Source organism: Thermopirellula anaerolimosa, from assembly GCF_054657335.1.
In genome coordinates, this window is sequence record NZ_BAAHYX010000002.1 from 1 (window position 1) to 51,017 (window position 51,017).

Below are 51,017 nucleotides of genomic sequence, written 5' to 3' on the forward strand. Positions count from 1 at the left end.
GGAATCTCCGCATGCGGCCGGTGCGGCGCTGGATCTTCCTGAGCCTTGTAGTCCGGCACCTACGACGCCCAGGGTAAGTCTTCTCGCCTGCGACCTGCGCCAAAACCTGGAGACGGGAACGATGGGGAGCGTACCCGAGCTGACGGCACACGAGAGCCGCGGCGGGCCGCCGGTGGAACGAACGGCGGCTCACGCCGTGGCGGTTGCTTTTCAGCAGGGCTTGGCGGCCCATCGGGCGGGCGATTTCCAGACGGCCGAAAACATCTACCGCGATATCCTGGCTGCGCAGCCGGACCACGCCGGGGCCTTGCACTTTCTCGGTCTGATCTATTCAGCGCGCGGGGACCACACTGCGGCCCTGGAGCTGATCGAGCGGAGTCTGCGGTTTTGCGGCACGAAGGCGGTCTACTGGAACAACTATGGGGCAGTGCTCAAGAAGATGGGACGGCCGGCCGAGGCACGGGCGGCCTTTGGGAGGGCAATCGCCCTTCGGCCCGAGTATGCGGACGCCTGGTCGAACCTTGGGTTGATCCACTTGGAACAAGGGGAGTGGGAGGAGGCGGAAAGCTGCCTCCGTCATGCGCTACGGCTTGCCCCGCGGCACGCCGACGCCCTGCGGCACCTGGCCCGCGTCGCCCACGCCAAAGGCGAAACCGAGGAGGCGGTGCGGCTCTGCCACGACAGCTTGGCGGCGGCCCCGCAGCAAGTGGAAACGCTCACGCAACTGGGCGAGATCTACTGCGGAGCCAAACGCTTCGCGGAAGCGGCCGAGGCGTTTCGCCGCGTGATCGCTGCGCGGCCCGACTCGGCCGACGCGCACCTGAACCTGGGACTGGTCTACAATGACCTGGGAGAGGAGGAGCGAGCGCGGGAGGAGTTTCGAACCGCCGCCGGCCTGCGACCGGACAAGCCGATCTGGCGACTTCGCGAGCTGAGCCTCTGCCCGACCGTGTTCGACTCCGCCGAGGCCATTCTTCAGTATCGCGCGGAGCTGGAACGGCGACTCGACGAGGCCTTGGCCGAATCGCCCCCGCTGGACTGGCGGCGCGCCTTCCGTGACGGCTTTGTGCCGTCGTTTCACCTTTATCACCACGGGGTGTGCAACCGCCGCCTGCGGGAGAAGTTCGCCCGCCTCTTTGCCCCGGCCTTTCCCAAGCAGTTACCCACCCGGGGCCCGCGGCGGGCGAGAATCCGCGTGGGCTTCTTGGCCACCTATGGGCATCACGGGGGTTTCCTGCGGGGCTTCGGCGGGATCATGGAGCGGCTGGACCGGCGCCGGTTCGAGGTGGTCGGCCTGGTATCGTCCGCTGCGCTGCGCGAATGCCGCCCGGCGGTGCACGCTGGGGACATCCTTTGGATCGCATTCCCGCATGAGATGGAAAGCGCTTTCCGGGCCATCCGCGGGGCCGAGTGCGACATTCTCCTGCACTGGCAGGCGGGTACCGATATCGTCAACTACTTCCTGCCGTTTCTGCCCCTGGCTCCCGTGCAGTGCATCGGCTTCGGCCAGCACGGCACGACGGGAATCGCGAACATCGACTATTTTCTTTCCTCGCGGTTGTTCGAACGCGGGCCGGAGGCCCGGGAAGACTATACGGAACGGCTGGTCCTGTTCGAAGGTACCACCGCTTGGCAGCCGCGGCCGGACCTGCCCCCGCCTTCCAAGCGGGAGGATTTCGGCTTGCCGGCCCACGGGGCGATCTACTTCTGCCCCCACCGGCCGGCCAAGTTCCATCCGGACTTCGATCTCCTCTTGCGGCGGATTCTGGGGGAAGACCCCGGCGGGCACCTGGTGGTCTTGGAGGGGAGCCGCCCGGCCACGGCGGCCCGCTTGAAGGCCCGCTGGCAGCGGACGTTGGGCGAGCCGCTTCTGCGGAGGGTCCTCTTTTTGCCCAGCCAGCCCCCGCGGGATTACTACCGCCTGCTGCGTCTGGCGGACGCGGTCCTTGACGCCCCCTGCTACAGCGCGTCGCTGACCGGTTACGACGCGTTTGCCCTGGGTGTGCCGGTCGTCACGCTGCCTGGTCCCTACATGGTGCAGCGGTACGCGGCGGGCCTGTACCGGCGGATGGGTGTCGAGGACCTGGTGGCAGGGGACGAACAGCAATACGTGGCCTTGGCGGTCCGCTTGGGGCGGGACGGCGACTTCCGCCAGGCCATGCGAGAAAAGATTCTCCAGCGCTGCGGCGTCCTGTATGAGGACGAGCAGGTGCTGCGCGAATTCGAGGCGTTCTTCCGGCGGGCGATCGAGGACGCCCCGTAACGCGCTCGGTTGTCCCGCCGACGGTTTTTGCGGGTCGCAGACAAGCCGGCCATGCCGGCCAAAAACGGAGGAGAGAAAAGGAGCCCGACCATGGCATCGCTGCCGTCGCCCGTTCGGAGTCTCTGGAATCGCACGGTCCGCCGCTTCCGCAACCGCTGCAAAGGCACGGGATGCTCCCCACGCCACCGCCCGCTCCGCCTCGAGCCGCTGGAGAAGAGGGAATTGCTTTCGGTAACGGCCACGATCAGCGTGGACCAAGCCCTCCAGGTGGAGCGGCAAGAGGGGGTTTCCACGTTCACGATCACCATCAGCGACTGTCCGTCGAACATCGCCTATGGCGTGGCCACCTTCGAGATTACCGGTACGGCCGATTCCTGCGACTATCAGGCCTCGGGCTTCCTCCCTTACGGTTACATCCAGTTTTATGGGGACGGCAGCCGGTCGGCCACGATCACGATCGAAAACGACGCCTGGTTCGAGGGCAATGAAGAGTTGACGGTACGGCTGACCGGCGGGTGGTATACCACCAGCCAGTGCTGTGGCACGTATCCGGTGACCATCGGTTCGCCGAGCGAGGCCACCGTGACCATCGAGGACGACGACGAGTGGACGATCTCCCTGGCGGCCACGGACAACGTGGCGGCGGAGCCGGGGAATTCGGGCCGCTTCGTCGTCCGCCGGGCCGGCCCCCCTGGGGAATCGATGGATACGACCTATGCGATCCGCGCCTGGTTCGATATCGGCGGCACGGCCCGGCAGGGCTACGATTATGAGCCCCTGCCGGGCGTGGAATGGCAGGGATGCGAGTACTCCTCCACCGGGTATGTGACTTTTTCGGGAGAGACTACGGAGATCCCCTTCGACGTGGCCGTGATCGACGACCACGTCGCCGAAGTCAAGGAGACCGTGGCCCTTGATCTCAGCGCCAACCAGGCCCTGGGGGGGATGCCTGCCAGCTACCCCTTCGGCAACCGCTCGGACGTGGTGGACCTGCACGACAACGACTGGGTCATCGAGCGTGATCCCAACAGCAACGCGGTGGAACCCACAGATCTGCTCCCCGAGCCGACATCCGGCCTGGAATCGGAAATGCCTGGTGCTTCGGCCGGGCGGTTTCTGATCCGGCTCTTGGACGGCAACCAGAACTTCGAGAACGTCTCGGTGGCCTTCTCGGCCGGCGGCACGGCCACCCTGGATGACGATCCCCACTGGGACGACGATCCCGGCCCCCGCGACTACGTCGTGGATGCCGACGGGTTCCTGCACGACGAAAACATGGCCGTGATCGCCGGCTCCGCCACCCTCTCGATACCCGCCGGCCGGAACAGCTACTTCGTGACCTTCGTCCCCTGGTACGACCGCTATCGCAACGAGTACGACCCCTACGAGACCGTCGTGGGGACGATCACCGGTTGGAACGTGGACCAGGAGTACGATACGGCCACGATCGAGGTGGAGGAACCCCTATCGGATCTCTGGCCCTGCGTCGGCTGCTGTGAACGCGACACGAGTTGCCTAAGCGTTTTCACAGCCGCCAGCGGCCCGATCGGCGGCCATGGGGTGACCAATGCCGGGACCCCGCTGACCTACTACGCCCACCTGGCCTCGGGGCGCGAGACCGTGATCGCCATTAGTCCGCTGGAGCTTACCAACGGCGGGGCGACCCTCCAGCGGGTGGAGGCCCGGCTGGTGCAGTTCGGCAATACTATGCCCAATACCACGATCTGGTTCGACGCCGCCGGGGCCAGTGCCAGCCCCTCTTACGCCTTCGCCTTCCCCGTGGATGTGAGCGAACTTCCCACCGGGGCCTACGACTGGACCGTCCAGCTCATCCAGCACTATTCCGACCAGAGCACGCGGACGATCACCCACACCGGCACCCAGAACGTCATCAACACCTTGCCCAGCTACATGGCGCCGGGGTGGTTCGCCTTCGGCGTGGCCCGCCTGATCCCCGACGGCGGGGACGTGCTCCTGCTCCGCCGCGGCATCCAGCGGTTCGTCCCCGACGGTGCCGGGGGCTGGATTCCCCAGACCTCCGCCGACACCAGCGGCTACACCCTCACCGGCAACTGGTCCACCGGCTTCACCCTCACCGCCAAGGACGGCACCGCCGATCATTTCGCACCCAGCGGGCTGATCCTCAACACCATCGACCCGGCCGGTAATCCCACGACCTACAACTACGACGCGGAGAACCGCCTGGTGGGGGTCGTGGAAGCGGAGGGTACGACCACCTTCACGTACGACCCCGTCACCGGGTGGCTCAGCCAACTGACCCGGCCCGACGGCGTCGTGTCCACCTACACCCACGATGCGGCCGGGCGGGTCACCCAGATCATCAAGCCCGACCCGGACGGTGACGGCCCCCTACCCGCGCCGGTCACCACCCTGGAATACGCGGGACCCAATAACCTCCTCTCGAAGATCATCTTCCCGGACGGCTCGCAGGAGACTTACGAATACGACCATGCCCTCCGCCTGAAAAAGATCATCCGGGGCGACGGCACCGAGGAGCTCTACGTCTCGATCCCGGCCGCGGCCCTGGTCGATACCTCGGCCGGCGAAGGTACGCCGGAAAATCCGGCGGCCTTGCGGGACTTCGGGCAATTGCAGGCCACGACCACCATCGCCGGCGTGACCACCACGGCCGAGGTCGACCGCTGGGGTTTCGCTACCGACGCCGTGGACGGCGAGGGACAAACCACCCGCTATGTGCGAAACGCCGCCGGCCAAGTGGTGCGGGCCATCGAACCTGATCCCGACGGCGAGGGCCCGCTAACCGCCTCCGTGACCTCTTACGAATACGACCACAAAGGCAACCGCATCACGATGATCCTCCCCGACGGCGGGACGCGCCGCTGGGAGTACGACTACACCTGGAATGCCGTCATCCGGTACATCGACGAACGGGGCATCGAGACCCGCTACACCCTCGATCCCGCCACCGGTTTCGTCTTGGAGACCCGGATCGTGGTCGGCCAAGTCGACTCGCCGGGCAATGGCGAAACCGACGACGTGGTCACCCGCTACACCTATACCGATGCCGGCGATGGGACGCTCGTCGGCCTGGTGGAGACCGAGACCGACCCCCTGGGGACCCTCACCCGCTACGAGTACAACAGCCGCGGCCAAATCACCCGCATCACCTATGCCCAGGGCACGGAGCTGGAGGCCACGGTCCAGTACGAGTACGACGCCACCAGCGGCAAACGCACCGCCGAGGTGGACGAACTCGGCCGCCGCACCGAGTACCAGTACGATGCCCTGGGCCGCCTCATCCGCAAAATCCTCCCCGACCCCGACGGCGAGCAAGGGCCCCTGACCAGCCCCGTGTACCAGTACACCTACGATGCCGCCGGCAACCTGGTGGCCGAAACCGATCCCCTGGGCAATGTGACGCAGTACGAGTACGATTCCCGCGGCCGGGTCGTCCGCACCATCCAGCCCGACCCCGACGGCCCGGGTCCCTTGGCCAGCCCGGTGACCCGCCAGTTCTACGATGCGGCCGGGCGGACCAGCCACGTGATCGACCCGCTCGGCAACGTGACCGAATACGCCTACGACAACGCCGACCGCCCGATAGCCAACTACCATGGAGCGGTGATCGACGACGGCACGACCGGCTACGCCGAGGCTGCCGGTACCTGGGCCGATTGGCAGGCCGGTTACGAGGGAAACTCGCGGGTCCATAGCACCGTCACGGGCCAGCCCACGGCCACGGCCACCTGGACCTTCGCGCACCTCATGCTGGGCATGCAGTACGAGGTCTACGTGACCTGGCAGGCCGATCCCCAAAACGCCACCGACGCCCCCTTCGCCGTGTACGCAGGCGACACCTCCGGTCAGCCCCTGGCCACCTTCACGGTGGACCAGACGCAGGAGCCTCCCCAGACCGGTGCAGGACGCCGGTTCGCCGACCGCGGCTTTTTCAAGCTCGGCAGCTTCCTGGCGAGCGATTCGACGCTCATCGTCCAATTGGCCAACAACTCGGCCATCGCCGGTGCCAACGTGGTGGCCGACGCGGTGCTCCTCCGCCTCACAGCGCCCCTTTCGCAAACCGCCTACGACGCCGCCGGTCGGGTCACCACCACCACCGACGCCTTGGGCAACGTGACCGGATACGAGTATGACATCGCCGGACGGCAGACGAAGATCATCCAGCCCGATCCCGACGGGGCCGGCCCCCTCACGGCCCCCGAAATCGAGTACGTCTACAACTCCGCCGGGCAGCTTGTCCAGTCGATCGACCCCTTGGATCGCGTGACCAGCTACCAGTACGACGACCTGGGCCGCCGCAGCCGCATCATCCAGCCCGACCCCGACGGCCAAGGCCCCCTCTCCGCCCCACAGACCAGCTACCAGTACGACAAGCTCGGGCAACTGGTCAGCGTCACCGACCCGCTGGGGGCTGTCACCAGCTATCAGTACGATCGGCGAGGACGACAGACGAAAGTCATCCAACCCGACCCGGACGGCCAAGGCCCCCTGACCAGCCCCGAAACCGACTACGTGTACGACGCCGCCGGGCAACTGGCCCAGGTGATCGACCCACTGGATCGGGTGACCACCTACGAGTACGACAACCTGGGACGGCAGACCAAGGTGACCCAGCCCGACCCCGACGGCCAAGGCCCCGAACTGGCCCCCTGGACGACCTTCACCTACGATGCCGCCGGACATGTCCTCAACCAGGCCGACCGGCTCGATCACACGACACTTTACGTCTACGACAACCTCGGCCGCCTCACCAGCCAGACCGACGCAGCCGGCGCCACCACCACGTATAGCTACGATGCGGCCGGCAACCGCCTCTCGCTCACCGACCCGGAAGGCAACACCACCAGTTGGGTCTACGACTCGCTGGGCCGCTCTGTGGAAGAGACCAACGAACTGGGCTACACCCGCTCGTTCGTCTACAACGCCGGCGGGTACCTCGTCCGCCGGGTCGACCGCCTGGGCCGGGTCCGCCAGTTCCAGTTCGACAATCTCGGCCGCAACACCGCCGAAATCTGGTACAATAACACTGCCGACGCCGATGCCGATCAGAACCGCGTGCGGACCATCTCCTTCACCTACGATGCGGCCGGGCAGCAAACAGCGGTGGACGACATCGAGGCCGATTATCAGCACACCTACGACAATTTGGGGCGCATGACCCAGACTGTCCAAACGGTGGTCGGCTTAACGCCCACCCTTACCTTCGGGCGAGTATACGACAGCGCGGGTCGGCAGACTCGCCTGATTGTCGATCTAAACGGCACGAAGGACTTCAAAAACCGTTATTTTTACGACTCCTTGGGCCGTGTAACTTTCATCACGCAGGCAGCTCAGTCGGGCGGTAATCCCGTAGCCACGAAAATGGTGAACTTCACCTACGACGCCGCCGGCCAGCTCGACACTCTCACCCGCTACGCCGACCTGGCCGCCGCGCAGCTTGTCGCCCAGAGCGACTACGGCCACGACCTGGCCGGGCGACTGACCGACCTGGTCCACCACCGCGGCCAGACCACCTTCGTGGACTACGGCTGGTCCTTCGACGCCGCCGGGCGGATGACGCAGTACGTCAATTCCATCGACGGCACGGCCGACTACACCAGCGACGCCACCGGCCAGCTCACCGCCGCCGACTACGACTACCAGAGCGACGAAAGCTACCAGTACGACGCCAATGGCAACCGCGTCATCGCCAACGGCAGCACGTACACTACCGGGCCCAATAATCAGCTCCTTTCCGACGGCACCTATCGCTACCAGTACGATGCCGAAGGCAACCGCACGTACCGGTTCATCGACGCCAACGAGAGCGGCCAGCTCGACGCAGGCGACACGGACATCACGAAATACAACTGGGACCATCGGAATCGGTTATATAAAGTGCAGCATCAGGCGAGTTACGGGGCGGCGGTGGATTGGGTGATTCGGTATTCGTATGACCACGAGAACCGCCTGGTGCGGCGGCGGATGGATGCCAACGGCGACGGTGACTACGAACAGAAACGAGTCTTCGCCTACGACGGCAACCAGGTGGTTTTGGATTTCCAGCATACCGGCGCAGGGAACGTAGTGGCCTCGGACCTTCGCTGGCGTTACCTCTGGGGTCCGGCGGTGGACCAGATTTTGGCCGAGGAAGAAGTTGACGGCGGCACGGCGGATTTGGTAGCCTGGACGTTGACGGATCACCTGAACACGGTGCGGGACATTGTCAAGTACGACCCGCAGACGGGGACCACGACCGTGGTCAATCACCTGGTCTATGACGCCTTCGGCCGCGTCACGTCGGAGAGCAATCCGGCGGTGGATAGTCTCTTTCTCTTCACAGCCCGGCCGTTCGACGCCGACACGGGCCTCCAAAACAACCTCCACCGCTGGTACGACCCGCCCGTGGGAAGGTGGCCGAGCGAGGATCCAATCGGGTTCGCCGCCGGCGATGGGAACTTGTACCGGTACGTGGGGAATGGGGTCCTCACGGCGGTGGACCCTGCTGGCCTAGTGGGAATGCCCTGGGATACCGATAGTCCTTCGCGTGCTCTTTGGGAAAAAATCCGGACGGGCCAATGGGACATCGCGAGAGACATACTCGATGACATTCTAACCTGTGTCAGCGACCCCAAAACGCGCCAATCCTTATGTACTCTTAAACGCGGTATCAAGTTGATGGAGGGGCTTGATAAGTGGAGGAAACAGGTATCAGGCATGTCCTTGCGAGAGAAGCAGGCCTTATTGAGAACTCTTGAGAAGACGCTCAAACGGCATCTGGACGCACCCTATCGTGGTGGCGTAGATACTCCTGAAACGTGGCGCATACGGTATCAGATTGAGTACCTGAAACAGCTACTTCCGGATTAAAGAGTTGGCGCTCCATGCTTTCCGAAAGAGCCGAACATACACTGACTGCCGCCTTGCAGTGCATCAGCGCCTGCAGGCTGTTGTGTGACACTAGACGTTCCGTGGAGAGGTATGTTAGCTGTTATGAGCCATGTCTTGACAAGGCTCTCGCACAGGCGCTTGGTTTATTTTTCGCCTTGATGGAGGATTTTGCAACTTGCACCTATACAGACGACGCCATGCCGGCGCTCGAGCTCGGCAGTGAGCCCGAGACTTATCGGCAAGCCGTTGCGACGTTGGAGGACTTCTTGGCTCTTGCGGAAGGTGAGATGCGCCATTCTCTTGCGACTGGAGTACCGTCGCCGGATGCAATGGCGATTGCGCAGCGGGCGCTGACATATGCGTACCTATTCGACCCGGAGTTAGAGGCCTGAGTTGGCTGAGGCTTGTTTGCAGGAGGAATTACTGTTTCGTTCGCCGTCTGTTTTTGCAGATACATCCTGGCGGAGGGACGAGTTGACGGCGGGACAGCGGATTTGGTAGCCTGGACACTGACGGATCACCTGAACACGGTGCGGGATATCGCCAAGTTCGACCCGCAAACGGGGGCCACCACCGTGGTCAACCACCTGGTCTATGACGCCTTCGGCAACGTGACGTCGGAGAGCAACCCGGCGGTGGATTCTCTGTTTCTCTTCACCGCCCGGCCGTTCGACGGCGACACCGGCTTGCAAAACAACCTCAACCGCTGGTACGACCCGGCCGTCGGAAGGTGGCTGAGCGAGGACCCGATCGGCTTCGCCGGGGGCGATAACAACTTGTACCGATACGTGGAGAATGCGGTCCTGTTGCGTCGTGATCCCAAGGGGTTGGAATTTCAATCCTCCGGTGTAAAATATTGCACGGGCTTCATTAAGGGCCATTACATCTGGGGCCATGTCCCGTCCCATTGGTTCATCACGATCGATGGGAAAGGCTGGGGGTTCTTTGAACAAAGGCTGCATAGTGTTGGCCAAGGAGCAGTGCGCGACGACGATCTGCAAATCTATCCTGAGGCCGCCCCAGCAGGCGTCGCGGAAGGCCAAAGCTATTCTGTCTGCCAAGATGTCACCGTAGCCGACGAGTGTTACGACAAGAGTGCTTTTCAGCAGGGCGTCAGGCAATTCATCCGCGACGTTGAGAAGGCGCCGGGTAGATATATTGTCGGGGTACGGGATTGTAGATGGTTTGCCAGATCGGCTATTGTTGCAGGCCTCCTGAAGGGAAGGCGGAATGACCTTTCTCTTTGGGAGTGCATAAAGTGTTCTTTCGTGTATCAGGCCGACTTGGAGCGTTGGGGAGCGATCAGGCCGAACCGCCGAGCCGATTGAGTTGTGTGGTCGTCGCATCTCTATGTATGATGAGAGTGTCGGTGCCCTTCGGCGCGCGGACGGGATTTATCAGGGAGAGTAGCCAACACGCGGCCTCAGCCCTGTCAGTTGCGTTAAGCGGAGCAGCGATGTGGATGTACGTAGGACCAATGATCCCTACCGTGCTGATTGCACGCGGCAATGGCGACGTTGTGAGGCCAAGTGTCTTGGATAATTCCTTTTGCGAACGGTTAGGAGGAGTGGTGCCATGCGGCCTATAATTATAGGGCTGTGCGTCGTTGCGCTTGTCTGCGTTAGCTGTTTCGCGTTCCTTGAGTCTCTATCGCGCGCGCAGTTGCAGGCTCGGTATGCCGCATCAGAGAGGATTCGAAAGGAGGATTTCGAGGAGCTTGCGCGGTTCCATAGTGAATATCTCTCCGCAAGAGGCATCAGCCACGAGGATTATCTAAATGCTGTTGAGCAGTTCTGTCTGACACATTCTTCCTTGGTGCAATACCTGGAAGCGTGCCGGAGTGTGGTTCGCGCAAAGGGGGACACCTCGGGGTTCGGAGCTGGTCGACCGAAGGAACCAAAATGAGCATGGTCGTTTTGCGATGGCGAGTTACGGCGGGAGAAGTACCCATGGTTCGGAGCCGGCACACTGGGGTGGCAGGCGACCGCAATTGCATTTGTTGCTGGGATTTCCGCCGTGGGGGCGGTGTGTGGGTGCGTGGGGCAGCCCCGTGCCCGCTGGCGGTAGGACACGAAGGGCGGTTGGAGTGGACGCGGTGTGCCAGGGGATAATCGCAGATTGGGTGGCGCGACTGAGCGGAAGACGAGCTGTGGGCGTGAGCCGGCGGTGGATAGTCTGTTTCTCTTCACCGCGCGGCCCTTCGACCCCGACACGGGCCTCCAAAACAACCTCCACCGCTGGTACGACCCGGCCGTCGGCCGCTGGCTTTCGGAAGACCCGCTGGGCTTTGCGGTAGACGATATGAACCTGTATCGGTATGTGTCAAATATTCCAGTGTCCATGCGTGATGCACTTGGTCTATATTGCGGCGAATGTAGGCCACCAGCATCTGGTTTCAAGAACGAATATAGGAAGAAAGTAGTAGACGTCGTTCCGACCTCAGGTGCTAACCCTGATGCCATGTCGGCCGTTGCTAGTATTGAAGGTGCGTCATCTGTGCTTTCACTTATCCAAGCAGCGGGAGGTATAACGAGTGGCGCACTGACGGGTGGATTACGTGAGGCGTTGGAGCAATTAGTTGCCGCAATTGCAGATGCTGGATTATCATCTTTCGGCGGTGGTGCAGGAGCCGTTGATGCGGCGTACCGGCCTCGGGGTTACCGCTTGTGGTTGAAGGTAGAGTATGAAAATTGCGAGCCATGTTCATGCTGGTTCGGGATGGTGTCGGGTTACGAGTTCGTCAAGCATCACCGGTGGGTGCCGATGTATGCCCCGCATGGTGCGAGTCTTTTCCCTGGATACTATGGCGGGCCGGGTGGAAGGGGGCCCACGGTCGAGGAAGTGCTCCATGCTATTGACAACGCACTCAAGTAGTCACACCTGGAATGTAGTGGCCCTTGGTTTTCTTGTCCTGTTACTCGCCGCCACGGTCGCAGGATGTTCGTCAGAAACGTCTCGAAAGCTCCGGGCGACAGAGATCCTCCTGCGCGATGTTGCGGCTCAGATAGAGCAGGGATCCATGGGCACTGATCCTTACTTTTATGAATGCGAGTTGCCGGGGCTGAAGAAGGCGCTCGCTTTGTTTGAACCGGGGCAACAACATCTGCTACGCGAACCGGTCATCCTGTCGGCTGCAATTATGCCTAGGCCTGGGAAGGCCAGTCGTTCGGCGGGAGACGAGCATGGCCGCGAAGATACGTCCCTCATCTTAGTACTGACAATCTCTTGGCTTGACATAGACAACAACGTGCTGGGTATCTGGTTACGAAGTGGAGAAGGCACCTCTGTAGAAGTTTTCCCTGAATTCACGCCGATGGATTTCGGTACCACATTTCGCTCGCCTGTGAGGCCCGGCGCCGAACCGATCCCCTGGGACCAGCGAGAGTGGATCGACATATCCGTCAAAACAGCTTGGAAAGGCGACTCGTGGCTACTGTTGCCGGCTGTGGCACAAAACAGCGACACGCTTAACAGGGGAGAGAAAATCGATTACAAAGCCGTTTACATTGATCAAGCGATCCTGACGGGTTCATTGGAATGCGGCTTAGTGTTACGAAGCGGTACGAAGACGAAACCGGTTCGAGTGTACTTCCATCCCGCAGTCAGAGAGAAGCTGTGTAGCCCTGGCCGCGGTAAGTAGGCAACCGGGCCAGCTACGCGGCGGCGGTGGACAGGGTGATCGAGCACGCCTACGACCACGCCAACCGCTGGGTGTACAAGCGGCTCGATGCCGATGGCGACGGCCACGCCGAGCAGCGGCGCGTGTTCGTCTACGACATCGCAACCCCCCCCGCCGGGAAGTAGGGGCGGGGGTGAGGGGGGGGCAATTCCGAGGACATCGAGGTCGGGCACCTGCGCCAGCGTTACCTCCGAGGCCCGGCGGTGGACCAGATTCTGGCCGAGGAAGAAGTTGACGGCGGGACGCCGGATTTGGTAGCCTGGACGCTGGCGGATCACCTGAACACGGTGCGGGACATCGCCAAGTACGACCCGCAGACGGATACCACGACCGTGGTCAATCACCTGGTCTACGACGCCTTCGGCAACATCACGTCGGAGAGCAACCCGGCGGTGGACTCTTTGTTCCTCTTCACCGCCCGGCCGTTCGACCTCGACACGGGCCTGCAAAACAACCTCAACCGCTGGTACGACCCGCGTGTCGGCCGCTGGCTGAGCGAGGACCCGATGGGGTTCGCGGCCGGCATCAATCTGTGCGAGTACGTAGGCAACGCACCCGTGTACCATACCGATCCCTACGGGCTGAAACCCCTTGGTCAGAAATGGGACGTGCCCGACTTCTTCTGGTGGTACTATTTTGGGTTCGGGCAGGAGGTATCGTTGCACAAGATAGGATTGCTTCAGCCCTGGTGGCAGGAGATAAAGCCCCAGGTCCAAGTGCAATTGCGTCACAGACTGGTACCCAAACTCATATCGCAGCTCTCTTGCGAGTCGGGAATAACGAAGGCACAAGTCAACCTCTCGGACCTTGTGCCGGTCGTTCTCGACGTACATTCAGGTGGTGGCATGTTTGACGTCTTAACCATCATGCGGCATTCGAATGTACGCGTGCGTGGAACATGCGAAGTGACAATCGACTGCAAAGGGTGTAATGAGGACCTCTGGATTAGTGCGTCATCAGGGACTTGCGACCTTTGGTTTCATGTTCGCGACAGGTTTCAGAATCCCTTGGACATCGGCGGCCAGTTCGCGCCCATTGACTTGCCGTTTGCAAAGCCTTATGACCTTGTGGCAACCTGGTATTGGAAGTTCACTTGGAAGGAGACTTATCCGTGTCCGAAAAAGTAAGCAATGCACACGGTTATCGCGCCGTTTGGATGAGGGCGTTTCGGTTGCGGATCGGACTCGCGATACTATGCTCATTTGCATCTGTGTCTCTGGTGTCGTGTTCCCTGTGCTGCCGTTGGATCCGCTATCTCACTGAGCCGCCTTATCGGCTCTTGGTGGATGAACTGCCCGAGTCGGCACGTTTGCTCAGGTATGACCTAATTCGGCATGGCATCGATTATTGCCACTTATTCGAGTTTGCTTGTTCAGATGGGGCGTTATGCGATATCCTCGTGGCGAGATGGAAGTTGGATGAGTTGACCGGCACCAGTGAGTATCCCACATCGTTTGTGGAATTTGACCATCCCGAGTGGTGGACGCCCACTAGCCCGACACCCACTCGTATTTTTGCCCGGCGGGATGAAAAAACTGAACAATATCTGAGCGTTTGGGAACAGGCTCAGGTAAACCGGCTGTATGTCGAATATGGCCGATGGTGATTTGGACGGGCCGGATACCCTTGCTCAAGGGACGGGCCGGCAAGGTGGCCGGGGCTGGAAGATTCGAGCTGCAGGGGCGAATCTGAAGCCCCGGAGGCTACAGGGAGTGGTTGGGTGAAACACATCAGACGGTTACACTTCCCGCCAGCCAAGTAGGTCAGGCACACCGTCCCTGACCAGAGCGCGCGGGTGCCCCTGCTTGGCAAACGGACGCAGAGTGTTGTGGCACTGCTTGGGACAAGCAGTGCCAAGGTGGCTTTACCGAGGGCAACCGCACGTACTGCTTTGTCGATAATAACCAGAACGGGCAGCTCGACAGCGGCGACGGGGATATTACCAAGTACACTTGGGACCATCGGAATCGGTTATACAAGGTGCAGCATCAGGCGAGTTACGGGGCGGCCGTGGATTGGGTGATCCGCCAATCGTACGACCACGAGAATCGGCTGGTGCGGCGGCGGATGGATGCCAACGGCGACGGTGACTACGAACAGAAACGAGTCTTCGCCTACGACGGCAACCAGGTGGTTTTGGATTTCCAGCATAGCGGCGCAGGGAACGTAGTGGCCTCGGACCTTCGCTGGCGTTACCTCTGGGGTCCGGCGGTGGACCAGATACTGGCCGAGGAAGAAGTTGACGGCGGGACGGCGGATTTGGTAGCCTGGACGTTGACGGATCACCTGAACACGGTGCGGGACATCGCCAAGTACGACCCCGGCACGGACACCACCACCGTGGTCAACCACTTGGTTTACGACGCCTTCGGCCGCGTCACGTCGGAGAGCAACCCGGCGGTGGACTCGCTCTTCCTCTTCACCGCCCGGCCGTTGGATGCCGACACCGGGCTGCAAAACAACCTCAACCGCTGGTACGACGCAGCGGTGGGAAGATGGCTGAGTGAGGATCCGATTGGCTTTGACGCGGGCGACCCCTCACTGGTCCGTTACACTCGCAACCGCCCCACCGAGATAATGGACCCGTTTGGTTGGGTCGAGTGTCCCGGCGTTAATTGGAAATGGGCCGGCACTGCCAGAGGCGGTCAGGTAATAGTCGGGTACTATTATTACAAGGCGAAGTTTACGTGCCAAAAGTCTCTGGTGGTTGGCGAAACTACCTATTCGTGCCGGGGGCATTGTTTTAAGAAGAAGCGGTACAAGATCCCAGTTGCTCACGGCTCGATGTCCGTGTTCGCTATCGGAGCTGGCTTGGACAGTACAATTTATGCCTACGCTCACGGCTATGTGTCGGCAGACAGTAGTGAAGACCTGGCAGGCTGGGACTGGTCCTACATTGGATTCAGCGTGACTGGGCTCATTGTTGGTGGATCTGTGAGCGGCGGGTCCGGTAACACGGAGGCGTCCGGAGGGCTGGATGTCGGGCTTGGGGTTTCGCTTAGCACCTATCTAACATATACTCGCGTATGGTCGTCTGGCTACCAGCTGTTCGATGAGCCTTTGTACGCTCAGGAGAAGCTAACCATCCAGCAGCGTGACTGTCAAAAGCAGTACCGAGCGCTTCGACCAACAGAGATAGAGCCAACGCCTGCGACGTTCAACTATATGTGCGAATTCTAGGTAATTCCGCCCTGTTTTGGAAATACGTTTAGTGTGTGGCGCGCTGGAACGTGCAAAGGAGCTTGATACGCACGCGAAGTAGCTTTCTGCTTGTATGAATACACTAGGTGTGTCCATATGAGGAAGTTTCTTGCTGACATTTTCTTTGCTCTCTATGTCCCGGTCGCCACCTCCCTTGCCGCATGGGCTTTGTACGTGTGTGACCCGATCCGATCGCTATTCGATCATCAGGACGTTCCGCTCGTCGCTGCGCGCGATGCATTCCTGTTCGGGAATCTTATGATGGTCGGGTGCGTAAGCTGGATCTTCGTGTACGCAGCGGAGCTACTTGTGCCCAGGAAAAAACGCATCCTTTGGCAATTGGGAATGCTTTTGCTTCCGACGGTAACCCCATCAATTTTCTATTTCCGTGAGGTCAGGCGGTGTCCTTCACTCTTCGAGCGACCTCCGCGAGTAGTAGAACTACTCTTGGCTCTTGTGCTAGGTGTACTGGCCGCCAAAGTCGCTGCTGTGATACCTTTTGGACGTCCTGAGACAAGACAGGTCGGTGCGATGCAAGGGGCAGCCCTTGTTGGCGCAATGATTGGTGCCTTCTTTTGGGTACAGCGAGCGCGCCGTGTGGATGAGCTTTTCCGGGTCATGCGGTTTACCGTAGTGGGTGGAGCCGGTTACGGGTTGGCGGCAGGACGTTTGATGGTTCCGTTCGCGCCACAGCTGGTCGTCGACTTCGGAATGGAGCTTGTCCGAGTCCTGGTGGGGGTCTATGTTGGTTCGGCCCTGACTGGTTTTGGTGCATGTGCGGTAATCGCGGTTCCAGGCCTGTTAGCAGAAGAGGTTAAGTTGCTGCTGGAAAGACGCCGTGCACGGCGGGAGTGACTCTGAATGTCGCAGACAACGGGAGCCGGGTAGAACGGCGGGTGGCGCTCACGCGCAGTGTGTGGGGACGTGCGAGAGGAACCTGGATGGGCTGGGTTTTTCGGCGGGCTTGAGTGACCGTTTGGGGCGGGCTCGTAGGCTGGGATCTGTCAGTGGCTCACGTCCGTTTGGGACTTCCAGCGATCGGGGCCCGACGAGTAGGAAGACGTTCCAAGCCCTTGCCGCCCGACTTGGCTGTGACGCGCCAACCGCTCGCCGCCTCGCCCACAAGCCGATGCCCGGGGATGCGGATTCCTGAATCGCTGTGGCAGCCGGCCAGCACGCTGCTTTCCCGAGACGCCATCTCCCGCACGGCCCTGAGGCTGAGTTATCCCGAACCGACGTTGAAAAGTCGCTTTTCGCTCGGCGAGAAGACGCCCTTTTGTTCCAGCGGAAGGCGACTCTGACCGGAAACTTCTGACGGCGGTCTACCGGAACGAAGCGGAGGTAAGTCCCTGCGTTGTGAAGCGCTTACCCCTTGCCTTATGGGGTGGCCTCGCGACGGCCCGATCGCAGGGATCCGGAATCCGTGGTACTCAAACGCGACTTTTCAGCCCGTGCTCAACGCGGCCAGAGTACAAAGAGGTCGAATCCCACTCGGGCCTCGGTTCGGCGGCCCGGTACATGCTGCGGCAGTGGAACAAATTGACCTTGCTGCTCCGAGTGCCCGGCGCACGGCTCACGCAATAACATCGCCGAAAGGGCGCCGAAAAAGGGGATCCTCCATAGGAAAAAGGCCCTGCTGTTCAAAACATCGTACGTGGGGGACGTGTACAGGAGCCCGATCTGCACGTGCGAACTTTCGGGTGTCAATTGGTTCGAGTATCTGATAGTCCCGATGAAGCATCCCACCAAAATGGAGGCCCACCTGGGCCGGGGAGTTCCCTGCAACCACGAGGAGTCCTTGGCGGCGGCCGAGCCCGCGGTCAGAGCCTGTGGCTCTTCATAAGCAGCTCGGGGCCACTGTCCGATCCCCGGCTGCTCCGGCCTCCGCCCGCTGCCGCCTGGCCCGTTCCTCGTCCCCACCCATCCGGCCTTGTCCGCCCCATGCTACGCCCAGCGCGGTCTGCCCCCGTGCGGTGGACCCCGACGGCCCTTGGCCGCGCAGGTGGTCGCTGCGGCCTCCCTTGACCCGACTCGACGCCCCAGGCCCGCACAAGCTCGCCGAAAGGACACTGCCTGCGACGCCGACGAGATCGTGATGCACTTTTGCCGCGCGAATTACATGGATGTGCAGGTCCGCCGGCTGCGCCAGTGTTATCTGTGGGCTCTTGCGTCGGATCAGATCCCGGCGGATTAAGTTCGTTGACAACGGTACCGATGATTTAGTTCAATGGACCTTGACGGACCATTTGAACACGGTCAGGGATATCGCCAAGTACAATCCCGGCACGGACACTACCACCGTGGTCAACCATCTGGTTTACGATGCCTTCGGCTGCGTCACGTCGGAGAGCAACCCGGCAGTGGCTTCCCTCTTCCTCTTCACCGCCCGGCCGCTGGACGCCGACGCCGGCCTGCAAAACAACCTCCACCGCTGGTACGACCCGGCCGTGGGAAGGTGGCTGAGCGAGGACCCGGTGCAAGCGGACATCAATCTCTACCGATACTGTCGTAACAAGCCGGTCGTTTACGTAGACCCCAGGGGGCTTGTCTGCAGCGCCGCCGTCTACACGTCCTCGGTGTTTGGAACCGAATTCAATCACACGTGTATCCAGGTAGAGAGGGACGAAGTGCGCAATATTCTGGATCACTATGAGTGCGTGCTGGAATGGCGGGAAGTACTGCCTCCAACCCGATATTACGATGAGTTTGGGCGGTTCTGGGAAACGCCTGGACAGAGGGGCCTCGTTTCCGTGCTTATCCCGGTTTATCGCCAAACGCTTGTTCACGTCGTGTATGCAATTGAACTCACGCGCGGACCATTCAGTGGCGCCCCTGGGGCCAATGGATCAATCCTCGGAACCGGACCCGTCTCGACCAGTGTCGGCGACCTGCTTGGCGCTAGCTGGGCTATAGTAATGAGAGAAGGGAGATGCGTAGGGACACGCCACGAAATCATCTCTGGAACGGTAGATCCCTGTGCGCTGGTCCAGTCGATTATTGTCCAGGCGATAATCGTTGGGCAATTAGCAAGCGGGAGGCCGTACTACATTTGGGGACCGGGTGGCGAATGGTTAGGCGATAACGCCAATACATGTAACACGGTGACATGGCAGATTTTGACCGGCGCGGGAATCGAAATAGGCGCGGGATGGGGTCCGAACGAACCCGGATGGGGGCACCCTTACTATGCACGCTGACAGGATGCCCCGCCGAGAGGATCGCGCGCCCGCTCCGTGAACGAGCCGCTGCCCTGGCCCCTAATGGAGGTTGATCGCATGGAACGAAAGAACACACGAGACAGTTGGTTGCCTTTTCGCCTCGGCCTGGGCCTTTTGTGTGCTGTGGGCATCAGCGCTTGCGCATCCGGCCAGGTGGATGCCCCTGGGCACACGGCGGATTCCCCGCTGGGGCTCCGGGCGATTCACCTGCCGGACGATTTAGAGCAAGCTCTGTGGTGGCTGCCGGAGAATACCGAAACCATCCTCGTATCAAGAGGTCAAGTTCCGGCTCGGGAATGGCGGGATGCGTCGCCGCCGGAAAAGAGAGGCGGTGCGCCGTTCCTGCCCTCGCCCCAAGGTTGGCGCTATTCAAAAATGGAGCATCGGTACGAAGACCTGGTAGCAATGAGGTGTATCGAGCCCCTGGTGTATTACCAACGCATTTATCCGCCTGATACGCGGGATAACCTGATAACGACGTTCTATGCCCCCAAAAGCGTTCGCTTATTCATGAAGGCGTTATGTTGGGTGACGTCGGCCGGTCCCGATACCTGTGATATCGTCCTGTTTGGTGATAACAGGGCAGTTCCACTTGTGAACGCCTTAACGAAGCTACGAAGTACATGGCGGATCGAACAGGGCGTAACAGTGTTCGAAGTCAACCTCAACCAGGATTTTTCTACTTCAGGCGACAACACGGGCGGATACGTCCTCGTGCCGCAAAAGGACGACCGCCGGTGGATAGCCGCCCCACGGCCGGATGTGTACGTCTGCGCCACTAGCCTGGACATGATAAGAGTCATGATTGCGCGTATGCAACAGCGGGCCCCGACTCGCGCTCTACCGGTTTCGCTTGCGGAATGGCAATACGTGGATCCGGTGTGGCCCGCGTGGGGCCTGCGGCACTATCGAGTCGCGCCAAAGCCGAGCAGTGCCCAATCGATGCTGCAATGGGACCCCGAGGCGGTAGGCTTGGTGTTTTTTGGCGGGAAGGCCCGAAGCCGTATCTGGGATTGAGATACCTGTCGAACTCAGCTCGGGCAGCGGAACATATTCTACGTATGCAATGCAATTGGTGGAGCATTCCCTTTGAAAGCGAATATGTCCGGGAACTCGCTACGTGGCAACCTATCGCTAATGGATGCTTCGAAAGCCGAATACGAATAAACGTACCACGGGAAGAGCTGCAAGAAAGGGCCATCCAGAACCTCAAGAATCTGCCAGTTGACGTCACCTTTATGTTCGCTATGGATTCCATGTACCTGCCATGGCTCGGGTTCCCGTCACCAAGGATACCAATTCCTGGGACAATGATGCAGCCGCAATGAACGCACGGCTAGTGCAATCCGGCGCGGGATAGGGGACGACCACGCCATTGTTGGTTCTTCCCATCGCAGTTGCCTTTGGAGGAATGCCCACGATGAGCGACGGTAGCACGGAGCCGTCGAAGTTGAACATCACCAGTCGGCGGTGGACGTTGCGTTGGGTGATCGCGTTCGGCGTTGTTCTTGCGATGGCGTACGGGGCGATTCGTTTTCTGCGGCGACCGCCTTACGCCGTGATTGTGGACGAATTGCCGATCTCGGCACGGCTGGTCCGGCATGAACAGATCAGGCATGGCCTGGATTACTGCCATCTGTTTGAGTTTTCTTGTTCCGACGCAGCGCTACGCGAGAAACTGGTGAGCAGGTGGCAGTTGCGTGATTTAACGAGAAGCGATGAGGAGCCGCTTTTATCCGTAGCATATGACCATCCCGACTGGTGGATGCCTGATACACCACCGGCGACCCGTAAGTTTGGACGGCGCGATGACAACACCGAAAGCTATGTGAGCGTTTGGGAACATTCCAAGACGGGACGATTGTACGTTGAAGTCGGCAGGTGGTGAAGCAAACAGGGGGGCGGACTGGAGTGTGTCAACCGGTTTGAGACACGCGCCTATGGAATTCATGGCAGTTGTAGCAGGCGGGGTTCACAGTTCGGGTGGCACGCCCAGAGCGGAGCGCTGGGCGTGGGGCTGGCGGATTCGGTAAAATGGACGTTGACGGATCACTTGAACACTGTCAGGGACATCGCCAAGTACGACCCCGGCACGGACACCACCACCGTGGTCAACCATTTGGTTTACGACGCCTTCGGCCGCGTCATGTCGGAGAGCAACCCGGCGGTGGACTCGCTCTTCCTCTTCACCGCCCGACCCTTTGACGCCGATACGCGCCTGCAAAACAATCTCAACCGCTGGTACGACCCGCGCGTCGGCCGCTGGCTGAGCGAGGACCCGATCCGCTTCGCCGCCGGCGATGAGAACCTGTACCGATATGTGCACAACGGGGTGCTCTTACTCACTGACGCGACCGGCCTTGCTTGTAGCGCCGCCGTGTACACCTCACCAGTGCTTGGAACGCCATTCAATCACACATGTATTCAGGTGGAGCGAGATGAGGTTCGTAACATTCTCGACCACTATGAGCGCAGGCTCGAGTGGGTGCAAGCAGTTCCGCCAACCCCGTATTACGACGAGTGTGGGCGTCTTTGGGAAACGCCTGGGCAGATTTCGCTTCTCCCTGTGCTTATCCCGGTTTATCGGCAAATGCTTGTTCACACGGTGTACGCAATTGAACTAACGCGCGGACCGTTTAGCGGTACGCTCGGGCCAAACGGATCCATCCTGGGAAGTGGGCCGATCGCGACAAGTGTCGGCAATCTGCCTGGCGCCAGTTGGGTCCTAGTAATGAGAGAAGGGCGCTGCGCCGGAACACGCCACGAAATCACCCCCGGAAGCGTGGATCCGTGTAGCCTTGCTCAGTCCGTGATTGTCCAGGCGATACTAGTTGGGCAATCAGCAACCGGGAGGCCATACTACATTTTCGGCCCAGGTGGCGAGTGGTTGGGCAGCGAGGCCAACACATGCAACACCGCCACATGGGAGATTCTTACTGGTGCGGGAGTAATGATAGGCAGTGGATGGGGGCCATACGAACCTGGCTGGGGCCACCCTTTTTACGCACGATGATGAAACGTCCGGTCGGTCGCATTGCGCGCCTGGTCGCAGAACTCTTTCACGGCGCACGCTCTCATGGAGGTTGATCCGATGGAACGAATTACGACCTGCAAAAGGTGCCTTGTCCTGCGCCTTGTCTCTTGCGTCTTCTCTGTCACCACCATCGGTGACTGCGTATCAGGCCCGATACGTGAGCCGGCCTGCGCCGCTGAGTCTCCGTCGTACATCCGGGCAGGCGAACTGCCGCAGGATATCGATCGGGCTCTCTGGTGGCTGCCGGACAGCACGGAAACGATTTTGGTCTCGAGGGGCAACGTACCGCGTGCAGAGCTCCGCCGTGGCTCGCCCGGCGAAGGCATGGGCGGTGCGCCCTTCCTGCCGTCGCCGCAAGGGTACTGTTATCCGAAGCAGGACTATCCGCCTGAAGACCTAGTAGCCATGCACTGCATCGAGCCGCTGGCCTATTATCGGCGCATTTACCCACCTGATGTTCGGCACAGGTTGATAAACGCGTTCTATTCCCCGCGGAGTGCGACCCTATTCATGAAGGCGCTCTGCTGGGACAGGGATGGTACCCGGCAAACGTGCGACATCGTCATGTTTTGCGATAATAGGGCGTCTCGACTCGTGGGAGCTTTGGCGGCTTCGGGAAGCGTAGTGCAGACAACCGGCGGGGTGGAGATAGGTGAAGTGGATCTGAACCAGGAGCCGTCCGCCGTACCCGATATTCGGGGCGGGCAGCGCCAGGAACCACCGAAGGCCGACCTACGATGGGTAGCCGCTTTACGGCCCGATGTGTACGTGTGCAGTACAAGCTTGGACCTCCTCAAGGTCATTATTGCCCGTAGCGCACAACGGGCTGCGACTCGCGCTTTACCGGCTTCACTCCCGGAATGGCAATACGTTAATCCGGCACAGCCCACGTGGGGTGTGCGGCACTATCGCACTGCAACGGCAGACAAGCGTGCCCTATCGATGTTGCAATGGGATCCAGAGGCCGTAGGGTTGGTCTTCTTTGGCGGCAACGATCCCGCGCCGTATTTCGCCTTGAGATACCTGTCTAACTCAGAATCGGGTGGCACCCGTATTCTGCGCATGCAGTGTGAGTGGTGGGGCATTCCCGTCGAGAGCGAATTGCGTCATCAGCTTCCGCCATGGCGTCCGAACGGGAATAAATGCTTTGAAAGCCGAATGCGAATAAATGTACCCCGGGATCAAGCGCAGGGTAGCCCCTTCACGGACTTGCCCATAGACGTCACGTGGTTTTTCAGTATGAGTTCTATGTACCTCCCCTGGCTGGGCTTTCCGTCACCAGCGGCGGGGGTTCCCGCGGTTATGATGCAGCGGTAATGAACGCACGGAGATCGTTATCGAGCACGTAACAACACGGCACGGCATCGGGCGGCATACGGGGCGCTTGCCCACCGCGCCGCTGACACACCGCTACGTAAACGCGTGGCGCCCCCGAGATGTTCCCGGACGAGATTTACAGCGCGGCTGGGCGCGTGCCGCTCTACAACCCCAGGAGAGAGATCGGCGCTGAAAGGGATCCGGGTGACCGCATTTGGCTCTTAGGCTCCTAACCCCAGGACATGCAGCTCCACCACCTCCGAGAGCGCAACCTATGGAGTCCCGCGGTGGGATTTGCCCTCAGCCGGCTCGCTGACGCTAGCCACGCTCTCCCAAAAGGAGAGGGCGAACCACCGTGTGCCATCCGTCACACGGAATTGCAGCCATCATTTTGATTGACACCCGCACGGCGGATTTGGTAGCCTGGACGTTGACGGACCACCTGAACACGGTGCGGGATATCGCCAAGTACGACCCCGGCACGGACACCACCACCGTGGTCAACCATTTGGTTTACGACGCCTTCGGCCGCGTCATGTCGGAGAGCAACCCGGCGGTGGACTCGCTCTTCCTCTTCACCGCCCGGCCGTTCGATGCCGACACCGGGCTGCAAAACAACCTCAACCGCTGGTACGACCCGGCCGTGGGAAGATGGCTGAGCGAGGATCCGATTCAAGCGGACGTCAATTTCTACCGCTACGTTGGCGACGACCCGGCCCGGTACATTGATCCGTCAGGGTTGGATGCGCCGGGTGGCTCAATGTGGTGCGAGGGCTATGCAAAGTGGGTGGCCGAACGGCAGAAGAAGGAACGCGAAGCCCGCGATAGAGAGTTTGAAGCGAACGCTGCAAAGCTTCGGCAGCAATTGCGCGGATGCTGCTCGCTACAGAGCGACCCTTGCAAGAAGGCGCAGTGTGAGAAGGATGCTGATGCTATCATTGCCGGTCTCAGGAAGGCGTATCGCAAAATCTATGACCGTGGAGGCCCAAGTCGCTTTTGCTACTTTGGTCCCGTATGCACCGATTGTGAGTTTGAGGTATTTCAAATCCTACGGAACGGGACGTACTTCGCATATACTACGGTCACCCACATCGGTCCCACTATTCCGGGAACAGATATAAGCGTGCCATTCACTGACCATGCTTGGGGTGAAATCAAATGCATGGCCACGGGGCAAGTGTACACCATTGACTTTTGGAAAGGGGGAACAGATTTCTGGCGCTATGGGCCGGACGCCTTTGGATGGAAACGTACAACCTGCTCGCCGCCTACCACGACTCGACCGAACATGCCCTCTCACCCCGTTGGCCCTGGTCCTTACATTGGCCCCTTCAATCTGTACTGAAAAGGAGGATACAGGAGGATCACCCCATGGAAACATCGCGGCTCTGCTTCTCATTCACATCCAGCAACGTTGAACGCTCCCCACTTGCGTGCGCCACGAGTGGCGCTAGAACAAACATCTTGCCGTTGTGTCGAAAAGTGTTCTTGCTGGCTGTGGTAGCACAGTCTTGTTTTCTTTCCGCGCTATTGTTATGCGCGGTTGGCATTGCGGGGTGTCGAGTTGGTGGCTTTGGTTGCGATGCGCGGTCAGCAGCCAGACGAGTACAGTGCGATAGCAATCTCCGCACGCTTTACGATGCGCTTCTGAAATACGTGTCACTACATGGCGATGTGCCTCGCGGGAAGGACGGAAAGGCATCGATTGATCCGCTGAATGACCCCAAGGTACAAGAGGAGCTTGGCATTGGTCCCTCAACATTGAGATGTCCCGCCGATAAGAATCCGTCGGGGCCATTCTATGTGCTCAATCCCGCCTTGATTGCTAGCGATTTGAGGGATGATTCGACGACCATAGTCGCGTGCGATCGCACTCCAAATCATGTCGGATTCATGGGCAACCCACTCAGGCTCGTGTTGCTGGGGGATGGTAGCAGGGTATGTATGTACGTTCCGCTGAAAGACCAGGAGGAGTGGCTTCGATTATTCCTGTCTGGTGACAAGCGCGCGTGCACCGTGTTGAGGAAGGAAGGCAACATGGGGAGCACGGGTCTCATGTGGTATGTAGGGAAAGATAAAGGATATGTGGGGAACGAGTGATCGCAAGGTCGTTGCCGGGCCGGCGGCGCCGCTAGCTCTTCCATGGGCATTGGCGTGACGCCACGCGTTCTTGGGGACAGAAAACGGGGACAGGTCCGATTAAGTGAAGATAGGTAGATTCACTGATTCACAGGCGCTTCGGACATCGCCGCCGAGGTACGAGTAGAGACGAAAGAGCAGCCGCCTACATCATCTGGAAAGGGGACGAGTGTAACTCCTGGGAGACGGGCCGAGGGCCAGCTGGGATCGCGCTTACAACGTCGGGCCTGCTTTTCTCCCACGACGCACTTGGCCGCGTCCTCACTCAGGCCGACCGGCTCGGTCACACGACACTTTACGTCTACGACAACCTCGGCCGCCTCACCAGCCAGACCGATGCGGCCGGCGCCAGCACCACCTATACCTATGACGCGGCCGGCAACCGCCTCTCGCTCACCGACCCGGAAGGCAACACCACCAGTTGGGTCTACGACTCGCTGGGCCGCTCTGTGGAAGAGACCAACGAACTGGGCTACACCCGCTCGTTCGTCTACAACGCCGGCGGGTACCTCGTCCGCCGGGTCGACCGCCTGGGCCGGGTCCGCCAGTTCCAGTTCGACAATCTCGGCCGCAACACCGCCGAAATCTGGTACAACAATGTGCAGGATGCCGACGCCGACCAGAACCGGCAGCGGACGATCGCCTTCACCTACGACGCGGCCGGGCAGATGCTCTCGGCCAGCGATCCGGACGCGGAGTACTCCTTCGTGTACGACGCCCTCGGCCGGGCGATCACCATCACCCACTCGCTGGCCGGCCTGACGCCCAGCATCACCTTCACCCAGGAGTACGACGCCGCGGGACGCCGCACCCGGCTGGCTGCCCGCATCAACGGCACCGACGACTTCGTAAACAACTATACCTACGACGCCCTGGGCCGGCTCATCCGCCTGACCCAAGGCGAACAGCCCGGCGGCAGGGACGTGGCCGAAAAACGGGTGGATTTCTCCTACGACGCCGCCGGCCGGCTCGCCGGCCTCACCCGCTACGCCGACCTGGCCGGCACCCAGCATGTGGCCCAAAGCGACTACGGCTACGACCAGACGGGCCGGCTGGTGGACCTCGTCCACTACCGCGGGCAGACCACGTTCGTCGACTACGGCTGGTCCTTCGACGCCGCCGGGCGGATGACGCAGTACGTCAACTCGGTGGACGGCACGGCCGACTATACCAGCGACGCCACCGGGCAACTGACCGCCGCCGACTACGACTACCAAAGCGACGAAAGCTACACCTACGACGCCAATGGCAACCGGGTGCTGGCCAACGGCAGCGCGTACACCACCGGTGCCAACAACCGGCTCCTCTCCGACGGCACCTACCGCTACCAGTACGATGCCGAGGGCAACCGCACGCACCGGTTCATCGACGCCAACCAGAACGGGCAGCTCGACAGCGGCGATACCGACATCACCCAGTACACCTGGGACCACCGCAACCGCCTGGTGAAAGTCGAACACCGCCCCGGCTACGCCGCGGCGGTGGACAAGGTGGTGGAGTATGCCTACGACTACGAGAACCGCTGGGTCCGCAAGCGGCTGGATGCCGACGGCGACGGGCATACCGACCAGCGGCGGATCTTCGCCTACGATGGCAACCAGATCATGCTGGACTTCTGGCGCAACAATTCCCAGGACCTCCAGGTCGGCCACCTGCGAGAGCGCTACCTGTGGGGTCCCGCGGTGGACCAGATTTTGGCCGAGGAGGCCGTTGACGGCGGGACGGCGGATTTGGTAGCCTGGACGTTGACGGATCACCTGAACACCGTGCGGGACATCGCCAAGTACGACCCGCTGACGGACACGACGACCGTGGTCAATCACCTGGTCTACGACGCCTTCGGCAAGGTGACGGCGGAGAGCAACCCGGCGGTGGATTCTCTCTTTCTTTTCACCGCCCGGCCGTTCGACACCGACACCGCCTTGCAGAACAACCTCAACCGCTGGTACGACCCGCGTGTCGGCCGTTGGCTGAGCGAGGACCCGATCGGGTTTGAGGCCGGGGATGGAAATCTTTACAGATACATCCAAAATTCCCCAATGAACTTCACCGATGCGAGTGGGTTGCGCGGACCTGTCGCACCTCCTTTGCCCGTGCGCCCCGGCCCGTCGCCAGTGCGACCGGGCGTCCGTCCGGGATGGCCTTTGCCGCGACCTAGGCCTACCCCGCCAGGCCTGCCCGACATAAACTGGCCGCCTTCGTATCCTCCGTCAAGCTCCGCGGATCGTCCTGCATATACCCCTCTGCCGCCGGGGTTTCCGGAAGGGCCTGGTCCGTGGTTACAGCCGATGCCCGGAACGCCAGAATGGGAGGCGTACGCCCGGAGATGCTGGAACGTCTATAACCGCAGGATCGACTGCGCAACAATTCACGACGCGTTCTATAAGCCGCTCGAGCGTTTGGGTGGGAACTTTCGGGACGAATGCGACTGCGCCAAGGTCGCTCGCAAGTGCAGTGCCATCTACTGGGAGGTCCAAGGGCGAAAATGGTGGCTCGACCTGCGCTGTGACTACGTGATGCCCGGCAGCATCAAAGAAGGTCCGGAGGAACAGGAACAGGGTCATCGCCAACAGGTTGCGGGGAAAGAACGAGCACTGCAAAAGTGCTGGGACCACTACCGCCGGCTCGGCTGTGGCGAACCGCCCCCACCGAGGCCTTATTGGGAACTGCTAGGTAGGGATCCCTTTAATCCCTTGGGCCCGTTTGGGCTACCCAAAAATTGGTAATAAGACTTTACTGATATAATCATCCGCAGGGGCCGGGTCAGTACTACTTGTTTCAGACTGAGCTGAGCTACATTTGCCTGGGCCGTGAGCGCGTCGAGATGGGAGACAGTCTATGAGTAGCTTAACTCCGCAACCCAACCGACCGTGGTTTAATGTCGATCCGCAACGGGTGGACGCCGACTACCTGGCCTTTCTGGCCGAACGGGTGCCAAAGGATTTGGTGGAGCAGTTGCACGGCGATGGGCAGCCTGAAATTGATTTGGACCGGATTCCGCCTGCCAGTTTGGTAGAACCGCTTTCCTCGGGTGTTTTTCCCCGAGATGAAAAGGAACGCCGGGAGCTCGAACAACTCCTTTGGCACATGGTCTTTTACTATCTAATTGACGAGGAGAAGGGCACGATCGTAGACCCATACAAGCTGGTTTACGCCATGTCGCTGTATCTGCACTGCTACATACTGGGCGGAAAAGACCCCCCGCCGGACGTTTATCTGGATGCTTTGCGACTCTTGGTCACTGCTTGCGCAAAATTAGATTTCCAGACGCGGCTCCACGTCTGCCGATTCCTTGGGTCGCGAATAACCATGCTTCCGCCGGACCCGTGGGATGCTGTGGGCGCAGTGTCGGGGTTGGTGTGGGCCATAGCGGTCGTGCTTGGGAGCCTTGTGGAGGATTTGGCTGTTTTCGCGGAGGCCGCGGCCAGGGAAGAGGCGATTGAGCAAAAGTGGCATCCGGACGAATTTGCCCGCCCTGAGACACCGAAACGGAAAGACCGGTTGCTGAGGGAGCTATACGGCCCAAGTGGAAGGGTGCGCCAGGCGGCGGACCGATTGCTTACGGCCCTAGGGGGACCCCGCAACGGCGACACGGGAACCCGGGATACACCTTCGTAGGCGGCAAGTTCCCGTGGCATCGCGCGCAGTTATTGCGCAGTATCTGGATGCGGGGGGAACATACGCAAACCGACAGCGGGGGCGGGGACATCACCCAGTACACCTGGGACCACCGCAACCGCCTGGTGAAAGTCGAACACCGCGCAAGCTACGCCGCGGCGGTGGACAAGGTGGTGGAGTATGCCTACGACTACCAGAACCGCTGGGTCCGCAAGCGGCTGGACGCCGACCGCGACGGGCATACCGACCAGCGGCGCCTGTTCGCCTACGACGGCAACCAGATCGTGATGGACTTCTGGCGGGCCAACTCGGGGGATCTAGAGATTGGCCACCTGCGCGAGCGCTACCTGTGGGGCCCGGCGGTGGATCAGATTCTGGCCGAGGAAGAAGTTGACGGCGGGACGGCGGATTTGGTAGCCTGGACGCTGACGGATCACCTGAACACCGTGCGGGACATCGCCAAGTACGACCCGCTGACGGACACGACGACCGTGGTCAATCACCTGGTCTATGACGCCTTCGGCCGCGTCACGCCGATGGCGAGCCGCCGGCGTGAGCCGGCGGTGGATAGTCTCTTCCTCTTCACCGCCCGGCCGTTCGACGCCGACACCGGCCTGCAAAACAACCTGCACCGCTGGTACGCCCCGGCCGTGGGAAGGTGGCTCAGCGAGGATCCGATCGGCTATGACGCGGGTGACGGGAATTTGTATCGGTATGTTTGTAACACCGTCCTCCTAGCACTGGATCCAACGGGTAGAATCAGCACATTAACGGGTTGCCTGAAGAGCCCTGCGGCTCTTTGGTGCTGTATCGAAACTGGCGTTATTAACAAGGGACAGGTCGTCAAGCATATTAGAAACTTGGGACAGGACCGTGTTGTGAACCTTCTGATAAGATGGGGTGGAAAGGTAGTACAGGGTGGTGGAAAAGGTAGTCATGTGAAAGTAATTGTGGAGAACGAGCCTTTTATAATCCCAAAAGAGATAAGCATTGGTGTTGCTCAACAGATTGTAAACAAAATGCTAAACCTTCAATGATTTATAGCGGTTTGCTTATGGCCGATTACGCTTACACGCTGGAGTTTTTTCCCGGTATCACAAGAGAGACCATCGATCGATTCATAGACGACCTTATGGCAGAGGCAGAATCAAAGGGGATCATCGCTGGTGGTGGATATAACAGAAAGTGCGCAGACCTCGCTTTTAGCGTCGAATCTCCCGGGAGAAGCGGCGTCGAGACTATAAACCGTATCATTATGGCGGTAAATGACCGTTATCATTGTGTCCGACAATGGAAGGAGAGGCCTGTAGAGGTAGAGAGTTGAAGGTGTCCGGGAAGTGAGTTGATGTAACGCGCGTCAATCGGTTCGAGACAAGTGCGGTACCGAATTAGGCTCTGTCTGAAAACCGCAATTGCGGGGTTGCAAACACAGCTAATGATGATGGGCAGTCGAAGAGCTTGTCAGTGGGGCCGAGTATGTCCACGAAGCGAGATGGATGATGTTGCGCCGCCTGTTGACGGATGAACGCTGGGATTTGATCAAGGATATGTTCGATCAGACGGCTGCTACGGGGCAGCGGTGGACTGGGTGATTCGGTATTCGTACGACCATGAGAACCGCCTGGTGCGGCGGCGGATGGATGCCAACGGCGACGGTGACTACGAACAGAAACGAGTCTTCGCCTACGACGGCAACCAGGTGGTTTTGGACTTCCAGCATAGCGGCGCAGGGAACGTAGCGGCCTCGGACCTTCGCTGGCGTTACCTCTGGGGACCGGCGGTGGACCAGATTTTGGCCGAGGAAAATGTTGACAATGGGGCTGATGAAACAGTACAGTGGACCGTGACGGACCACTTGAACACGGTCCGGGACATCGCCAAGTACGATTCGGGCAGCGATATGACCACTGTGGTCAATCACCTCATCTATGACGCCTTTGGCCGGGTGACGGCCGAGAGCAACCCGGCGATAGATACTCTGTTCTTATTCACGGGTAGACCTTTTGATACTCACACCGGCCTGCAAAACAACCTTAACCGCTGGTACGATCCTGCGGTCGGCCGCTGGCTGAGCGAGGACCCGATTGGCTTTGCGGGTGGCGATTCGAATTTGTATCGGTATGTGGGGCATCGAGTAACCTCGCTAACCGATGCAGTTGGCGAGGATGTGCATCATCCGTATCCTCTTTACCTCGGAGGAAGTCCACAGCAACCCTGCATTGTTCTATCGCCAGACCAACACCGAATTGCGACGGAATATTTCCGGAAGGCGATTGGATACGGTGAAGAGGGCCGGCTTAAATGGGCCAATTTTTCGCCTGCTGAACAGCGATTGCATATCATCAAGGCTCTAAAAGAGGCGGGGGTCCCGGACGATGTCATCCAGCAGCACATAGATGAAATCATGCGAGGAGCGAAACCAGGTGTCAAGATGCCGCGCATTCGCCCAACGAGGATTATTGGTGCCGGTGCCGCCTTATCGGCGGTTTTCATCGTTTTAACAGATGCAGGTACGGCTCAGGCTGCCGAGATTTCCTGGGATTGGCGTGACACGCCATTTCTATCTGACCTTGATAAATGCGCCTGTGAATGTGCACGGTTTCGATATGTGGTGATTATTCCCTCTTGGTGGAATATTTTCTATTCGGAAGAAAGAGGGATGGCTACGCGAGTTTCCAATTGGGTGCATCTAGGCGTGACAACGAGAGCAGAATGCCGGAGCCTTGAAGGATATGAGCAGATCGTTGGCGAAGAACATTTTATTGGCTTTACGGTGTACAACATTGAGACCACTATCTGCCGATTCGGTGACAGGATTGGAGATATTCGCTGAGGACATGAGTAATGGCCGATAAGGCCACAGCAGGAGGTCGTATCTCCCTAACACAACGAACGGTTCTGGAAGTTCAAGAGGTGACCCACTCATGCATGGAGGAAAAGGACAAAGCTCGTCCTCACGGCCAGTCGGGCTAGGCAAGTTGGCGAACTTGCCCGAGGAACTCAAGTTTTTAGCGGAGCCTGCGGCACGCTACCGCTTTGAATGTGAAGCACAGGTGCTTCGTTTTTTGGATCGCGCGACGGATGAGGAGATAGAGGAATTGGCGGAGTTGGCGGAACGTGTGCGGCTGGAGCGATTGTACCCCAAGGTCTTAAGGTTATTGGACAATGAACTCGCACTCGATGAAACCTGGGAAGGAATGTGGCTTTATTTGCTCTTCGGCGCAATGGATTATGCCGATCTTAAATTCCATGACTCTTATGGCGATGATCGGGATATCGAGGAACTCTTTGGCTGTTCTGTCGAGGAGTACAATAGAAGAGTGCACTTCTGTTTCGTAGGGCCACCCGAATCTGGCCCCCCCGACGTCGATGCCCAATTGCATTGTTACAAGTATTTTATTTCGTTTCGGAAGTGCCCTCCTGCTGTAATAGTTGACAGCTTTATACACGATCTTCAGAATGCACTTGAGTCATTGGGTTTTATTTTCGGCGCTCAATACACCACGCTTACCGCGGACGTGCAAGTGTATGACAAATCTGGTGACCAGATGGTGGCGAAGGTGATCGAAGAGGTGATTATGAGCATAACCAAACGGTATAACTGTGTAAGAGAGTGGCGGCGTTGTTAGACATCTGAAACGTGGAATGTACCGTGATGAACGGGACGTTGCCAAAGTAGTAAGGCACTCCCGCAAAAACTGACGCCGATCAGGAGAGTAGCTTCGTGCCTTCGGAGCGAGATATATCGAAGGAACTCATGCACAGCCCGCTACCGATCGGTATAATGCTCCACTATTTGGGACCAACGGGAGCGAGAGATACGAAAGGGAAAGGCGCACTGCGGATCTGTACAATACATGCCAGTGAACTAGCTCAATACGCTCCGGGACATTGCCAAGTCCGACTCGGGCGGTGATATGACCACCGTGGTCAACCACCTCATCTACGGCACCTTTGGCCGGGTGACGGCCGCGAGCAATTCGGCCGCGGACTCGCTGTTCCTCTTCACCGGTCGGCCCTTCGACCCCGACACCGGCCTCCAGAACAACCTCCACCGCTGGTACGATCCTTCCGTCGGCCGGTGGACAAGCGGGGACCCGATTGGCTATAAGGGCCAGGATCTCAACCTCTATCGGTATGTGCAAAACTCCCCCCTTGAGCGATTAGACCCTGTTGGGCTGAAGATAATATGCTGTGGCGGCGAAGCCCTCACAGCGATCCGACTTCTTGGCTTTCGCAACGCTTGGACAGCGAACCGACTTGCGAGCGAAGCGCTGGAAGAGGCACGACGAATTGCGCCGACCTTGCCGGGTGGGTTGGCAGGACTACATAACGGGGCTGCCGATGCTTTTCGTCACTGTTATTGGTCCTGTCGGATGGCCGAAGAGATGGGGTCCAGCTACGCGCTCACGGCTGGGAGTATCCACGAGGACTGCGCATCGAATCAGCCTCCCGGTGAGGAAGCCATGGATAGGAAGAACAACGCGATTGGCGTACAATTGGCTCGTCGGCACAATTGCAGCGACGATTGTGCTAAGTTCGCGCGAGACGGAACTCTCCAGACCGCGCCCGGCGGAAGTCCACCACAAGGAGGTTACTTTATTCCCCCGGTATATTGAAACGGCATCCGCGTAACGAATTACAGGAGTACCTCTGTAGCACGAAGCGCAGCATCCGCAAGCGACCGGAGGCGGTATTCATGGAGAAGAAATTGTACCCGTCTGCTGGGACAAGCAGAGCCATTTTTCGCACCACTGTCCTGTGCGTATTGTGTGTGCTCACCGCGCTGCTAATTGCCTTCTGGGCTACGAGAGGTGTCGAAGTGGTTATCTGCAACAAGACCGGCGAGGAACTTCAGAGCGTCCGAATTGAGTTTACCGGTGGCACGAAGACGGTGCCCACGATTGAGCCTGACGGGGTGTTCAGAACGAGGATAACGCCGGCAGGCGAATCGCATTTGGAGCTTACATACACGCATGTGTCGGGCAAGGAGTTCAGCAAAGCAATTGGCGTGTACTTTGAGCCGGGGTACGGTGGTGCAGTTTTCATTGAGCTTCTCCCAAACCGAGCGTTGCGTTTCGAGGACAACATACGGCTACCTCGCTGGTGGTAGCCGCCTACAGCAAACAACCAGGTTGCGTACTGCGTGGGTGACCATTGCGAGCGGTGTCAACGAGCGCGGCGAATTGACCCACTTTGTACGATTGAGAACTGCCCCACCCAGTCGAGTAGGTTAGGTAGCCTGTGCGTGACAATGGCGACGGGCGCCGGGTGGCGCTGCCGGCTTGACCAGCAGTGTGGTGGTGAGCTTGCGAAAGAAAACCGCAGCCACCAGTTCGTCGACACGAACGAAAACGGCCAGCTCGATGCCGGCGACACCGACATCACCCAGTACACTTGGGACCACCGCAATCGGCTGGTCAAGGTGGAGCATCGGGCCAGTTACGCCGCGGCGGTGGACCGGGTGATCGAGAACGCCTACGACTACGCCAACCGCTGGGTCCGCCGGCGTCTGGATAGCGACGGCGATGGCCATACGGATAAGCGGCGCGTTCTCGCCTACGATGGCAACCAAATCGTCTTGGACTTCCGCCGGACCGGCTCCGGGCAGGTTCAGGCAGGCGACCTGGAGTGGCGGTATCTGTGGGGACCGGCGGTGGACCAGATTTTGGCCGAGGAAAACGTTGACAACGGCACTGATGAAACAATACAGTGGAACCTGACGGACCACTTGAACACGGTTCGGGATATTGCGAAGTATAATTCGGGCAGTGACATGACCACTGTGGTCAATCACCTCATCTACGACGCCTTTGGCCGGGTGACGGCCGAGACTAATTCGGCGGTTGATAGTCTGTTCTTATTCACGGGCCGAGCGTTCGATAGTCAGACCGAACTTCAAAACAACCTCAACCGCTGGTACGATCCTTCCGTCGGCCGCTAAATAACCGGCTAACTGATGCGACGTTTCCGCCTGCGGTGTTGGATCGAGCCGTCGATCTGATCGAGTTGTTGCTTCGGCGGTGACACGGCGCCTGTCCCACCGCCGTTCCGAGGAGCTGAGGCAGTTCAGGATGGTCCCACGCTCGCGTAGAATCAACCAGCTTGGGTTCACGGCAGGCCGCACAAAGCGATCGGGGGTTTACAGCCTCGGTGATCGACGACGGCTAACCCGCAGGCAGGCAGTTCGAAGCCCTCTGGCTTGTTATGCATTTGCCGAACGGGACGTGAACTCCGTAACCGATTGAAACTTCTGGACTTACGACATCGACTCTCGCGCGAGTGGTTGCATAGAGAGTTGTGCACGGGGAGCCTTCAATCAAGTAGCGGAAAGGGGCTGCTCGGACGGTTGACTCTCCACGCCGGGGCACGGGTTGCGTCGGCGTTTCTTCGTGCGCTGGCGTAACTCTTTTCTGCCGAAGGCGTTACGGCGACCAGAGCGTTTCGGTCTGCGTTAACCAACCACTCTCCGGTTCGCTTAGTTCCGCTCGGGCAGCGAGCCGAACCTGCCAGGTTTCGATCGCACCCCGAACCGAACTTGCCGCGAACTCTCAGACTCTCCGCCCGGCCGGCCCGTCTTGGTTTACAACCGGGTTCGGTTCGGCCCCCGAGGCCAACGTTGTTCGAACGACAAGTTCCTGCCACAGCCTGCGCTGCGTGTGCCAATCCGGGACGGCGGCCAGTTCACGAAGATGACGTTCGGTGATCACATCGCGCCCGCGATGGGTGCAAGGTAGAAACAGCACCGCCTCTTGGATATCGGGGGCCAGGCAGAGCAGGTTCATGATCTGCGTCAACCTTGCTCGGCTCACGTGGCCTAGGCGGGCCAGCTCTGCTTGGTGCTTCACCACGCTCTTGCGGATGAGACCGTCGAAGCGGATGGCCAGGGCCATAAGCCGTGCGACCCGGGGCACGCGGCCGACAGGGGGCGTCGGGGCAGCCTCGCCTTGGCAAAGGTCTTTGCGGCCATATTTCGCGCGGCGGACATGGAACGGACGGGCAACGGTCAGTTTCTGGGTCATGCGGTCTCCTCCTGGCTGCAAACGCCGAGTTCTGCGGCCAGCGATTTGATCCCGGTGGGGCGAAACGTGATCGACACATTCCCGGCCGGGCCGTCGTAGTCGATTCGCTCGACGAGCAGGTTGAGAATCCGGGCCTGCTCGGCCGGGGCCAGCATACTCCACACCTGGTCGAACTCGGCCAGGGCCTTGGCCACCTCTTGTTCGTCCAGAAGATTGCCCGACAGCGCCGCCAGTTGTCCATCGATCTCGGTCAGCCGGCGTTCGGCAAGCCGCAAGCGTTCCTGCACGTCAGCCAGGCGGGCGAGGCGATCGCCGTCGTTTCCGGGCGAAGCGGCCAGACGCCGCAACAGCCCCTCGTCGTCGCGGCGTTGGCGCTTCAAGGCTTCGCGCTGGCTCTCCAAGTACTTGAGCGATTCCTCCGCCTGGCGCTGTGTCTCGGCCAACGTCGCGGCCACCAGTGCCGGGTCCCGGCCGATGCACTTGATCTCGTCGACGATGAACGCTTCGATCTGGCCGGCAGGGACCGACGGCGCCGGGCAGGACTGCCAGCCCCGCTGCTGGGCCTGCACGCAGACATAGTATCGATAGCGCCGCTGGCCCTTGGTCGTGTACGTCGGCGCCATGCCACACCCGCATGATGCACACCGAAGCAGACCCCGCAACAGCGCCCCGTGCTTATTCCGCACGCCGCCTCCCCGGCCATTCCGCTTCAATGCTGCCTGGACTTGCCGGAAGACCTCCTGATCGACGATGGCCTGGTGCTCGCCCTGGTGAAGCTGGCCCTTGTACCGGACCTTGCCGATGTAGGCCAAATTGGTAAGCAACTGGTACAGGCGATTCTTGGTCAGCGGCTGACCGCCACGGGCCGTGCCTCTCTTGGTGGTCCAGCGCTTGGTGGTCCAGCCGCGGCGGCCAAGCTCCTTGACGACCGGAAGCAGGGATTGGTGCTGCAAATACAGCTCGAAGACCTGCCGCACTCGCTCGGCCTCGTCTTCATTGACCACCAGCTTCGTGTCCACCACGTCGTAGCCGAGGATCGGCCGGCCGCCGACGTACTTCCCCTTGCGACGGGCCGCGGCCATCTTGTCGCGAGTCCGCTCGCTGATCATCTCCCGCTCGAACTGGGCGAAGGACAAGAGAACGTTGAGCACCAGCCGGCCCATCGACGTGGCCGTGTTGAACTGCTGGGTGACCGAGACGAACGAGACACGGCGCCGCTCGAATGTCTCCAATATCCTGGCGAAATCCAAGAGCGACCGGCTCAGCCGGTCCACCTTGTACACTACCACGCAATCGACCTTCCCTGCTTCGATGTCGGCCAAGAGGCGCTGCAAGGCCGGCCGGTCCATGGTGCCGCCCGAGTAGCCGCCGTCGTCGTAGCGGTCCGGCAGGCACTGCCAGCCCTCGTGCTGCTGGCTGGCGATGAATGCCTCGGCCGACTCCCGCTGAGCGTCCAGGGAGTTGAAGTCCTGGTCCAGCCCTTCTTCCGTGCTCTTGCGGGTATAGATCGCGCAGCGGACCGGCGGCGGCTGGGCTGCCGCGGCTGCCATTGGCCGGCTCATTGGGCACCTCCGCGCTTCGTAAGCCCGAAGAAGTGGTAGCCGTTCCAGCGGGCGCCCGTGATCGCCGTGGTCACGGCACTCAGCGACTTGTATAGCTGGCCCTCGTACTCGAAACCGTCCGGGAGGACTTTGACCTGGAGCACGCGCCCCTTGTACTGGCGCGTCAGTATGGTCCCGGCAGGCGGCAGGCGCGTTGGGCCCGAAAAGCGGGCCGGCAGGGTCACGGTCCGGTCCTGCCCGTCCGGAGAACGTTTTGGCAAGCGCGGTGCCGTCAGCCGCAGGTCGGCGTCGTTGGCCAGTTCCTCGGCCCGGCGCCGGGCCCGCTCGGACAGATCGCCTTCCTCGTTGGCCTGCAACCGCCAGGCGATGCGCTTCAGCAGCCACTGCTTGTTGCGGCTGCACGGCTGTTCGCCGAAAACCTCGGCGTACTTGGCTTGCAGCTCGCTGGGCGTCATGCGTTCCATGACGGCCAGCTCTTTAGCGATGTTCAGTGCCATGCGGTTCTCCTCGTCTTGGGACGCTCCAAACCGTCAACCAGCACGGACACTGAGCCTCGGGTCGCCGGGAAGATCAAGGTCTTTGTCGCCGGATTCTGGGATAGGCTTCGGCCCCGGCCTGCTGAACTCGGCAAGACAGATCCCGCACTTGCGCAAGCGAAGCACCCCGGCAGCCAGAATGCGGGCGATCTGGCAGAGCGGCCCCTGGGCCGGGAGTTCGCTGGGCGCGTTCAGTGAGGGCATCGATTATGTTCCTGGGGTGTTCAGAAAGCCCTGGGGCCCAGAGCGGAGCGGCCCCCTATTGGTTAACTACCCGGTCGCAGGCCGAGCTGACGGAGGATTCCCCCTGGGGAAGGAGGCCGGAGGCCCTGAAACCAACGCCATGACCTCGGAACTGGACATGGCGGTGGGGACGTATTTCGTTGTTCTGCAATTGGTTGCGGCCATGGTCCGGAGAAGGCTTGCATGCTGGTAGGAAGCGGATACAATCGGTTAAAGTGAACATGTGTACATATGACCCCTAAGCGCACAAGGAGAAAGATCAGGTGTCCCGGCAGTTTTCTATTCCCACCGTCCTGCGGATGGTCCCGAATCGCCTGCTGAAGGACTTCTTCCAGCGGCTCGGGCATGGCGATCTTGGCATTCCCTGGGACCAGCTCGGGGAACGGGAGATCGAGCCCGTGATCAAGACGCTCAGCGGGATGCCCCGCGCCGAGCAGGATCGGATCGAAGGCGAGATGCGCAGCGTATTCGACCTGGCCTGCGAGACCGGTTTGGGCGCTCTCTTCGAGGGGGCGGTGCGCTGCGGCGAGTGCAAGCTCTCCGAGGCGATGCCGGAGGAACTCGGCCCATACGGCAAATCCATGTGGGCCTGGCTCAACCGCCCGGAGGCCTTCGAAAAGGCGATGCTGATCCATCAGGTCGAGCATTTGAGCTGGTGGCGCAAGCGGAATGATCTGCCCAAGCGCGAGCCGGACATGGGTGCCGCAGCCAGGGCGCGGCTGGAGGAAGAGATCGCCTCCATGCTCACCTGGGAACAGGGTCGCGGCAAGGTTTGTACCGTGGAGACGCTGGAGCGCGGCGGGACGGTCTATTTCTTCGCCCACCCGGACGACTTCGTCCAGAACGTCACGGCGCACGACGAGGACGGGAAGCTCGCCCCCGCACTTTCCGCGCTACGTTTCCGATCGTGTTCGCCTACACGCAAGGCGAAGGGGCGCTGGAGCTGTACGCCAAGTTGCCGGCCAAGCTGAAGCGGCGGTTGGAGGAGATCTTCGCGCGGACCGTGCTTGGCCGGGAGCTGGGGCCGTGGAATCCGGAGGCGGCCTACGAGCTGGATCATTTGAAGGACCCGTCCTTCAAGCTCCAGACGGACCCGGAGGACTGCCTTCGGGTGCATATCTCCAAGATGCGTCTGGTGCCGAAGAACACCGGCCGCCGCATCTTCGTGGAAATCGACGATGATGACCCCGAGGATACTATCCACAGGACGATCGAGGAGTGCCTGAACCAAGAGCGGCTGCCGCTGTCGGAGGTCTGGGTGAACCTGGTGACATTCTGTTTCGAGTTCCTCCCTATGGAGGGCAGGAGGCCGGGGCGACTGACTTTCGACGTGGGGTTTCCCAGCTCGTGCAGTTTGCGCAGCGCCAGGCCGGAGCGGGTCGAACTGGTCGAGAAGTACCTGGAGCGCTGGGAGATCGATCGTGCGGGACGTGCTACCGTCGATCTTGCGGCGGTTGGAGATTGAGCCGCCGGTGTTCCACTGCCGGGAAATCCGGGCATTCGGATCGTGCTTGGAACTGCTGGTCCGGCTTGGCGTGCTGCGCGAGATGGCTGCGGCCGGCAGTGCCTGCTGCCCGGACTGCCAGTTCGGCCCGCAGCGCCGCGTCGAGTACGTTGCCGACAGCAAGACGCACGCCAGGCACGGCTACATCCATTGCCCGCAGTGCGGCATCGTCGAGGTGGCGTGGGATAGCCTGAGGCGGTGGCGGGGCGACCCGGCCGGCTTTCTGGCCGCGGCCTTCAGCGGCGCCGGCGTCTCCGGGCCGGCAACCGAGCTCATACCGGGACGGCTATGGCGCGTCGGCAAGGTCACCTGGGCAGGGCGCCGGCGCGAAGTGTACTTCGCCCGATGTTATCGCCGCGACGATGGCGACACCCTGGTGGCAGAAATGTCCCGGCGTCCGAAGGCGATTCTGTTCACGGCCACGGAGGCGGCTGCCCGGCGATGGGCCGGGGCGGTGGAGAACCTGGTGATCGCGCTGGAGTCGGCGCTTTCTCTGGACAGCGGAAACATCTGCTTCGATGTGGAATACGTGGAAGGCCGTTTGGTCGATGCGGGCCTGACGTGCACTGCAAGACCCCAGCGCCCGAAGCGGAAACGCGCCGAGCGGGCGGCCAAGATTGAGGCACTGGAGAAGGAATTGATCGCCCACCTGCGTGCGGCCCGGGACCACGCCTATGCGACGAGGGACCGTGCCGGCACCCCGGACCTGCTGCCGCGTCCAAGCCAGAAGCAGTTGGCCGAGCGTACCGGCCTGACCGAGGCTGACGTGAGCCGGTGCCTGAGGGACCGGGATGCCCGCGAACTGCGGTTGTATTGGCAGACGGCCCAGGACTTGGAGGCTATCATGAGGTGGAAGACCCCGGCGGGCAGCCGGGGGCGATCTTGACCGGTTGCAGTTGCACCGATTTCGTGCAACTGCAAGAGCGGTTTTCCGGCGTTATATCCTCCTGCGGCACCGCCAGTTGCGCGATGCCGCAGGATTTTTTTGCGCACTTGCTGCAAGCCCCGCGGGGGGTGACGCCGTGCATCGGGCACGGCGGGAAATCACCCACGTTGAGGAGTTTGCAGTATGACCAGTGCAAACAATCTGCACCCCCGTTCCGGCTTACCCGCCCAGCCAGGCACCGAGCCGGTCCTCGACAGCTTCGCCGAATGGCTCATCCGCCGCAAAGCACGCCAACTGGCCCGGCTGCCCGGGTTCACCCGGAGCGACCGCGAGGACATCGAGCAAGAGCTTCGCCTGAAGCTGCTCAAGCACTTGGCCAGCTACGATCCCCAACAGGGGCGCCGGCAGGCCTTCGTGACCGCCCTGGTCGAACGGCAAGCAGCGAATCTGCTGCGGGCCAAGTGGGCCGAAAAACGCGATCACCGCAGCGTCCGCTCGCTGAGCATGGTAGTCGCAGAGGACGAAGAGGAAGGCCCCGTCGAACTGGCCGAAACGATCAGCCAGCGGCACTTGGACGCACGCCTCGGGCGTGCCACGCGCGAGGAGCACGAGTTGGCCGAACTCGTGATGGATGTCCGCGATGTGATCGCCGGCTTGCCGCCCGAGCTGGGCGAACTGGCCCAGCGGCTGAAGACGGACAGCCTGTCCCAGATCGCCCGCGATCTGGGCGTGCCGCGCACCACGCTGGCCGATCGGGTGCGGAAGCTGCGGCGCTGCTTCGAGCAGGCCGGACTGCGAGACTACTTGTGAAATCTCTTCCGTCAATTCGCCTCGTGACCGGGTAGTTAACCAATAGGGGACCGCGCGGTCCACGACGAGGCACGCCCAAGCGTCTTCGCCGGATCGACGGAAGTTCGCTTCGGCGAAGACGCCTTCTCGCTCGGTGCGGTCGCCCGCTGACGCACCCCCATGCCTATGGGCACATGGAGATAGCACGATGACGGTCGCCGATTCGTTCTTGATCCGCGAACCGGCCGAAGTGTACCAGGCCAAGGCCTCGGAGTACCTCACGAGCCACCAGCTTGCCGACTTCCGCCGATGCCCGGTGCTGTACCGCAAGAAGAAGCTGGGCCTGATCGAGGACGAGGACCGGCCGGCATACCTGGTGGGCCGGGCGCTGCACACGCTGGTGCTGGAAGGCAGGGACGCCTTTGAGGAGCAGTACGCCGTCGGCGGGCCCGTCAATCCGAAGACCGGCGAACCCTACGGTTCCAATACCAAGGCGTTTGCCGAGTGGGCTGCCCAGCAGGGCAAACCTGTGCTCACCGTGCAGCAGCACGACCTAGTTGAGCGCATGGCCGAAGGGGTTCGTGGGCACCAATTGGCCTGCGACCTGCTTTCGGAAGGCGTTCCTGAGGGCGTCGTGCGTGCCGAGTACTGCCAGATGCCGTGCCAGATCCGCATGGACTGGTTCGACCCGCTTCGGGGGATCGTGGACCTGAAGACCTGCGACGACCTGGACTGGTTCGAGGCCGACGCCCGGCGCTACGGATACGTCCACCAGGTGGGGTTCTACCAGGCCGTGCTCTCGCAAACGATCGCCTTGCCTATGCCGGTCTACTTCATCGCTGTGGAGAAGAAGGAGCCGTACCGCTCGGGCGTCTGGCGGGTCCACGAGGATGTCCTGGCCCAGGCGCGGCGCGACAACGAGGCAGCCATCGAACGTTTGCGGCGGTGTATGGCCAGCGATACATGGCAGACAGGTTATGAATCCCTTCGGCTTTTCGACTCGATTTGACACGTCTGGACCTGGCACGGTGGGGCTAGGCGAGGCGAGGCTGGGCCGGGCGTGGCTTGGCGAGGCTGGGTATGGCATGGCTTGGCTGCCCGCATGACCGCCGGTCGCCTGTCGGGTCTTTTGAAGCCATGTAGGCATGTCATGGATGAGGATCGCTGCGTGCACCCGAAGGCGACCGGCCTTTTTTGAGCTTCGAGATTCCCTTTGCACGGGAGAGATTCGTTATGGCCTTACCCGATACCGTCCTGACCCAATCCCACCTCCGCGCCCCGAAGGGCATCGTTTTCGGACCGCCCGGTTCGGGCAAGACGACCTATGGGGCCTCGGCCGATCGGCCGCTCATCGTCGATTGCGAAAACGGCGCGGCCCATGTGCAGTGCCACCGCACGCCGTATCTGGCCACATGGCCGGAGATCGAGCCCTGGCTCGACGGCCTAGCCGCCGGCGGCCACGAGTACCAGACCGTGGTGATCGACTCGATCGACTGGCTCTTGCGGCGGATCGAGGAGCACGTGGCCGGGGTGGACGGCACGCCCGCCGGAATGAAGCAGACCCTGAACCGCTCGCACGGCGGCTACGGCAACGGCCGGCAAGTCTTGAAGAACTACGTCTACCAGTACCTGCTTCCGGTGCTGGATCGGCTGGTCAACGCGGGCGTGGCTGTGCTGCTTTTGGCCCATGCCGCCCGCCGCTCGATTACCACGATCGACGGGATCGAACTGGAGAAGTCCGCCCCGGAGATTCACCCCGACCTGGCCAACACGATGATCGAGTGGTCGGACTTCGTGGGGGCGATTCGCCTGGTGGGGCAGGAGCGGGAACTCGTCCTCTACGAGACGCCGCAACTGGTGGCCAAGAACCGCTATGGCATCGCGGAGAGCTTGCCCTTGTCCTGGCCGGCCTTCGTCGCGGCGATCAGCAACCACAACCTCAAGCCCCAAGGAGCCTGAAAGTATGGCCAATCTAGCTGGATTCGATGCTTCACAGGTGGAGCCCACCACCACGTTCGATCCCATCCCCGCCGGAAAATACCTGGCGATGATCACCGCCTCGGAGATGAAGCCGAACAAGGCGGGTACCGGCAGCTACCTGGAGCTGGTCTTCACGATCCTCGAGGGCGAGTACAAGGGCCGGCAGCTCTGGGCGCGGCTCAACCTGGACAACCCCAACGAACTGGCGGTGAAGATCGCCCGGGCTGAACTGTCGGCGATCTGCCGGGCAACCGGCGTTTTGACTCCACGAGACAGTTGCGAGCTACATGGCGTCCCTCTGACGGTCCGGGTGACCTGTAAGCGCCGTAGGGACACCGACGAGGTCGTCAACGTCATCAAAGGCTACGAGAAGCGAGACGCCGTGACCGGCCGACCGCAGCAGGCCCAGACGAGCACACCGCCGTGGCGGAGGCCGTGATAGCACGGGGCGCAGCAAGGCTGGGCGTGGCGAGGTCTGGTCAGGCAAGGCCTGGTCCGGTTTGGCGTGGCGTGGTCGGGCGTGGTGCGGCTGGGCAAGGCAAGGCGTGGCATGGCTTTTCATTCGCAAGGGGAACGTATGCACAACGGAAACGGCAAACCCAAATCCATCGGGCCCGAGGCGACCAATGGCGCCTGCGGCACCATCGCGCTTTCGTTGCCTTATCGCGTCGAGGTTACGGTCCGCGGCGAGGCCGACGTGCTATTCCACCGTTGGAACTGCGAAGCGGTCGAGGCCAAGGCGAAGGCGGCCAAGGGTTCGGCAGCCAAGAAGGCCGACGATCTGGAATCCTACGTCTACCGCAACGATGCGGGGGAACTGTGCCTCCCCGGGGAGTACCTGCGGCAGGCGATCATTGCTGCCGCCAAGTACCGGCAGGACCCCCGCTCGCCACGCAAAAGCGCGATGGACTTGGTGAAGGCTGCCATCGTCAGCCTGACGCCGTTGGCCACTCTGGGAGTGAAGGCGTGGGACTACGAGCATCGCTGCCGCGTGCAGGTGCAGCGCAACGGAGTGACCCGCGTGCGGCCGGCCCTCGGCGCCGGCTGGTCGGCGTCCTTCGTGCTTCTGGTGAATCTGCCGGAATACGTCTCGCTGGAGATGCTGCATGGCCTGCTGACGGATGCCGGGCGGTTGATCGGCGTGGGCGACTTCCGGCCCACCTACGGCCGGTTCCAAGTAATGCGATTCGATCTGTTGGACGCGCAATGACAGGGCATGGCCGGGCATGGCGGGCCTTGGCACGGCTTGGACAGGCGAGGTTTGGCACGGTTCGGCGTGGCGTGGCAGAAACGAGGAGGTCATAGGCGTGCGTGCGAGCCGGCGCGGTGGAGCGGCGACGACAGGTCAGCGCCCCGGTGGAGCCGAAAAGGAAAGGCGAAGGCGAAACGATCGTCCCCGCGACTTGCAGGACACGCACCGGCGACTGCCGGTCCCCTGCGAGACGCACGCCTGCACCTCCGCACGAAGAAAGGAAGAGCATGCTTACGGTGGAGCTGTCCTACCCGCCGTCCGTCAATCATTACTGGCGACGAGTTGGGCCGCGGACCCTGATCAGCCGTCAGGGACGGGCGTATCGCCGCGACGTGGCGACCGCCGTGCGGCGGATCGACCATGCGGCAGACCGACTGCCCTTGACCGGTCCGCTCCGTGTGGAAGTCTCGCTGTATCCGCCCGATCGCCGGCGACGCGACTTGGACAACGCCCTGAAGGCGCTGCTCGATGCGCTTCAGCATGCAGGCGTGTACCCGGACGACAGCTTGATTGAACAGCTCTCGGTCGAGAAGCGAGACGTTGTGAAAGGGGGCAAAGCCGTCGTGACGATCCGGCGGCGGTGCGTGCTGTGCGACGGGCTGGAGGTGCCGACGTGACGCCGCTTCGTCCCTATCAGCAGGCTGCGGTCGAGGCCGTCTACGAGCATCTGCGCACGCGCGACGACAACCCGGCGGTGGTGCTTCCGACCGCGGCCGGAAAGAGCTGGGTCATCGCTCAGTTGGTCCAAGACGCCGTGCTCAGGTGGAACGGCCGGGTGCTGGTGCTGGCCCACGTGAAGGAACTCTTGGAGCAGAATGCCGAGAAGATTCGGCGGCTGTGCCCGGAGGTGCCCATCGGCATCTACTCGGCGGGGCTGAATCGCCGCGAAGCCGACAAACCTGTCGTGGTCGCTGGCATCCAATCGGTCTACAAGCGGGCTTGCGAGCTGGACGCCTTCGATCTGGCGATCGTCGATGAGTGTTTCCCGGCGGGAACGATGATCTCCACGCCCCGCGGTGACACGGCCATCGAAGACCTGTCCATCGGTCAGCCCGTCCATACTGCCCTCGGTGTGGGAGAGGTGGAGGCGATCTCTGCCAGACCGGCGAACGGCTTGCTTGAACTGGAGTTCGAAGATGGACGAACCCTGCGATGCACACCCAATCATCCGTTCTTCACCGAACAGGGATGGCGGGAAGCCAAGGCCCTGGAGGTGGGATCGCGTCTTTTTAGCCCAAAAGACGTGCAAGCACTGCGGAACAGTAATGCATCCGAGAATCTACATCAACCCCGACGGCAGCCCGAAGGTGTGTCAGTCGGAGACCGAGTGGGATGCCCAGGAGTATTGCTCGGCGAAGTGCGGCGCACAATCGAGGCGGAAGCCTCGGCCTTCTCGTCCAATGAAGCTGCCACCTTGGAGGTCCGTCAGGATTCACTCCGCCAGGAAAGCATGCCAATGCTGCGGCAGCGAGTTCCGTCCCTGGATCAAGCTGGACTCGATGGGCAAGCTAATCAGCTACATGCGCGAGAAGGACTGGCGACGGCAGCGGTTCTGCTCGATCTCCTGCGCCAAGAAGGTCGAGAATGCGATGTGGATTCCGGGAGTTCGAGAGCGACTCCGACGGACGCTCAAGGAGATCGGGCATGCGCCCGTCGAACGTGGCGGGAACGGACGACTCACCACGCCGCAGGTTCAGCTTCTCAAGATACTGGGCCCCGAATGGCAGGCCGAAGTGACGGTTTCAGTTGGACATCCGCGTCCTCCGGGACTGCCCAAGAATCTCAAGATCGACATCGCCCATTTGGAGAAGAAGATCGCCATCGAGCTCGACGGAATATCGCATCGGACACTGGCGACGCACAACGCCGACAAGCGAAAGACGGCAGTCTTGCTTCGCAACGGGTGGTGCGTATTACGGCTATCGAATGCCAAAGCCCTGTGGCTGTGTTCAATCTGCAAGTCTCGGGACACCCTACTTACTACGCTGGCGGGGTTCTTGCACACAACTGTCATCTGATCCCCACCGAGGCCGATGGGATGTACCGCACCTTCCTGGCCGAGGCGAAGGTCGTCAACCCGCACCTGCGTGTGATCGGGCTGACGGCGACGCCGTTCCGCTTGTCAAGCGGGCCGATCTGTACGCCGGAGGGCGTGCTCAACCACATCTGCTACGAGGTGGGTGTGCGGGAGTTGATCCGCGACGGGTATCTCTGCCCGCTGGTCACGAAGGCGGGAATCAACAAGGCCGATTTCGAGCGGCTCCATGTCCGCGGCGGCGAGTTCGTGGCCGACGAGGTCGAGGACCTAATGGACGACGACCGGCTCGTGGCCGCGGCCTGCGGCGAGATCGTCGCCTACACGCACGACCGCCAAAGCGTGCTGGTCTTCGCCTCCGGCGTGCGCCACGGGCGGCACGTGGCCCGCGTGCTGGCCGAAATATCCGGCCAAGAAGTCGGTTTCCTGGACGGCCAAACGCCTAGCGCCGAGCGGGCGGAATTGATCGCCCGGTTCCGCAGAGAGACGGCTCCGGGCCTCTTGCCGCAGGCCCCGCTGAAATACCTGGTCAACGTCAACGTGCTGACCACGGGCTTTGACGCCCCGAACATCGACTGCGTGGCCATCCTGCGGCCCACGATGTCGCCGGGGCTCTACTACCAGATGGTCGGGAGATCGTTCCGGCTGCATCCGGGCAAGCAAAACGCCTTGGTCTTGGATTTCGGCGGCAACGCACTGCGCCACGGGCCGGTGGATCAACTCACGATGCCCGACGCGCCCGGGCGCGGCACGGGCGAAGCCCCGGCCAAGGAGTGCCCCGAGTGTCTATCGGTCATCGCCGCCGGCTACGCCACCTGCCCGGAGTGCGGCTACGAGTTCCCGCCGCCTGATCGCCAGAGGCACGACGCCCGGGCCGGCACCGCCGGCGTGCTCTCCGGCCAAGTGACGGACACCGAGTACGAGGTCTTGGACATCCGCTACAGCGTCCACACCAAGCGCGACGCCCCGCCGGAGGCCCCCAAGACCATGCGAGTGGATTACCAGATCGGCCAGTTCACCTACGTTTCCGAATGGGTGTGCTTCGAGCACAACGGCTATGCCCGATGGAAGGCTGAGCAGTGGTGGCGACGCCGCTCGCCCGACCCGATACCCGACACGGCCCAGCGGGCCGTCGAGATCGCCGAGGGCGGCGGCGTGGCGTGGACCGAGAAGATCGTGGTCCGCTCCATCGCCGGCGAGAAGTACGACCGCATCGTCGGCTACACGCTGGGCCCGAAGCCGGAGCCCGTGCCCATCGGCAACACGGAATACGACTTGGACGGCGTTCCGTTCTGAATGGAGGCAAGGCCGTGAATGAGGCAAAAACCATTACAAACATGGTTGCGAGCGAGAGGTCTTTCTGAATGGAATCCGACATGGCTACTGCATGCGGCGAAACCACAGGGACGGTTCCCATACGGCTGGTGGACGCCGACATCGAGCGGTGTGTCCACAGCCGGTTCAACACACGGAAGCGACGCGACCCGGAACAGGTGCGGCGTCTGGCGGAACGGATTCGGCGCAACGGGTTCGAGCGGACGCGGAGCCTGTGGGGCGTGGAAGTCAACGGCCAGTAGAATCTCGCGCAGCGCGCCTGGAGGCGGCCCGAATCGCCGGCCTACGCCCGTCCCGGTCTTTGTCCACCTCGGCCTCTCCGAGGACCAGATCAGCCGCAAGGCGGACGAGGACAATGAGAACGACGAATACCACACGCCCGTGAGCCTCCTGGACGTGTGGGCCGAATGCCACCGGCTTGCCACGCAGGAAGGCTGGACGCAACAGCGGATCGCTGACGCGAAAGGGTGGGATCAATCCACAGTTTCACGCCGCATTCGATGGCACACCTCACTACCAGAAGCTGCAAAACAGGCTGTATGCGACGGCCTCTTCGATGAAGGGCATCTTGAGGCGATTTCTGCCGTCGTATGCGACGTCGCATATTTTTCCCCTGGTACGGTTTCACATGCCGACCGAAGATGATGACAGACATCCTCACCAGCATCGCGGATCCTCCACCAGCAGCACGGCGGACGCTGCACGCGTGGTCAGGAAGGCGTGGCGCTGGAAAGCGCTCATCCGAATGGCCGAGGAGGCGTACCACTCCTTGCCCGAAGGAATCTGGCGGGAGCGGTTCGTCGCAGTCCTGGCCCACGAGCATGCGCGGACCGAGTCGGCCGTCAGCCACGCCCTGCGGCAGGTCGTCGAACGGAAACGTCGCCAAGAGGAAGCGGAAGCCGCCCGGCTGCGGGCCGAAGCCGACGCCAAAGAGCAGGAGGCCCTGCGGCTCCAACGGGAACAACAACGGTTGGCCTTCCTGGAGAGCCAGACCAAGAAGCTCCGCTGCGGGGATGCCCGCGACCTGATCCTGACGCCGGGGTTCTCGCTGCCCCTGTTGACCGACCCGCCCTACGGCGTGGAGTTCCAAAGCCACCGCCGGGTGGTGACCCCCAAGAAGGCCAAGATCGCCGGTGACGAGAAGCACCAGGCGTTGGCCCTGCTTCGAGACGTGCTCGCCAAAGCGTACCCCCGCATGGCCGACCACGCCACCTGCCTGGTGTTCACCGGCTGGCGTCACGAGCCCGAGTTCCGGCAAGTCCTCGAAGAGGCAGGGTTCACCCTCAAAGGTAGTCTCATTTGGGTCAAACCCAACCACGGCACCGGCGATCTGGCCGGCTGCTTCGCCCCGAAGCATGAACGCATCCTCCACGCCGTCAAGGGCCAGCCCAGGCTACAACAACGCGTGGCCGACGTCCTCTACGGCAAGGATCCGCCCGCAAGTGAGCATCCTTGCGAGAAGCCGCGGGACCTGCTGCGGCAACTGATCGAGGCGGTGACCGAGCCTGGCCAGACCGTGGTCGACCCGTTCATGGGGAGCGGCAACACGATCGTGGAAGCCTACCAGACAGGGCGCGACTTCTTCGGAATCGACCTGGAGCCGCAATGGCATGGGGTCGCGACCGAGGCGGTCCACAGGCTGGCGGAAGAGCACTGGCGTCATGAAGAACTGGAAGTCTGACAAGGCCTGGTCCGACCGGTTCATCCCCGCCATCAAACGGATCGTAGGCGAGCACCTGATCGCCGAGGCGGACGTGGCCGAGGACGCCTTCCACAACACGGATTTGATCACGTTGCGTCTGGCTGGCGACATGCGCATCGCCTGTCGGGTCCGCCAGCACGAATACCTGCGTCTGTACGGGGATGAATTCACGTTGCGATGTTCGCGGCCCAGCGGGGTCGCGACCGAGATCGACAAACTGCTCGCCGGCTGGGGGGATTATCTCTTCTACGGTTTCGCTAGCCAGGATGGCACCGCGCTGGCGGCGTGGTTTCTGGGGGACCTGGACGTCTTCCGCCGTTGGGTGCGGTGGTACCAAGCGACCCACCACGACTGGCCGGGCGAGTTGAAAGAGAACCTCGATGGCAGTTCCCGGTTCGTGGTGTTCAAGATCGACGAGGTGTTTCCTGATTTCGTCGTGGCCAGGAGCCCCACATGAGCACCGAACAGCATGAAGAACCCTACGTCAGCGTCTACGGCGTGGGCACTCTGCCGCGATCAGGTGTCACCCGCTTCGCCACCGGCGCGGTGCGCGGCACGGACGCCGACGGCGAGCGCTGGGACTTGATCACGCCCATCGGCCTACGTCGCCTGGCCGAAACCTGCGCCGAAGGGGCAGCCAAGTACGGCGAGCACAACTGGCAGAAAGGCATCCCGGCCAGCGTCATGCTCAATCACGCCATCCGGCACATCTACCTATACCTAGCGGGCGACGATTCGGAAGATCACTTGGCCCACGCGGCATGGAACGTCCTGGGCGTGTGCCACTTCGAGGAAGCGATGCCCGAAATGATCGACATTCCAGCACGCAATC

The 51,017-nt window shown here is 61.3% G+C and carries 43 protein-coding genes and 1 pseudogene; 41 read left to right on the forward strand and 3 right to left on the reverse strand.

What is annotated here, in order from left to right; translation table 11 throughout:
• From ACYQ6J_RS00245 to ACYQ6J_RS00365, 25 genes are all read left to right on the forward strand, one after another.
• A partial coding sequence (locus ACYQ6J_RS00245) for an O-linked N-acetylglucosamine transferase, SPINDLY family protein (RefSeq protein WP_460182189.1) occupies positions 1–2,263 on the forward strand: 2,263 nt, incomplete at its 5' end.
• A 90-nt stretch (positions 2,264–2,353) separates the two neighbouring features.
• Positions 2,354–9,112: an RHS repeat-associated core domain-containing protein gene (locus ACYQ6J_RS00250; RefSeq protein ID WP_460182190.1), complete on the forward strand. Its 6,759-nt coding sequence runs from the start codon at positions 2,354–2,356 to the stop codon at positions 9,110–9,112.
• A 515-nt stretch (positions 9,113–9,627) separates the two neighbouring features.
• Positions 9,628–10,461 carry an RHS repeat-associated core domain-containing protein gene (locus ACYQ6J_RS00255; RefSeq protein ID WP_460182191.1) on the forward strand — a complete coding sequence of 278 codons (834 nt, stop codon included), beginning with the start codon at positions 9,628–9,630 and terminating at the stop codon, positions 10,459–10,461.
• 838 nt (positions 10,462–11,299) lie between these two features.
• Positions 11,300–12,007, forward strand: a complete 708-nt coding sequence (locus ACYQ6J_RS00260) for an RHS repeat-associated core domain-containing protein (protein WP_460182192.1) — start codon at positions 11,300–11,302, stop codon at positions 12,005–12,007.
• Complete coding sequence (locus tag ACYQ6J_RS00265) at positions 11,982–12,773, forward strand: hypothetical protein (protein ID WP_460182193.1); 792 nt, start codon at positions 11,982–11,984, stop codon at positions 12,771–12,773. Before ACYQ6J_RS00260 ends, ACYQ6J_RS00265 begins: the two co-directional genes overlap by 26 nt.
• Positions 12,774–12,808: 35 nt before the next feature.
• Positions 12,809–12,937 (forward strand): hypothetical protein, encoded by a 129-nt coding sequence (locus tag ACYQ6J_RS00270; RefSeq protein ID WP_460182194.1) that lies wholly within the window; start codon positions 12,809–12,811, stop codon positions 12,935–12,937.
• A 78-nt stretch (positions 12,938–13,015) separates the two neighbouring features.
• Positions 13,016–13,939 (forward strand): RHS repeat domain-containing protein, encoded by a 924-nt coding sequence (locus ACYQ6J_RS00275; RefSeq protein WP_460182195.1) that lies wholly within the window; start codon positions 13,016–13,018, stop codon positions 13,937–13,939.
• On the forward strand, positions 13,924–14,418 hold the full coding sequence (locus ACYQ6J_RS00280; RefSeq protein WP_460182196.1) for a hypothetical protein: 495 nt from the start codon (positions 13,924–13,926) through the stop codon (positions 14,416–14,418). Before ACYQ6J_RS00275 ends, ACYQ6J_RS00280 begins: the two co-directional genes overlap by 16 nt.
• A gap of 404 nt (positions 14,419–14,822) precedes the next feature.
• Entirely contained in the window at positions 14,823–15,992 is a 1,170-nt protein-coding gene (locus tag ACYQ6J_RS00285; RefSeq protein WP_460182197.1) for an RHS repeat domain-containing protein, read from the forward strand.
• Positions 15,993–16,109: 117 nt separating this feature from the next.
• Positions 16,110–16,868 (forward strand): hypothetical protein, encoded by a 759-nt coding sequence (locus tag ACYQ6J_RS00290; RefSeq protein ID WP_460182198.1) that lies wholly within the window; start codon positions 16,110–16,112, stop codon positions 16,866–16,868.
• Positions 16,869–17,152: 284 nt separating this feature from the next.
• A complete protein-coding gene (locus ACYQ6J_RS00295) occupies positions 17,153–17,314 on the forward strand; it encodes a hypothetical protein (protein WP_460182199.1) in 162 nt (53 codons plus the stop codon).
• Positions 17,315–18,259: 945 nt separating this feature from the next.
• Complete coding sequence (locus ACYQ6J_RS00300) at positions 18,260–19,210, forward strand: RHS repeat-associated core domain-containing protein (protein WP_460182200.1); 951 nt, start codon at positions 18,260–18,262, stop codon at positions 19,208–19,210.
• Positions 19,211–19,288: 78 nt separating this feature from the next.
• Positions 19,289–20,248 carry a hypothetical protein gene (locus ACYQ6J_RS00305; protein ID WP_460182201.1) on the forward strand — a complete coding sequence of 320 codons (960 nt, stop codon included), beginning with the start codon at positions 19,289–19,291 and terminating at the stop codon, positions 20,246–20,248.
• 403 nt (positions 20,249–20,651) lie between these two features.
• Entirely contained in the window at positions 20,652–21,119 is a 468-nt protein-coding gene (locus ACYQ6J_RS00310; RefSeq protein ID WP_460182202.1) for a hypothetical protein, read from the forward strand.
• Between the two features lie 123 nt (positions 21,120–21,242).
• Entirely contained in the window at positions 21,243–22,244 is a 1,002-nt protein-coding gene (locus ACYQ6J_RS00315; protein WP_460182203.1) for an RHS repeat-associated core domain-containing protein, read from the forward strand.
• A gap of 1,693 nt (positions 22,245–23,937) precedes the next feature.
• Complete coding sequence (locus ACYQ6J_RS00320; protein ID WP_460182204.1) at positions 23,938–24,927, forward strand: RHS repeat domain-containing protein; 990 nt, start codon at positions 23,938–23,940, stop codon at positions 24,925–24,927.
• A 26-nt stretch (positions 24,928–24,953) separates the two neighbouring features.
• Positions 24,954–25,682 (forward strand): DUF1559 family PulG-like putative transporter, encoded by a 729-nt coding sequence (locus ACYQ6J_RS00325; protein WP_460182205.1) that lies wholly within the window; start codon positions 24,954–24,956, stop codon positions 25,680–25,682.
• 266 nt (positions 25,683–25,948) lie between these two features.
• A complete protein-coding gene (locus ACYQ6J_RS00330; RefSeq protein ID WP_487248091.1) occupies positions 25,949–28,447 on the forward strand; it encodes an RHS repeat-associated core domain-containing protein in 2,499 nt (832 codons plus the stop codon).
• A gap of 112 nt (positions 28,448–28,559) precedes the next feature.
• Positions 28,560–29,339, forward strand: coding sequence for a hypothetical protein (locus ACYQ6J_RS00335; protein ID WP_460182207.1), 780 nt, complete (start codon positions 28,560–28,562; stop codon positions 29,337–29,339).
• A 47-nt stretch (positions 29,340–29,386) separates the two neighbouring features.
• A complete protein-coding gene (locus tag ACYQ6J_RS00340; RefSeq protein WP_460182208.1) occupies positions 29,387–30,376 on the forward strand; it encodes an RHS repeat domain-containing protein in 990 nt (329 codons plus the stop codon).
• A 542-nt stretch (positions 30,377–30,918) separates the two neighbouring features.
• The gene (locus ACYQ6J_RS00345) at positions 30,919–32,172 is read left to right on the forward strand and encodes an RHS repeat domain-containing protein (RefSeq protein WP_460182209.1); all 1,254 of its coding nucleotides are present in this window, start codon (positions 30,919–30,921) and stop codon (positions 32,170–32,172) included.
• Positions 32,173–32,326: 154 nt separating this feature from the next.
• On the forward strand, positions 32,327–32,968 hold the full coding sequence (locus ACYQ6J_RS00350) for a hypothetical protein (protein ID WP_460182210.1): 642 nt from the start codon (positions 32,327–32,329) through the stop codon (positions 32,966–32,968).
• 288 nt (positions 32,969–33,256) lie between these two features.
• Positions 33,257–33,958 (forward strand): RHS repeat-associated core domain-containing protein, encoded by a 702-nt coding sequence (locus ACYQ6J_RS00355; protein WP_460182211.1) that lies wholly within the window; start codon positions 33,257–33,259, stop codon positions 33,956–33,958.
• An 80-nt stretch (positions 33,959–34,038) separates the two neighbouring features.
• Positions 34,039–34,452 carry a hypothetical protein gene (locus tag ACYQ6J_RS00360; protein ID WP_460182212.1) on the forward strand — a complete coding sequence of 138 codons (414 nt, stop codon included), beginning with the start codon at positions 34,039–34,041 and terminating at the stop codon, positions 34,450–34,452.
• 135 nt (positions 34,453–34,587) lie between these two features.
• On the forward strand, positions 34,588–35,283 hold the full coding sequence (locus tag ACYQ6J_RS00365) for an RHS repeat-associated core domain-containing protein (RefSeq protein WP_460182213.1): 696 nt from the start codon (positions 34,588–34,590) through the stop codon (positions 35,281–35,283).
• Between the two features lie 607 nt (positions 35,284–35,890).
• On the opposite strand, the gene ACYQ6J_RS00370 is transcribed toward ACYQ6J_RS00365, so the two are convergent.
• Genes ACYQ6J_RS00370 through ACYQ6J_RS00380 form a run of 3 tightly spaced genes read right to left on the reverse strand, consistent with a single transcriptional unit; the run spans position 35,891 to position 38,420 of the window.
• The gene (locus ACYQ6J_RS00370; RefSeq protein WP_460182214.1) at positions 35,891–36,361 is read right to left on the reverse strand and encodes a hypothetical protein; all 471 of its coding nucleotides are present in this window, start codon (positions 36,359–36,361) and stop codon (positions 35,891–35,893) included.
• Positions 36,358–37,923, reverse strand: a complete 1,566-nt coding sequence (locus tag ACYQ6J_RS00375; protein ID WP_460182215.1) for a recombinase family protein — start codon at positions 37,921–37,923, stop codon at positions 36,358–36,360. The genes ACYQ6J_RS00370 and ACYQ6J_RS00375 overlap by 4 nt, the downstream gene beginning before the upstream one ends.
• Positions 37,920–38,420 (reverse strand): DUF2924 domain-containing protein, encoded by a 501-nt coding sequence (locus ACYQ6J_RS00380; RefSeq protein WP_460182216.1) that lies wholly within the window; start codon positions 38,418–38,420, stop codon positions 37,920–37,922. The genes ACYQ6J_RS00375 and ACYQ6J_RS00380 overlap by 4 nt, the downstream gene beginning before the upstream one ends.
• A 545-nt stretch (positions 38,421–38,965) precedes the next feature.
• Between ACYQ6J_RS00380 and ACYQ6J_RS00385 the strand changes: the two genes are divergently transcribed.
• From ACYQ6J_RS00385 to ACYQ6J_RS00460, 16 genes and pseudogenes are all read left to right on the forward strand, one after another.
• Positions 38,966–39,673 (forward strand): hypothetical protein, encoded by a 708-nt coding sequence (locus ACYQ6J_RS00385; RefSeq protein WP_460182217.1) that lies wholly within the window; start codon positions 38,966–38,968, stop codon positions 39,671–39,673.
• On the forward strand, positions 39,610–40,167 hold the full coding sequence (locus ACYQ6J_RS00390) for a hypothetical protein (RefSeq protein ID WP_460182218.1): 558 nt from the start codon (positions 39,610–39,612) through the stop codon (positions 40,165–40,167). Before ACYQ6J_RS00385 ends, ACYQ6J_RS00390 begins: the two co-directional genes overlap by 64 nt.
• A complete protein-coding gene (locus ACYQ6J_RS00395) occupies positions 40,124–41,092 on the forward strand; it encodes a hypothetical protein (RefSeq protein WP_460182219.1) in 969 nt (322 codons plus the stop codon). The genes ACYQ6J_RS00390 and ACYQ6J_RS00395 overlap by 44 nt, the downstream gene beginning before the upstream one ends.
• 183 nt (positions 41,093–41,275) lie before the next feature.
• A complete protein-coding gene (locus ACYQ6J_RS00400; RefSeq protein WP_460182220.1) occupies positions 41,276–41,902 on the forward strand; it encodes a sigma factor in 627 nt (208 codons plus the stop codon).
• Between the two features lie 187 nt (positions 41,903–42,089).
• Positions 42,090–42,890: a PD-(D/E)XK nuclease-like domain-containing protein gene (locus ACYQ6J_RS00405; RefSeq protein ID WP_460182221.1), complete on the forward strand. Its 801-nt coding sequence runs from the start codon at positions 42,090–42,092 to the stop codon at positions 42,888–42,890.
• 224 nt (positions 42,891–43,114) lie between these two features.
• Complete coding sequence (locus ACYQ6J_RS00410; RefSeq protein ID WP_460182222.1) at positions 43,115–43,840, forward strand: ATP-binding protein; 726 nt, start codon at positions 43,115–43,117, stop codon at positions 43,838–43,840.
• 4 nt (positions 43,841–43,844) lie between these two features.
• Complete coding sequence (locus ACYQ6J_RS00415) at positions 43,845–44,300, forward strand: DUF669 domain-containing protein (protein WP_460182223.1); 456 nt, start codon at positions 43,845–43,847, stop codon at positions 44,298–44,300.
• A 111-nt stretch (positions 44,301–44,411) separates the two neighbouring features.
• Complete coding sequence (locus ACYQ6J_RS00420; RefSeq protein WP_460182224.1) at positions 44,412–45,071, forward strand: hypothetical protein; 660 nt, start codon at positions 44,412–44,414, stop codon at positions 45,069–45,071.
• A gap of 269 nt (positions 45,072–45,340) precedes the next feature.
• A complete protein-coding gene (locus ACYQ6J_RS00425) occupies positions 45,341–45,730 on the forward strand; it encodes a RusA family crossover junction endodeoxyribonuclease (RefSeq protein WP_460182225.1) in 390 nt (129 codons plus the stop codon).
• Positions 45,727–46,083 (forward strand): annotated as a pseudogene (locus ACYQ6J_RS00430) (DEAD/DEAH box helicase); the annotation flags it as partial. The gene ACYQ6J_RS00425 and the pseudogene ACYQ6J_RS00430, both read left to right, overlap by 4 nt.
• 619 nt (positions 46,084–46,702) lie before the next feature.
• On the forward strand, positions 46,703–47,131 hold the full coding sequence (locus ACYQ6J_RS00435) for a DUF559 domain-containing protein (protein WP_460182230.1): 429 nt from the start codon (positions 46,703–46,705) through the stop codon (positions 47,129–47,131).
• Between the two features lie 290 nt (positions 47,132–47,421).
• Positions 47,422–48,444 carry a DEAD/DEAH box helicase gene (locus tag ACYQ6J_RS00440; RefSeq protein WP_460182231.1) on the forward strand — a complete coding sequence of 341 codons (1,023 nt, stop codon included), beginning with the start codon at positions 47,422–47,424 and terminating at the stop codon, positions 48,442–48,444.
• Between the two features lie 80 nt (positions 48,445–48,524).
• Positions 48,525–48,725, forward strand: a complete 201-nt coding sequence (locus tag ACYQ6J_RS00445; RefSeq protein WP_460182226.1) for a hypothetical protein — start codon at positions 48,525–48,527, stop codon at positions 48,723–48,725.
• 314 nt (positions 48,726–49,039) lie between these two features.
• Positions 49,040–50,164: a DNA-methyltransferase gene (locus tag ACYQ6J_RS00450; RefSeq protein ID WP_460182227.1), complete on the forward strand. Its 1,125-nt coding sequence runs from the start codon at positions 49,040–49,042 to the stop codon at positions 50,162–50,164.
• The gene (locus ACYQ6J_RS00455) at positions 50,145–50,642 is read left to right on the forward strand and encodes a hypothetical protein (RefSeq protein ID WP_460182228.1); all 498 of its coding nucleotides are present in this window, start codon (positions 50,145–50,147) and stop codon (positions 50,640–50,642) included. Before ACYQ6J_RS00450 ends, ACYQ6J_RS00455 begins: the two co-directional genes overlap by 20 nt.
• The coding region (locus tag ACYQ6J_RS00460) for a dATP/dGTP diphosphohydrolase domain-containing protein (protein WP_460182229.1) at positions 50,639–51,017 on the forward strand (379 nt) is incomplete at its 3' end. The genes ACYQ6J_RS00455 and ACYQ6J_RS00460, both read left to right, overlap by 4 nt.

Coding starts and splice junctions, on each gene's coding strand:
- ACYQ6J_RS00455 (WP_460182228.1), top strand. CDS start 50,145: ATGAAGAACTGGAAGTCTGACAAGGCCTGGTCCGACCGGTTCATCCCC.
- ACYQ6J_RS00415 (WP_460182223.1), top strand. CDS start 43,845: ATGGCCAATCTAGCTGGATTCGATGCTTCACAGGTGGAGCCCACCACC.
- ACYQ6J_RS00435 (WP_460182230.1), top strand. CDS start 46,703: ATGTGGATTCCGGGAGTTCGAGAGCGACTCCGACGGACGCTCAAGGAG.
- ACYQ6J_RS00250 (WP_460182190.1), top strand. CDS start 2,354: ATGGCATCGCTGCCGTCGCCCGTTCGGAGTCTCTGGAATCGCACGGTC.
- ACYQ6J_RS00265 (WP_460182193.1), top strand. CDS start 11,982: ATGCTATTGACAACGCACTCAAGTAGTCACACCTGGAATGTAGTGGCC.
- ACYQ6J_RS00310 (WP_460182202.1), top strand. CDS start 20,652: ATGAGCGACGGTAGCACGGAGCCGTCGAAGTTGAACATCACCAGTCGG.
- ACYQ6J_RS00370 (WP_460182214.1), bottom strand. CDS start 36,361: ATGACCCAGAAACTGACCGTTGCCCGTCCGTTCCATGTCCGCCGCGCG.
- ACYQ6J_RS00340 (WP_460182208.1), top strand. CDS start 29,387: ATGCGGGGGGAACATACGCAAACCGACAGCGGGGGCGGGGACATCACC.
- ACYQ6J_RS00290 (WP_460182198.1), top strand. CDS start 16,110: ATGAGGAAGTTTCTTGCTGACATTTTCTTTGCTCTCTATGTCCCGGTC.
- ACYQ6J_RS00375 (WP_460182215.1), bottom strand. CDS start 37,923: ATGAGCCGGCCAATGGCAGCCGCGGCAGCCCAGCCGCCGCCGGTCCGC.
- ACYQ6J_RS00410 (WP_460182222.1), top strand. CDS start 43,115: ATGGCCTTACCCGATACCGTCCTGACCCAATCCCACCTCCGCGCCCCG.
- ACYQ6J_RS00360 (WP_460182212.1), top strand. CDS start 34,039: ATGGAGAAGAAATTGTACCCGTCTGCTGGGACAAGCAGAGCCATTTTT.
- ACYQ6J_RS00450 (WP_460182227.1), top strand. CDS start 49,040: ATGAAGGGCATCTTGAGGCGATTTCTGCCGTCGTATGCGACGTCGCAT.
- ACYQ6J_RS00325 (WP_460182205.1), top strand. CDS start 24,954: ATGGAAACATCGCGGCTCTGCTTCTCATTCACATCCAGCAACGTTGAA.
- ACYQ6J_RS00305 (WP_460182201.1), top strand. CDS start 19,289: ATGGAACGAAAGAACACACGAGACAGTTGGTTGCCTTTTCGCCTCGGC.
- ACYQ6J_RS00420 (WP_460182224.1), top strand. CDS start 44,412: ATGGCTTTTCATTCGCAAGGGGAACGTATGCACAACGGAAACGGCAAA.
- ACYQ6J_RS00380 (WP_460182216.1), bottom strand. CDS start 38,420: ATGGCACTGAACATCGCTAAAGAGCTGGCCGTCATGGAACGCATGACG.
- ACYQ6J_RS00295 (WP_460182199.1), top strand. CDS start 17,153: ATGCGGATTCCTGAATCGCTGTGGCAGCCGGCCAGCACGCTGCTTTCC.
- ACYQ6J_RS00355 (WP_460182211.1), top strand. CDS start 33,257: ATGACCACCGTGGTCAACCACCTCATCTACGGCACCTTTGGCCGGGTG.
- ACYQ6J_RS00335 (WP_460182207.1), top strand. CDS start 28,560: ATGAGTAGCTTAACTCCGCAACCCAACCGACCGTGGTTTAATGTCGAT.
- ACYQ6J_RS00445 (WP_460182226.1), top strand. CDS start 48,525: ATGGCTACTGCATGCGGCGAAACCACAGGGACGGTTCCCATACGGCTG.
- ACYQ6J_RS00425 (WP_460182225.1), top strand. CDS start 45,341: ATGCTTACGGTGGAGCTGTCCTACCCGCCGTCCGTCAATCATTACTGG.
- ACYQ6J_RS00405 (WP_460182221.1), top strand. CDS start 42,090: ATGACGGTCGCCGATTCGTTCTTGATCCGCGAACCGGCCGAAGTGTAC.
- ACYQ6J_RS00400 (WP_460182220.1), top strand. CDS start 41,276: ATGACCAGTGCAAACAATCTGCACCCCCGTTCCGGCTTACCCGCCCAG.
- ACYQ6J_RS00440 (WP_460182231.1), top strand. CDS start 47,422: ATGGACGACGACCGGCTCGTGGCCGCGGCCTGCGGCGAGATCGTCGCC.